57 protein-coding genes (2 of these 57 running past the window's edge) are annotated in these 54174 nt (G+C 68.6%); 32 read left to right on the top strand and 25 right to left on the bottom strand.

The features are described 5' to 3' along the window. Together KRR55_RS11585 and KRR55_RS11580 are read left to right on the top strand one after the other, a co-directional pair. Positions 1 to 822, top strand: partial view of an LLM class flavin-dependent oxidoreductase gene (locus KRR55_RS11585; RefSeq protein WP_217389232.1) — the 3' portion only. 282 nt of this gene lie to the left of the window's left edge; 822 of the gene's 1104 nt are visible here — the last part of the coding sequence; its start codon lies off the left edge, out of view; the stop codon is at positions 820 to 822. Next, positions 815 to 1267: a MarR family winged helix-turn-helix transcriptional regulator gene (locus tag KRR55_RS11580; protein WP_217389231.1), complete on the top strand. Its 453-nt coding sequence runs from the start codon at positions 815 to 817 to the stop codon at positions 1265 to 1267. Before KRR55_RS11585 ends, KRR55_RS11580 begins: the two co-directional genes overlap by 8 nt. Before the next feature lie 108 nt (positions 1268 to 1375). Here KRR55_RS11580 and KRR55_RS11575 read toward each other — a convergent pair whose 3' ends face one another. Together KRR55_RS11575 and KRR55_RS11570 are read right to left on the bottom strand one after the other, a co-directional pair. Beyond that, positions 1376 to 1888: a GNAT family N-acetyltransferase gene (locus tag KRR55_RS11575; RefSeq protein WP_217389230.1), complete on the bottom strand. Its 513-nt coding sequence runs from the start codon at positions 1886 to 1888 to the stop codon at positions 1376 to 1378. Positions 1889 to 1976: 88 nt separating this feature from the next. Then, positions 1977 to 2342, bottom strand: a complete 366-nt coding sequence (locus KRR55_RS11570; RefSeq protein WP_217389229.1) for an SPW repeat domain-containing protein — start codon at positions 2340 to 2342, stop codon at positions 1977 to 1979. 297 nt (positions 2343 to 2639) lie between these two features. Here KRR55_RS11570 and KRR55_RS11565 point away from each other — a divergent pair, with 297 nt between their 5' ends. The 5 genes from KRR55_RS11565 (at position 2640) to KRR55_RS11545 (ending at position 7463) form a co-directional block, all read left to right on the top strand. Then, positions 2640 to 2849, top strand: a complete 210-nt coding sequence (locus KRR55_RS11565; RefSeq protein WP_418888837.1) for a DUF4287 domain-containing protein — start codon at positions 2640 to 2642, stop codon at positions 2847 to 2849. Between the two features lie 87 nt (positions 2850 to 2936). Then, a complete protein-coding gene (locus KRR55_RS11560; protein WP_217389227.1) occupies positions 2937 to 3944 on the top strand; it encodes a D-alanyl-D-alanine carboxypeptidase family protein in 1008 nt (335 codons plus the stop codon). 58 nt (positions 3945 to 4002) lie between these two features. Next, positions 4003 to 5649: a ribosomal protection-like ABC-F family protein gene (gene abc-f, locus KRR55_RS11555; protein WP_217389226.1), complete on the top strand. Its 1647-nt coding sequence runs from the start codon at positions 4003 to 4005 to the stop codon at positions 5647 to 5649. A gap of 233 nt (positions 5650 to 5882) precedes the next feature. Continuing rightward, positions 5883 to 6368: a hypothetical protein gene (locus KRR55_RS11550; RefSeq protein WP_217389225.1), complete on the top strand. Its 486-nt coding sequence runs from the start codon at positions 5883 to 5885 to the stop codon at positions 6366 to 6368. Positions 6369 to 6380: 12 nt separating this feature from the next. Beyond that, the gene (locus tag KRR55_RS11545) at positions 6381 to 7463 is read left to right on the top strand and encodes a carboxylate-amine ligase (RefSeq protein WP_217389224.1); all 1083 of its coding nucleotides are present in this window, start codon (positions 6381 to 6383) and stop codon (positions 7461 to 7463) included. 93 nt (positions 7464 to 7556) lie between these two features. Here KRR55_RS11545 and KRR55_RS11540 read toward each other — a convergent pair whose 3' ends face one another. After that, entirely contained in the window at positions 7557 to 8909 is a 1353-nt protein-coding gene (locus KRR55_RS11540; RefSeq protein ID WP_217389277.1) for a 6-phospho-beta-glucosidase, read from the bottom strand. 267 nt (positions 8910 to 9176) lie between these two features. Between KRR55_RS11540 and KRR55_RS11535 the strand changes: the two genes are divergently transcribed. The 7 genes from KRR55_RS11535 (at position 9177) to KRR55_RS11505 (ending at position 15794) form a co-directional block, all read left to right on the top strand. Beyond that, positions 9177 to 10304, top strand: a complete 1128-nt coding sequence (locus KRR55_RS11535; protein ID WP_217389223.1) for a PfkB family carbohydrate kinase — start codon at positions 9177 to 9179, stop codon at positions 10302 to 10304. Positions 10305 to 10384: 80 nt separating this feature from the next. Beyond that, a complete protein-coding gene (locus KRR55_RS11530; RefSeq protein WP_217389222.1) occupies positions 10385 to 11749 on the top strand; it encodes an ABC transporter substrate-binding protein in 1365 nt (454 codons plus the stop codon). After that, positions 11724 to 12647 (top strand): carbohydrate ABC transporter permease, encoded by a 924-nt coding sequence (locus KRR55_RS11525; protein ID WP_217389221.1) that lies wholly within the window; start codon positions 11724 to 11726, stop codon positions 12645 to 12647. Before KRR55_RS11530 ends, KRR55_RS11525 begins: the two co-directional genes overlap by 26 nt. Further along, the gene (locus KRR55_RS11520; protein WP_217389220.1) at positions 12644 to 13459 is read left to right on the top strand and encodes a carbohydrate ABC transporter permease; all 816 of its coding nucleotides are present in this window, start codon (positions 12644 to 12646) and stop codon (positions 13457 to 13459) included. The genes KRR55_RS11525 and KRR55_RS11520 overlap by 4 nt, the downstream gene beginning before the upstream one ends. An 89-nt stretch (positions 13460 to 13548) precedes the next feature. Continuing rightward, positions 13549 to 14136: a GNAT family N-acetyltransferase gene (locus KRR55_RS11515; protein WP_217389219.1), complete on the top strand. Its 588-nt coding sequence runs from the start codon at positions 13549 to 13551 to the stop codon at positions 14134 to 14136. 112 nt (positions 14137 to 14248) lie between these two features. Next, positions 14249 to 14800, top strand: a complete 552-nt coding sequence (locus KRR55_RS11510) for a DUF488 domain-containing protein (protein ID WP_217389218.1) — start codon at positions 14249 to 14251, stop codon at positions 14798 to 14800. Between the two features lie 283 nt (positions 14801 to 15083). Further along, positions 15084 to 15794: a response regulator gene (locus KRR55_RS11505; protein WP_217389217.1), complete on the top strand. Its 711-nt coding sequence runs from the start codon at positions 15084 to 15086 to the stop codon at positions 15792 to 15794. Between the two features lie 13 nt (positions 15795 to 15807). Here the strand turns inward: KRR55_RS11505 and KRR55_RS11500 are convergent, their stop codons facing one another. Beyond that, complete coding sequence (locus tag KRR55_RS11500) at positions 15808 to 17328, bottom strand: sensor histidine kinase (RefSeq protein ID WP_217389216.1); 1521 nt, start codon at positions 17326 to 17328, stop codon at positions 15808 to 15810. 144 nt (positions 17329 to 17472) lie between these two features. Between KRR55_RS11500 and KRR55_RS11495 the strand changes: the two genes are divergently transcribed. Continuing rightward, positions 17473 to 17961, top strand: a complete 489-nt coding sequence (locus tag KRR55_RS11495) for a GNAT family N-acetyltransferase (protein ID WP_217389215.1) — start codon at positions 17473 to 17475, stop codon at positions 17959 to 17961. Positions 17962 to 17998: 37 nt separating this feature from the next. Here KRR55_RS11495 and KRR55_RS11490 read toward each other — a convergent pair whose 3' ends face one another. Then, positions 17999 to 18277 (bottom strand): hypothetical protein, encoded by a 279-nt coding sequence (locus KRR55_RS11490; RefSeq protein WP_217389214.1) that lies wholly within the window; start codon positions 18275 to 18277, stop codon positions 17999 to 18001. A 170-nt stretch (positions 18278 to 18447) separates the two neighbouring features. Between KRR55_RS11490 and KRR55_RS11485 the strand changes: the two genes are divergently transcribed. Beyond that, positions 18448 to 18789, top strand: coding sequence for a hypothetical protein (locus KRR55_RS11485; protein ID WP_217389213.1), 342 nt, complete (start codon positions 18448 to 18450; stop codon positions 18787 to 18789). Between the two features lie 266 nt (positions 18790 to 19055). Here the strand turns inward: KRR55_RS11485 and KRR55_RS11480 are convergent, their stop codons facing one another. From KRR55_RS11480 to KRR55_RS11455, 6 genes are read right to left on the bottom strand one after another with little or no spacing between them, the layout of a single operon-like run. Next, positions 19056 to 19532 carry an ATP-dependent endonuclease gene (locus KRR55_RS11480; RefSeq protein WP_217389212.1) on the bottom strand — a complete coding sequence of 159 codons (477 nt, stop codon included), beginning with the start codon at positions 19530 to 19532 and terminating at the stop codon, positions 19056 to 19058. Between the two features lie 51 nt (positions 19533 to 19583). Then, on the bottom strand, positions 19584 to 20729 hold the full coding sequence (locus tag KRR55_RS11475; RefSeq protein WP_217389211.1) for a cysteine desulfurase family protein: 1146 nt from the start codon (positions 20727 to 20729) through the stop codon (positions 19584 to 19586). 1 nt (position 20730) lies between these two features. Continuing rightward, complete coding sequence (gene nadC, locus KRR55_RS11470; RefSeq protein WP_217389276.1) at positions 20731 to 21588, bottom strand: carboxylating nicotinate-nucleotide diphosphorylase; 858 nt, start codon at positions 21586 to 21588, stop codon at positions 20731 to 20733. A gap of 37 nt (positions 21589 to 21625) precedes the next feature. After that, the gene (gene nadB / locus KRR55_RS11465; RefSeq protein ID WP_336245102.1) at positions 21626 to 23317 is read right to left on the bottom strand and encodes an L-aspartate oxidase; all 1692 of its coding nucleotides are present in this window, start codon (positions 23315 to 23317) and stop codon (positions 21626 to 21628) included. After that, complete coding sequence (gene nadA, locus KRR55_RS11460; RefSeq protein ID WP_217389210.1) at positions 23314 to 24582, bottom strand: quinolinate synthase NadA; 1269 nt, start codon at positions 24580 to 24582, stop codon at positions 23314 to 23316. The genes nadB and nadA overlap by 4 nt, the downstream gene beginning before the upstream one ends. Next, complete coding sequence (locus KRR55_RS11455) at positions 24579 to 25307, bottom strand: NUDIX hydrolase (RefSeq protein WP_217389209.1); 729 nt, start codon at positions 25305 to 25307, stop codon at positions 24579 to 24581. The genes nadA and KRR55_RS11455 overlap by 4 nt, the downstream gene beginning before the upstream one ends. A gap of 158 nt (positions 25308 to 25465) precedes the next feature. Here KRR55_RS11455 and KRR55_RS11450 point away from each other — a divergent pair, with 158 nt between their 5' ends. The 5 genes from KRR55_RS11450 (at position 25466) to KRR55_RS11430 (ending at position 28566) form a co-directional block, all read left to right on the top strand. After that, positions 25466 to 25765: an ArsR/SmtB family transcription factor gene (locus tag KRR55_RS11450; RefSeq protein ID WP_217389208.1), complete on the top strand. Its 300-nt coding sequence runs from the start codon at positions 25466 to 25468 to the stop codon at positions 25763 to 25765. Between the two features lie 19 nt (positions 25766 to 25784). Then, positions 25785 to 26753 (top strand): TIGR03086 family metal-binding protein, encoded by a 969-nt coding sequence (locus tag KRR55_RS11445; RefSeq protein ID WP_217389207.1) that lies wholly within the window; start codon positions 25785 to 25787, stop codon positions 26751 to 26753. Between the two features lie 26 nt (positions 26754 to 26779). After that, a complete protein-coding gene (locus KRR55_RS11440; protein ID WP_217389206.1) occupies positions 26780 to 27226 on the top strand; it encodes an SRPBCC family protein in 447 nt (148 codons plus the stop codon). Positions 27227 to 27349: 123 nt separating this feature from the next. After that, entirely contained in the window at positions 27350 to 27670 is a 321-nt protein-coding gene (locus tag KRR55_RS11435) for an antibiotic biosynthesis monooxygenase family protein (RefSeq protein WP_217389205.1), read from the top strand. An 83-nt stretch (positions 27671 to 27753) separates the two neighbouring features. Further along, positions 27754 to 28566 (top strand): alpha/beta fold hydrolase, encoded by an 813-nt coding sequence (locus tag KRR55_RS11430; RefSeq protein ID WP_217389204.1) that lies wholly within the window; start codon positions 27754 to 27756, stop codon positions 28564 to 28566. Positions 28567 to 28679: 113 nt separating this feature from the next. On the opposite strand, the gene KRR55_RS11425 is transcribed toward KRR55_RS11430, so the two are convergent. Then, positions 28680 to 29999: a TrkH family potassium uptake protein gene (locus KRR55_RS11425; protein WP_336245101.1), complete on the bottom strand. Its 1320-nt coding sequence runs from the start codon at positions 29997 to 29999 to the stop codon at positions 28680 to 28682. Between the two features lie 177 nt (positions 30000 to 30176). On the opposite strand from KRR55_RS11425, the gene KRR55_RS11420 reads away from it, so the two are divergent. Both KRR55_RS11420 and KRR55_RS11415 read left to right on the top strand, forming a co-directional pair. Further along, a complete protein-coding gene (locus tag KRR55_RS11420; protein WP_217389203.1) occupies positions 30177 to 31649 on the top strand; it encodes a sensor histidine kinase in 1473 nt (490 codons plus the stop codon). Beyond that, entirely contained in the window at positions 31646 to 32320 is a 675-nt protein-coding gene (locus tag KRR55_RS11415; protein WP_217389202.1) for a response regulator, read from the top strand. Before KRR55_RS11420 ends, KRR55_RS11415 begins: the two co-directional genes overlap by 4 nt. 137 nt (positions 32321 to 32457) lie before the next feature. Here the strand turns inward: KRR55_RS11415 and KRR55_RS20750 are convergent, their stop codons facing one another. The 6 genes from KRR55_RS20750 to KRR55_RS11385 form a co-directional block, all read right to left on the bottom strand. After that, the gene (locus tag KRR55_RS20750; protein WP_418888836.1) at positions 32458 to 32931 is read right to left on the bottom strand and encodes a DUF6480 family protein; all 474 of its coding nucleotides are present in this window, start codon (positions 32929 to 32931) and stop codon (positions 32458 to 32460) included. 39 nt (positions 32932 to 32970) lie between these two features. Continuing rightward, positions 32971 to 33894, bottom strand: a complete 924-nt coding sequence (locus KRR55_RS11405; protein WP_254456100.1) for an SDR family oxidoreductase — start codon at positions 33892 to 33894, stop codon at positions 32971 to 32973. A 227-nt stretch (positions 33895 to 34121) separates the two neighbouring features. Further along, entirely contained in the window at positions 34122 to 34379 is a 258-nt protein-coding gene (locus KRR55_RS11400) for a DUF4235 domain-containing protein (RefSeq protein WP_217389201.1), read from the bottom strand. Positions 34380 to 34425: 46 nt separating this feature from the next. Further along, the gene (locus KRR55_RS11395) at positions 34426 to 35526 is read right to left on the bottom strand and encodes a hypothetical protein (RefSeq protein ID WP_217389200.1); all 1101 of its coding nucleotides are present in this window, start codon (positions 35524 to 35526) and stop codon (positions 34426 to 34428) included. A gap of 4 nt (positions 35527 to 35530) precedes the next feature. Next, on the bottom strand, positions 35531 to 35788 hold the full coding sequence (locus KRR55_RS11390; protein WP_217389199.1) for a hypothetical protein: 258 nt from the start codon (positions 35786 to 35788) through the stop codon (positions 35531 to 35533). A 133-nt stretch (positions 35789 to 35921) separates the two neighbouring features. Beyond that, complete coding sequence (locus tag KRR55_RS11385; protein WP_217389198.1) at positions 35922 to 36704, bottom strand: hypothetical protein; 783 nt, start codon at positions 36702 to 36704, stop codon at positions 35922 to 35924. 363 nt (positions 36705 to 37067) lie between these two features. Between KRR55_RS11385 and KRR55_RS11380 the strand changes: the two genes are divergently transcribed. The 4 genes from KRR55_RS11380 to hpaD are packed head-to-tail and all read left to right on the top strand — an operon-like array spanning position 37068 to position 41962. After that, positions 37068 to 38573: a fumarylacetoacetate hydrolase family protein gene (locus tag KRR55_RS11380; protein WP_217389197.1), complete on the top strand. Its 1506-nt coding sequence runs from the start codon at positions 37068 to 37070 to the stop codon at positions 38571 to 38573. Positions 38574 to 38581: 8 nt separating this feature from the next. Further along, the gene (locus tag KRR55_RS11375; protein ID WP_217389196.1) at positions 38582 to 39241 is read left to right on the top strand and encodes a GntR family transcriptional regulator; all 660 of its coding nucleotides are present in this window, start codon (positions 38582 to 38584) and stop codon (positions 39239 to 39241) included. A 56-nt stretch (positions 39242 to 39297) separates the two neighbouring features. After that, positions 39298 to 40803 (top strand): 5-carboxymethyl-2-hydroxymuconate semialdehyde dehydrogenase, encoded by a 1506-nt coding sequence (gene hpaE, locus KRR55_RS11370; RefSeq protein ID WP_217389195.1) that lies wholly within the window; start codon positions 39298 to 39300, stop codon positions 40801 to 40803. A gap of 49 nt (positions 40804 to 40852) precedes the next feature. Further along, positions 40853 to 41962 carry a 3,4-dihydroxyphenylacetate 2,3-dioxygenase gene (gene hpaD / locus KRR55_RS11365; RefSeq protein WP_217389194.1) on the top strand — a complete coding sequence of 370 codons (1110 nt, stop codon included), beginning with the start codon at positions 40853 to 40855 and terminating at the stop codon, positions 41960 to 41962. 164 nt (positions 41963 to 42126) lie between these two features. On the opposite strand, the gene KRR55_RS11360 is transcribed toward hpaD, so the two are convergent. After that, positions 42127 to 42687 carry a dihydrofolate reductase family protein gene (locus KRR55_RS11360; RefSeq protein WP_217389193.1) on the bottom strand — a complete coding sequence of 187 codons (561 nt, stop codon included), beginning with the start codon at positions 42685 to 42687 and terminating at the stop codon, positions 42127 to 42129. Positions 42688 to 42852: 165 nt separating this feature from the next. Between KRR55_RS11360 and KRR55_RS11355 the strand changes: the two genes are divergently transcribed. The 3 genes from KRR55_RS11355 (at position 42853) to KRR55_RS11345 (ending at position 45881) form a co-directional block, all read left to right on the top strand. Further along, a complete protein-coding gene (locus KRR55_RS11355; RefSeq protein ID WP_217389192.1) occupies positions 42853 to 43548 on the top strand; it encodes a phosphoribosyltransferase in 696 nt (231 codons plus the stop codon). Positions 43549 to 43703: 155 nt separating this feature from the next. After that, positions 43704 to 43964: a GlsB/YeaQ/YmgE family stress response membrane protein gene (locus tag KRR55_RS11350; protein ID WP_217389191.1), complete on the top strand. Its 261-nt coding sequence runs from the start codon at positions 43704 to 43706 to the stop codon at positions 43962 to 43964. Positions 43965 to 44252: 288 nt separating this feature from the next. Further along, positions 44253 to 45881 carry an ABC-F family ATP-binding cassette domain-containing protein gene (locus KRR55_RS11345; protein WP_217389190.1) on the top strand — a complete coding sequence of 543 codons (1629 nt, stop codon included), beginning with the start codon at positions 44253 to 44255 and terminating at the stop codon, positions 45879 to 45881. Between the two features lie 53 nt (positions 45882 to 45934). Here the strand turns inward: KRR55_RS11345 and KRR55_RS11340 are convergent, their stop codons facing one another. Further along, a complete protein-coding gene (locus KRR55_RS11340) occupies positions 45935 to 46429 on the bottom strand; it encodes an META domain-containing protein (RefSeq protein WP_217389189.1) in 495 nt (164 codons plus the stop codon). Between the two features lie 100 nt (positions 46430 to 46529). On the opposite strand from KRR55_RS11340, the gene KRR55_RS11335 reads away from it, so the two are divergent. Beyond that, complete coding sequence (locus KRR55_RS11335; protein WP_217389188.1) at positions 46530 to 47198, top strand: phosphoribosyltransferase; 669 nt, start codon at positions 46530 to 46532, stop codon at positions 47196 to 47198. A gap of 124 nt (positions 47199 to 47322) precedes the next feature. Here KRR55_RS11335 and KRR55_RS11330 read toward each other — a convergent pair whose 3' ends face one another. From KRR55_RS11330 to KRR55_RS11320, 3 genes are all read right to left on the bottom strand, one after another. Further along, the gene (locus tag KRR55_RS11330) at positions 47323 to 48693 is read right to left on the bottom strand and encodes an MFS transporter (protein WP_217389187.1); all 1371 of its coding nucleotides are present in this window, start codon (positions 48691 to 48693) and stop codon (positions 47323 to 47325) included. Positions 48694 to 48887: 194 nt separating this feature from the next. Next, the gene (gene hpaB, locus KRR55_RS11325) at positions 48888 to 50339 is read right to left on the bottom strand and encodes a 4-hydroxyphenylacetate 3-monooxygenase, oxygenase component (protein ID WP_217389186.1); all 1452 of its coding nucleotides are present in this window, start codon (positions 50337 to 50339) and stop codon (positions 48888 to 48890) included. A 50-nt stretch (positions 50340 to 50389) separates the two neighbouring features. Next, positions 50390 to 50929, bottom strand: a complete 540-nt coding sequence (locus KRR55_RS11320) for a flavin reductase family protein (protein ID WP_217389185.1) — start codon at positions 50927 to 50929, stop codon at positions 50390 to 50392. 178 nt (positions 50930 to 51107) lie between these two features. Between KRR55_RS11320 and KRR55_RS11315 the strand changes: the two genes are divergently transcribed. After that, complete coding sequence (locus KRR55_RS11315; RefSeq protein WP_217389184.1) at positions 51108 to 51824, top strand: IclR family transcriptional regulator; 717 nt, start codon at positions 51108 to 51110, stop codon at positions 51822 to 51824. An 86-nt stretch (positions 51825 to 51910) separates the two neighbouring features. Here the strand turns inward: KRR55_RS11315 and KRR55_RS11310 are convergent, their stop codons facing one another. Together KRR55_RS11310 and KRR55_RS11305 are read right to left on the bottom strand one after the other, a co-directional pair. Further along, positions 51911 to 53182, bottom strand: coding sequence for an MFS transporter (locus tag KRR55_RS11310; RefSeq protein WP_217389183.1), 1272 nt, complete (start codon positions 53180 to 53182; stop codon positions 51911 to 51913). Between the two features lie 107 nt (positions 53183 to 53289). Beyond that, a protein-coding gene (locus KRR55_RS11305) for an AAA family ATPase (protein WP_217389182.1) crosses the window boundary here: on the bottom strand, positions 53290 to 54174 show its end. The gene runs 2253 nt beyond the window's last position; 885 of the gene's 3138 nt are visible here — the last part of the coding sequence; its start codon lies off the right edge, out of view — the gene reads right to left on this strand; the stop codon is at positions 53290 to 53292.

The following is a 54174-nucleotide window of genomic DNA, read 5'->3' as shown; positions in this document are numbered from 1 at the left end:
TTCGCGATGCTGCAGCACCTGGCCGACGGCCGCGTGGACCTGGTGCTCGGGCGCGGCAACACCGCCCCGGTCTACCCGTGGTTCGGCAAGAACATGCAGGACTCGGTGAACCTGACCATCGAGAACTACAACCTGCTGCGCCGCCTCTGGGACGAGGACACCGTGAACTGGGAAGGGAAGTTCCGCACCCCGCTGCAGAACTTCACCTCAACCCCGCGCCCGCTCGATGACGTGGCACCGTTTGTCTGGCACGGATCGATCCGCACCCCGCAGGTCGCCGAGATCGCCGCATACTACGGCGACGGATTCTTCGCCAACAACATCTTCTGGCCCAAGGAACACTACATCCAGCTGATCAACCTTTACCGCGAGCGCTACGAGCACTACGGCCACGGCCGCGCCGACCAGGCCATGGTGGGACTCGGCGGACAGTTCTTCATCCGCAAGAACTCACAGGATGCGAAGAACGAATTCCGCCCGTACTTCAACAACGCCCCGGTCTACGGCCACGGGCCGTCGATGGAGGACTTCACCGACCAGACCCCGCTCACCGTGGGATCGCCGCAGGAAATGATCGAAAAGACCCTCACCTTCCAGGAGGCATTCGGCAACTACCACCGCCAGCTCTTCCTGGTCGACCACGCGGGCCTGCCGGTCAAGACCGTCCTGGAGCAGCTCGACCTCTTCGGCGAAGAGGTGCTGCCGACGCTGCGCAAGGAGCTGGCCAGCCGCAAGCCGGCCGACCACCCCGAGGCACCGACCCACGCCAACCGCGTGGCCGCCCGTGACGCCAAGCTGGCAGCAGGGCGCGACAATGCCTAGTCCAGCCTCGCTGCGGGCCTCGACAGCCGCCTGGGAGGCCTTGTTCCGGGCACAGGTCACGGTGATGCGCGAGATCCAGAAGCTACCGGAGTTCAAGGAGCTCAGCACCCGCGAATACGACGTGTTGTTCAACCTGTCCAGGTGTCCGGCCGGCAGCAGCCGCCTCTCCGACTTGAATCAGCACCTGCTGATTTCCCAGCCGAGCCTCAGCCGCATGGCCGACCGGCTGGAAGCGAAGGGCCTGCTCTCGCGCCTGCCGGATCCCACCGACCAACGCGCCGTCCTCATCACCCTGACTGAGGAAGGGGCCAGGCTGCAAAAGGCCATGGGCCGCGAACACGTCAAGGGCATTCACGAACTCATCGGCACCGCGCTCTCCGCCGAGGAATTTGCGACGCTGCAGGAACTGGCCAACAAACTGCGCCTGCACGTCGAAGCACCGTAATCGCCGGGTCCTCCCCCGGACGCAGCAAGGCTCCGGTTGCCAGCGAAGTTATATTCCCGCTGGCAACCGGAGCCTTTTGCGTGCCATGGTGCGCCCGGCGGAGCCTCGCTAGACCCCGAACGGCTCCGCGTAGCGGAAATTGCCCTTGGGCAGCGGCATCGTGGAGAGGTTCAGCACCAGGAAGTAATCGCCCCAGGACGGATCCGACGGAATGATGCCGCTGGGAATGGCCGGGGCGTAGCCAAAGCGACGATAGTAGTCGGGCTCTCCGAGCAACACGATGGCGCGTTCTCCGTGCTCGACGGCGCGATCCCGGATCTCGGTCAGGAGCGCGGTTCCAACCCCCTGGCTCTGGTGGGCCGGCTCCACCGACAGCGGTCCAAGCCCGAGCAGTGGAATGTCCCCATCGAGCCACCCGCGCGTGGCGATCGCATGGCCCACCAGCCGGCCGTTGACCTCCGCCACCACGGAATATTCCGGAAGGTAGCCCTCGCAGGTATACAGCTCGGTCAGCAGTGTCGCTTCCCCGGGTTCCCGGGCGGCGTCCGGGTCTGCGAATGCGCGGACGGTAAGGTCGCGAATGCCCTGCCGGTCTGCTGGTTTCTCACTTCGAAGCCTCATGTTCCCAGCCTATGGCCACACGTGCCCAAAAACGCCCCGGACGCACTCAAGGACCCGGTCGACGACCGGGCCCTTGAGTCTTGTTCGACTAGTGCGAGCCAATGGGATGATGCTCGTGGTAGACGCGCATCGCCGGCTGGATCGCCATTGCCGAGGCAACCAAGGCAACGACACCCGGAATCCAGGTGTGCCATGCTACGGCAGGCATGCCCTCGGCAAAGCTGCCCATCCACGGCGAGGCAACAACCAGCGCTGCCACGACCAGCTGAACCCATTCGGCCGCCGGCATGCCCGGCGCTGCCAGGTTGATCACGCCGATGACAACCAGGGCGATACCACCGGTAAGCATGTAAGCGTCCGAGGATCCCACATCCGTTGTCCAGGTCATGGCCAAGACCGTGTAAAGGCCAGCGGCCACGGCGACCCAATTTTGCCATGCAGTCCATCGCTTCATGGTCCAGATCTCCTTTGTCTTACGTCAATCCCCCGATCCACGGAATCCCCGGAATCGCGAAGGTTGCCCATGCGGGCACCGACGGTTCAACGGGCCCCAAAACACAGGCCGCGTTGCCCCTTCGGCTGTAATTTCATACTGCCCGCGGATTCCGGCCTCGGGTAGGGTCCAAAGTCACGGTCCGGAGCCCGGCCCGCCTCGGATGAAGAACGACCCGCGCACGTTGCGCGGGCATTTCGGGAGTGGGAACGCAAATCCCTATTGCGGCCTGCGGCCAAACAGTGTTCGATGGACGCCATGAGCGAACCAGTCAAGGGACCCAAGTCGTATTTCCCGTCGATCGAGGCCACCTACGGCCAGCCCGTCGAGCACTGGATGGATCTCCTGGCCGAGGTTTCCGGCCAAAAGCACCTCGAACAGGTCAACTGGCTCAAGACCGAACACGGGATCGGCCACGGCCACGCCAACGCGCTGGTTCACGTGTTCCGCAACGAACACGCCCACTAGGCTCGCCCGCACCCTGCGAACTGCCCGGCCGACCCTCCAGCGCCCCGCCACCGCCGGTCGCTTCGGCTGGCCTCAGATTCAATCCCCGTGGAGCGCACCTGTGCGGCCCGGATCCGCAACGCACACCAGATGGAGTTCGACGAGATGACCCCTGCGTACAAACGACCCGCAGCCTTTGGCGCAGCGGCATTCGTGTTCGCGATGCTCCTGGCTCCGCTGTCCGCACCGCCGGCACTGGCAGTCCCATCCGGTGCCGCTTCCCACGTGTCCAGTGTCCTGCCGTCGTCCACATCGCCGGCCACTGTCCGGGGACCCGCGGCCAAGAAGCCGAGGCCGCCTCGCGACCCGGCAAAAGCCAATGTCCTGGTAAACAAGCAATATCCGCTGGTCCCCCGGAAGTTCGTCCCCCGGCTGGTTGCCGTTCCGGGCACCGGGATCCGCTTGCAGCCGCAGGCGGCCAAGGCCTACGGGAAGCTGGCCGCCGCCGCGCGCCGGGACGGCGTGAACATCAAGCTGACGTCGGGATACCGCTCCTACGCGGTGCAACAGGGGCTGGTCGACGAATATACCCGGGCCTACGGCTCCGCCTACGCCAAGCGCATCGTTGCCATGCCCGGAACCTCCGAACACCAGACCGGCCTCGCCATCGATGTCGGCAACCACAGCCGCGCATGCGCCCTGCGGGCGTGCTTCGCAAACACCAAGGTTGGTTCCTGGATGGCGAGGAATGCACCGAAACACGGATTCATCCTGCGCTACCCGAAGGGCATGGAGGAGGTCACCGGATACAACCACGAACCGTGGCACTTCCGCTACGTCGGCCCCGCGCAGGCCAAGAACCTCTCCCGCACCAAGGCCAGGACCCTCGAACACCACTATGGCGTGGCCTCGAGCCCCCGGGCCACAACCGCCAAGGGCACCAAGACAACCACCGCGAACCTCAACCTGCGCCGCAGCCCGTCGCTGGGCGGCGGCATCATCAAGACCGTCCCCCGGGGCGCCAAGGTCCGGCCGACGGGTAAGAAGTCGGGCACCTGGATCCAAACCCGACACGGGGGCAGCACCGGCTGGATGAGTTCACGTTACCTGCGCTGAAACGTGGCGGCCGGGGACCGATGACGGGCAAGGGGCCGCGGGAAACTAAACTGGTCCAATGACTGCAACACTCGTGGCCAAGGACCTTGCCGGCGGCCACGCCAACCGGACCCTATTCTCTTCCCTCAGCTTCACCGTCGCCCCCGGGGACGTCATCGGGGTGGTGGGTGCCAACGGGGCCGGCAAGTCCACACTGCTGCGACTGCTCGCCGGGGTGGACGCACCCCTGGCCGGCACCGTCTCCAGCGCCCCGGACGGCGCGTTCATCGGCTGGCTGCCGCAGGAACACGAGCGCACCGAGGGCGAAACCATCGAGGGCTACCTGGCTCGGCGCACCGGCTGTGCCGCGGCCACCGCCGCCATGGAATCCACCGCCGAGGCACTGGGTTCCGGGGCCCCGGGGGCCGACGACGCCTATGCCACCGCGTTCGAGCACTGGATGGCCTCCGGAGCGGCGGACCTCGAGGACCGGGCACCGGCAACGCTCGCGGAGCTGGGCTTCACCCTGCCCACCGACACGCCGATGACAGCGCTCTCCGGCGGGCAGGTGGCGCGCGTTGCCCTGGCCGCGCTGCTGCTGAGCCGCTTCGACCTGGTGCTGCTTGACGAACCGACCAACGACCTGGACCTGGCGGGGCTCGAACGCCTCGAGTCCTTCGTCTCCTCGCTGCGCACCGGCGTCGTACTGGTCTCCCACGACCGCGAGTTCCTCGCCCGCTGCGTGACCCGCATCGTCGAGCTGGACCTGGCGCAGAACCAGGTGGCGGTGTACGACGGGGGCTACGACTCCTACCTGGAGGAGCGGGCCATCGCCCGCCGCCACGCGCGCGAGGCCTACGACGAGTTCGCCGACAAGAAGGCGGACCTGGTTTCCCGGGCCCGCACCCAGCGCGAATGGTCCTCCCAGGGCGTGCGCAACGCGATGAAGAAGAACCCCGACAACGACAAGCTGCGCCGCAAGGCCTCCAACGAGTCCTCGGAGAAGCAGGCACAGAAGGTGCGCCAGATGGAATCGCGCATCAAGCGCCTGGACGAGGTCGCCGAGCCGCGCAAGGAGTGGGTGCTGCAATTCGAGATTGCCGCCGCCCCGCGCTCCTCCACCGTGGTCTCCACGCTCAACGAGGCTTCCGTCACCCGCGGGGACTTCACCTTCGGCCCGCTTTCCGCGCAGGTCAACGCCGGGGACCGCATCGGGATCACCGGGCCCAACGGCGCCGGGAAGTCGACGCTGCTGAAGCTGCTGCTGGGGCACCTGGCCCCGGATTCCGGGTCGGCCTCGCTGGGTTCCTCGGTGGCCATCGGCGAAATCGACCAGGCGCGCAGCTACCTGGACGAGGACACCACCCTGGGCGAGGGCTTCGAGCTCGCGGTCCCGGAGATGTCCCCCGCCGAGGCCCGGACCCTGCTGGCCAAGTTCGGGCTCAAGGCCCACCAGAGCGCATCCCTGGTGCGGGATTTGTCCCCGGGCGAGCGGACGCGGGCAGGCCTGGCCCTGCTGCAGGGCCGCGGGGTGAACCTGCTGGTGCTGGACGAGCCCACCAACCACCTGGACCTGCCGGCCATCGAGCAGCTCGAGGAGGCGCTGGAGTCCTACGAGGGCGCGTTGCTGCTGGTCACCCACGACCGCCGCCTGCTGGAGAACGTGCGCCTGGATGCGCGCTGGCACGTCGAGGCGGGGAAGGTCCACGTCGGCATCAACTCCTGACAGCTGCCTGGCCCGTGGCGGGAATGGCCGATGCCGCTCCCGCCGGTCGGGAAACACGGGGCGCCCCCCGCGGGACCCATATCGCGAATTTCCCAACAGCCCGCGCAGGGTTTACCGGGCGGGTGCGCACCTGCACCGACGAATCATTGTGTAACAGCGGAGCCCGGAACATGATGGACTAGGCGCACCACGTGTGCGCCTACTCCCCTGTCGGTACGTCCAAGGTGGCCTCCATGAAGAAGTCGGTTCCCAAGCGCGCGTCATATTCCCCGGTGGTTTCCGGACAGGCCGTACCATCCGCGGGGGCCTGGATCACGCAATCGGGCAAGGCACCGTCCTATGAGGCGCCGACCTGTGACCGCTGCGCATCCGATGACTTCCTGGTCTACGAAAACGTCACCCTGCTGCTCGACAGCCAGCGAGTCCAGCCGCCCTGTTGGGACGTCGAGTTCTGGTGTGGCCGGTGCGAATCGTATGGCGGGACACTGACCACCCACGTGCCCGATGACCGCCAGGCGGTCAGGCTCGCCTCCGAGAACCCGCGCTACGTCAACTACCGGGTGGCGCCGCAGGAGGCCGCAATCGGCACGAAGGTCGCACGGGGTGACCGCCGGCGCCTGGCCGGTGCCGGGCAGCTGCCCATCGACGGCGGATCCGCTCCGGCCAACGACGGGAACCCCGTCTGGCCCCCGCACCGGGCCACGGACTCTCCCGAGTAGGACCAGCACAAGGTGCGCACCTTCGGCATCGAGGAAGAGTTCTTCCTCATCCATCCCGAAACCGCTCTGCCGGCCATTCCCTGGCGCCACGTCTACAACGCGCTGATGGCGGTTGCCGGCGGCGGCAGCCGCATGCACCCGGAGTTCATGGCCTGCCAGGTGGAGAGCAACACCCCCATCTGCACGCGGCGCGAAGAGGCCATCGAGGCGGTGTCCACCACCCGCCGGGAACTCTCGAAAGTGGCACGCGAGGCGGGCCTCTACCTCATCGGGCTGGGCTCCCCGCCGCAGATACCCCTGGGCCCGGGGGCCATCCATGCCTCCGAACGCTACCAAGCGATCAACGAGTTTTGCGGGGGCATCACCGCCGAGCACTACCTCAGCGGCGTGCATGTCCATGTGGGCATCGAGGACCTGCCCTCCGGCGTCGAGGCCCTGAACTCACTGCGGCCGTGGCTTCCGCTGCTCACCGCACTGGGCGCCAACTCGCCGTTCTGGCGCGGTGCCGACAGCTCCTTCTCGTCCTGGCGCAGCATCCAGTACCGGCGCTGGTCGATCCAGGGCATCCCGCCGTTTTTCACCGATGCGCAGGACTACCTGCGGCGGATGGAGTTCATGCTCGGCTCCGACGTCGTCCTGGACGCGGGACACATTTGCTGGGGCGCGCGGCTCTCCACCCGCTACCCCACCCTGGAGATCAGGGTGGCCGATGCCCAGGTGGGCACCTCCAACACCGTCCTGCTGGCACTGGTCATGCGGGCCCTGGTTTCCGCCGGGATCCACAGCCCCCGGCCCGTCCCCAACCCGCCGCCCGAGGCCGTGGACATGGCCCAGTGGCAGGCGGCCAAGTTCGGGATCCGCGGAAACCACTACGACCTTCTCACCGGCTCCAAGTGCAGCATGGACCGGAGCCTGGATGCGTTGCTGCGGTACATCGGCACCGAGCTGGAAGCCACCGGGGACACCGAATACGTGGGAACCGGGCTGGCCAGGATCATGCGCGAGGGCAACGGGGCGGTGGCCCAGCGCCGCAGCTTCCGCGCCGGCGGCTTCGAGGCGGTGCTCGCAGAGGCCGACGCCCGGCTCCTGGACTGAAGGCTTTCCCGTGCGCCCCGGGGCAACCGGGCGCGGCCGGCTCCCACCGCACGGTGGCGCCGGCAGGACGCCCAGCCGCCCGTGGGCGAAGATTCAGGCGCGACCGGACAAGGCCTCGGCCACCCCCGGGATCTGCTCCCGGTAGGTGTCAAGCAGTGCCTTGGCCACGGCGATCGAGTCCACCAACGGGTGGGCGGCCAGGGCCCGCCAGGCCAGCGTCGGGCTGCCTTCCCTGGATGCGGCAATGGCCAGCCGCTCGACGGCCTTGACCTGCTGCAGCAGCCCGAGCATCTCGCCGGCGACAGGAGCGATGCGCTTGGGCACGATGCCGGAGCCGCTCACCGTGCACGGCACCTCGATCACCGCGTCATCGGGCAACTGCGGAACGATTCCGCGATTGGCAACATTGAGGATCATGGTTGCGGGCTTGCCCCCGAGCAACGCCGTCATCAGGTCCAGGGCGACCTGCTGGTATCCCCCGCCCTCGATGTCCGAGGCCTGGCGGCCGGTACGTTCGGTTTCGGGACGGCTTTCGGCCATGTAGCTGGCCTCGCGATCGTGCTTGGTCCGGTGCCACAGTTCCAGCGCACTGTCGGGGTGTTGGCATGCCTGTTGGTAGAAACCCGACTGCTGGCGGTGCAGGAATTCGCCGCGGGTCTCCGCGGAGCCGCGCAGCCGCGCCGTGGCCTCGCGTTGGAAATAGTAGTAGTACAGGTACTCGTTGGGGATCGCGCCCAGTGCCCTGATCCAGTCGAAGCCCATGAGCCGGGCCTCCTCGATCCTTTCCAGCCCCGCGTCGTCCGCCAGCAGCCCGGGCAGCTTGTCCACCCCGTCCACCTCAAGGCTGCGCAACCAGCCCAGGTGGTTCAGGCCCACGTAGTCGAAGTCGACCTGCTCCGGGGTGGAACCAATGGCGTCCACCGCCCGGCGCATGAGTCCGATCGGGGTGTCGCAGATTCCCACGACCCTGTCCCCCAGCGACTCGCGCATGGCCTCGGTGACGATGCCCGCCGGATTGGTGAAATTGATGACCGTTGCCTCGGGGGCGTGCCTGGCCACGCGCTCGGCAAGGTCGCGGGCGTGGGGCAGGGTGCGCAGGGCGTAGGCCAGCCCGCCGGGACCCGTGGTTTCCTGGCCGAGCACGCCCAGCTCCAGGGCGATACGCTCGTCCTTGATCCGGCCCTCGGTACCCCCGATGCGCATGGCGGAGAAGATGAATGCGGCCCCGGTGACCGCCTCGTCCAGCCCGGCGGCGGTGGTGACCCGCGGGGGCCTGGGCAGGGACGGGGCCAGCTGGGCAAGGACGGCTTCAATGGCTGCCACCCGCTCCGGGTGGGTGTCGAAGAGACACAACTCGGTGATCCGCGCCCGGTCGTCCCCGCCCGAGAGCGCCTCGAAGATTTGCGGCACCCGGAATCCGCCGCCGCCGATGATGGTGAGCTTCATGCCTCTATCACTTCGCTTCCTTGGTTCCGGATGCTCCGGGGTTTCGGCCTCGGCGCCCGATGACGGGTCCGCCAGTGCCGCGGTCGCGCCGAGGGCCATGGGCCCAGAGTAACAGTGGCCAAGGGGCTTCGACGTGCACTTTCATGCGCTTGTACCGTCCCCGGGCGCATGCTACCGTCCAAACCAAGGCGGCTCCCAGCGGCCTGCGCCGTCGGCCTGCCGGTGCGCGCCGACCCGACCCGCCCAGCCAGCGCCAAGGCGGGGCACATGAAGGGGAACACAGTGGTTGACGAAGCATCCGGCACCGACCTCGATCTCTTCCTCACCGGGTCGCTCTTTTTCGACATCATCTTCACCGGCCTGCCTACCGCCCCGCAACCCGGAACCGAGGTCTGGGCCGAGGGCATGGGCTCGGTCCCCGGCGGAATCGCCAACCTTGCCGTGGCCGCCGCCCGGCTGGGATTGGCCACCGGGCTCTCGGCCGGTTTCGGGGACGATGCCTACGGCGCCTGGTCCTGGTCGCTGCTCGAGCAGCAGGAGGGCATAGACCTGAGCCGTTCGCGGATCTTCCCCGAGTGGCACTCGGCGGTCACTGTGTCCCTGGCCCGTGACGGGGACCGGTCCATGGTCACCCATGGCCACCCGATGCCCATCAGCGCCAAGGAGCTCATCGGCACGCCGCCCACCTCCAAGGCCATGATTGCCGAGCTGGCCCTGCCCGGGGACGAAGCGCCGTGGTGGGTGTCCAGCTCCCCTGCCCAGGGCAAGGTCTTCGCCGCCGTTGGCTGGGACCCCACGGAGAAATGGGATCCGGCCATGCTCGGGGACCTGGGGCTCTGCCACGGATTTCTGCCCAACCACGTCGAGGCCATGGCGTACTCCCGCACCGACACCCCCGAGGCCGCGCTCGAGGCCCTGTCGACACGCACCCCGCTGGTGGTCATCACCCAGGGCGTGGACGGGGCCATCGCCATCGACTCCACCACCGGCGAACGGGCCCGGGTTCCCAGCCTGCCGGTGCCCGCCATCGACCCGACGGGTGCCGGCGACGTGTTTTCAGCCGGCATCGTGCTCGGCACCCTGGCCGGCTGGCCGCTGGAGCAGCGGTTGCTCTTCTCCACGCTCTGTTCCGCACTGGCCGTGAAGCACTTCGGCGGTTCCCTGGCCTCGCCGGGCTGGGGCGACATCGCCGACTGGTGGGAGTCCAAGAAGCTGCGGGCCCGGGAGAACGCCGAGTGCCGGGACATCGCCAGGCGCTACGGTTTCCTGGACGAGGTCCTGTCGGAGCACAAGCCCAATGCGGTCCGCCGGGCAGAGGCCACGTTTGGGCTGCTGACCGAGGCCGAGGCCCACTACCGGCCCCACCGAAACCACCCCCTGCCCCCGGCCCGCTGACCCCGATCTCCCGCCATACCGGCAGCCGTCGAAGCCTGCCGCAACATCCAGCACCCCCGCACCGTCTTGAAAGGACCCTCATGAAACCCCGAGGCACAACCCGCACCCTGGCCCTGGCCGCCGTCGCGGCACTGGCACTGGCGCTTTCGGCCTGCACGCCGGGCTCGGAGGCGCCAGCGCCTTCCGCCCCGGCCGCCGGGACCGCCGTCGAAAAGGACGTCACCAAGATGGGCGAGCAGACGCTCACCGTCTGGGACCAGGAGGTTCGCGGCGGACAGAACGAGCAGATGACCAAGCTCAATGCCGCCTTCGAGGCCAAGTACCCGAACGTGAAAATCAAGCGCAATTCCCAGTCCTTCGAGGACCTGGGCAAGACCCTGCGCCTGGCCCTTTCCGGCACCGACGCCCCCGACGTGGTCCAGGCCAACAATGGCCGCAACACCATGGGAGCGTTCGTGAAGGCCGGGCAGCTGCTGCCGCTCGATGACTGGGCGGCCGCCTACGGCTGGACCGAACGCTACCCGGCCTCCGTGTTGAAGTACTCGCAGTACTCCGCCGACGGGACCACCTTCGGCTCCGGCTCGGTCTACGGGCTCCCGCAGGTCGGCGAGGTGGTGGGCGTCTTCTACTCGAAGAAGAAACTCGAATCCCTGGGCCTGGAGGTCCCGGCCGACTGGGCCGGATTCGAGTCCGCCATCACCACCGCCAAGGACAAGGGCGAGACCCCGCTGCTGCTGGGCAACATCGAGAAGTGGCCCGCCGGGCACGTCTTCGGCCCCCTGCAGGGCGCCAAGGTCGAGGCCGGGCAAATCGAGAAGCTTGGCTTCGGCAACGCCGGCGCCTCCTGGACCACCCCCGAGAACGAGGCCGCGGCCGCCGCCTTGGCCGACTGGAATGCCAAGGGCTACTTCAACCAGGGGGTCAACGGCACCGAATACGATGCCGCCTGGCAGAAGCTGGCCAAGGGCGAGGGGGTCTTCCTGATGGGCGGCTCCTGGATGGCAGCGGACCTGGCCGACGCCATGGGCGAGGACGTCGGGTTCTTCGCACCGGCTGCCCCCGCCGAAGCGGGCGCGCACACCACCGGCGGCACCGGGCTGCCGTTCACCGTGACGGCCAAGACCAAGAACCCTGACTTGGCCGCGGCCTACATCGACTTCATCACCAACGACGAGGCGATGGCCGTGCTGGCCGAGACCGGGAACCTCCCGGTGGTCAACACACAGAAGTACGCACCCGCCTCCGGCGTGCTCAAGGACGTATACACCGCGTTCGAGGCCGTCACCACCGACGGGGTGCTGCTGCCGTACCTGGACTACGCGACCCCGACCATGGGAGAGACCCTCGGCGATTCGCTGCAGGGCCTGCTGGACGGCCGGATCGACGCGAAGGCCTTCACCGAGGCCATGGAAGCTGACTATGCGGGCTTTACCCAGGGCAAGTAACACCGCCGCCGGCGGGCCGGGAAGGCACTCGGCCCGCCAGGGGCACCGCCTCACGCCCTATCTCTTCATCGCGCCGGCGCTTGCGATCTACGCCGCGTTCATGCTCTACCCGCTGGCCCGCGCGGTGCACCTGTCCCTCTTCGACTGGGACGGGCTGAGTCTTGCAACGTTCGTGGGGGCGGGGAACTACGCCGACATCCTCACCGACGCGCGGCTGCGCGCCGCGTTCGGCCATGCCGGCGCCTTCATCTTCTTCTACGCGGTGCTTCCCTGCTGCGTCGGGCTGGTGCTGGCCGCGGTGCTGACCCGGGCGAAGGTCCGCGGCCTGCCGCTCTTCCGGACCCTGGTGTTCCTGCCCCAGGTCATTGCCATGGTGGTGGTCGCCGTGGCCTTCAAGCAGATCTACGCCCCCGACGGGCTGCTGAACTCCGCGCTGCGCTCCGTCGGACTGGACGCGCTCACCCGCCCCTGGCTCGGGGACTACGCCTTCTCCCTGCCCGCGGTCGGGCTCATCGGCTCCTGGGTGTCCACCGGGCTGGTCACCGTGCTGCTGCTCGCGGGCATGGCCCGCATCCCGGCCGAGCTCTTCGAGGCCGCCCGGCTGGACGGCGCCGGGGCGATCCGCGAGTTCCTCGCCATCATCGTCCCCTCGGTGCGCGCCGAGCTCACCGTGGCCCTCACGCTGACCATCGTCGCCTCGCTGAAGACCTTCGACCTGATCTACATGACCACCTCCGGCGGGCCCGGCTCCTCCACCACGGTGCCCAGCTACGAGGTCTACCGGCGGGCGTTCGAGACCGGGCAGGTCGGCAGTGCCGCGGCCATCGGCGTCACCCTGACCGTCATCATCTTCCTGGTCACCCTGGCCGTTAACCGGATCTCGGAGCGCGGCGCATGAGGGTCTCGGCCACCGAGCGGACGCTGAACTACGCGATCCTCATCGGATTCTCCCTCATCGTGCTCACCCCGGTGGCCTCCATCCTGGCCGCCGCGTTCGGCCCGGCCAACGCCTCCGCAGCCCGCGAGGGTGCCTTCCACCCGTCGAACTTCGCCACCGCCTGGGTGGAGGGGAGATTCGGGCAGTACATGGGCACCTCGGTGCTGGTGGCCCTGGTCGTGGTGTCCCTGGCCGTGGTGCTCTCCATCCTTTCGGGCTACGCGTTCGGGACCATGAGGTTCCGCGGCGAGCAGGCACTGTTCTACCTTTTCCTGCTGGGCATCATGGTGCCCGCCGAGGCCATCATCGTGCCGCTGTTCTTCGACCTGCGCACCCTCGGGCTCACCGACACCATCTGGGCCGTGGCGCTGCCACAGGTCGCCCAGTCCGTCGCCTTCGGCACCTACTGGATGCGCGCCTACTTCAAGAGCGTGAGCCCCTCGATCATGGATGCCGCGCGCGTGGACGGCGCCTCGAAGGGCCGGATGCTCTTCTCCATCCTGGTGCCCATGGGCCGCCCGGCGATCACCACCATGGTGGTGCTGATGTTCATGTGGACCTGGAACGAGTTCCTGATCCCGCTGGTGATGTCCCCCTCCGGGGAGTTCCGCACCGCGCCGCTGGGCCTGGCCTTCTTCCAGGGCCAGTACACCCAGGGCACCGCGCTGCTGGCCGCCGCCGCGGTGATGGTCGCGCTGCCGGTGGTCCTGCTCTACTTCCTGATGCAGCGCCACTTCATCAAGGGCATGCTCGAGGGGGCCGTCAAGGAGTAGGCGCGTCCGCCGGGGCCGGGGCGGGAATCCGCCCGGACCCGAACCGGCCGGCCCTGTGGCTAGGGGCCCGGCAAGCGCACAATGGACCCATGAAGATCCTGTTGCGGACCCCGCGGCTTGTCCTGCGCCAATTCACCGCGGACGATGCCGGGCTGCTGGTCGACCTGGACTCCGATCCGCGGGTCATGCGCTACATCACCGACGGGGTGCCGACCGCGCGGGAGGAAGTCGTCGCCGACTACATTCCCGCCTACCTGGCGTATCACCGCAGGGGGCCGGACTTCGGCTTCTGGGTGGCGCAGCTGCGCGGCACCGGTGACTTCGCCGGGTGGTTCCACCTGCGCCCCGAGCCCGGGCACCCGGCGGACGAACCGGAGCTGGGCTACCGGCTGAAGCACGCGTACTGGGGCCTGGGGCTTGCCACCGAGGGGTCCCGCGCGCTGATCGACCATGCCTTCACGGTGGACTCCGTTGCCGTCACCCGGGTCGTCGCCAGCACCATGGCGGTGAACATCGCCTCGCGGCTGGTCATGGAGAAATGCGGGATGGACCTGGTCCGGCATTTTGTCGCCGACTGGCCGGTGCGCATCGCCGGGGACGAGTTCGGCGACGTCGAGTACGCGATCACCCGTGAATCCTGGCTGGCTTCCCGGCCCGAACCGCCGAACCCCGGCTAGGAACCGCGCCGCCCCGGCAATCCATGGGCATGTGCGCGGTAGTCGCCTACGCTGAAAACAAGGGTTTCCATTCCCGGCAGCCACACCGGTCAAAGCACGAGGGGAGCACAACATGGGCACCACCCGCATCCACACCATCGGCCATTCCACCCACGAGGTGGCCGAATTCATCGAGATCCTGCGGGCCCACGGCATCACCCAGGTCGTTGACATCCGCACCATTCCCAAGTCCCGGCACAACCCGCAATTCAACGGCGAGGACCTGGCCGCGAGCCTGGAATCCGCGCACATCGGCTATCGCCGTGCCAGGGAGCTCGGCGGGCTGCGCCCCACGCACAAGGACAGCGTCAACGGCGCCTGGCACAACGACTCCTTCCGCGGCTATGCCGACTACATGCAGACCGACGAATTCGCCGCCGCCATCGAGGACCTGCTGGCCCGGGCCGCGACGGAGGAAACGGTCATCATGTGCGCCGAGGCTGTCCCGTGGCGCTGCCACCGCTCGCTGGTCGGCGACGCCCTGCTGGTGCGCGGTGCCGAGGTCCGTCACATCATGTCCCGCTCCGCGGCCATGGAGCACACCCTCACCTCCTTTGCCCAGGTCCAGGGCACTGCCATCACCTACCCGCCGACCGCGCAGGACCCGGGCGAGGGCACGCCGTAGCCGGGCCCCCGTGCCGGTTCGGCGTCGCGGTTGCTCGCCCCACGATGCCCCGCCCCGCCCCGGCTTTCCGCGCGGATCGGGATCCAGGCGCCGGGCCGCCAGAAGCATGGCAAACCCGGCCACCGATGCCGGGGGCGCCGGAGGGCATCGCGCGTTGCAACGTCCGGACTCGCACCGCCGACTGCACCGCGGGCCTTTGGCCCCTTGTCCGAGGCGGGTTCCGCGGCAAAGAATGGAATGGTGCAGGGCCACTGGCACACCTACGGCACGGGGAGGGACCGTCATGGACAATGCAGCGGCAACGGGGAGGTCCCCCGGCCGGGACACCGGCCCCGGGACCGATGCCCCGATCCGCGTGTTCATCCTCGATGACCACGAGCTGGTTCGCCTGGGGCTTGCGGAGCTGCTGGAGGGCGAGGGCTTCGAGGTGGTCGGCACCTCCGGGACCGCACACGATGCCCGCAAGCAGATCCCGGCCCTGCGCCCGGACGTCTCGGTGCTCGACGCCAGGCTGCCCGACGGCACCGGGATCGAGGTCTGCCGCGACGTGCGCTCGATCGACGGGTCGCTGAACTGCCTGATCCTCACCAGCTACGACGACGAGCAGGCGCTGCGCGGGGCGGTGCTTGCCGGGGCCATGGGATACGTGCTCAAGCAGATCGCCGGCAACGACCTGATCCGTGCGCTGCGCCGGGCCGCGCGCGGCGAATCCCTGTTCACCCCGGGACTGAAGCAGCGGATCATCTCGGGGCTGATCACCCACGAGAACTCCGACCCGCGGATGGCGGCGCTGACCAGCCAGGAACGCCGGGTGCTGGAGCTGGTCGGCGAGGGGCTGAGCAACCGGCAGATCGGCGAGCGCATGCGCCTGGCCGAGAAGACGGTGAAGAACTACGTGTCCTCGATGCTGGCGAAGCTCGGCTTCGAGTCGCGCACGCAGGCGGCGGTGTTCGTGACCCATCCGCTGCCGGGGCGCAACGACGGGGGAACCTAGGCCTCGGTCCGCCTCAGCGTTCCGCCGGCATCGGCACGACCCAGCGCAGCGTGGTCCCTTCCCCCGGGGCGGAGTCGACGGCCAGCGTGCCGCCAAGCTCGGCGGCACGCTGGCGCAGGTTTGCCAGCCCGCTTTCGGCCACCGGGGCTCCGAAGCCCACGCCGTCGTCGCGCAGGGTCAGGGCCAGGGTGCCGTCGGTGCACTCGATGGCCAGTTCAACGGCGTGGGCGCGGGCGTGGCGCACCACGTTGCTCAGCGCCTCGGTGATGACTGCCAGCAGGTGGGTGAGCGTGGTTTCGTCGGCCAGGGCGTCAAGTCCCTCGCCCAGGCGCAGCTCGGGGGTGAAGTCCAAGGGCGAGGAGGCCCGGCGGATGGCGCGCAGGATGTGGAAGCTGGGGCTCTCGGTCTCCCCCGCCTGGCCGCGCAGCGAATAGATGGTGGCGCGCAGCTCGGCGATGGTGGTGTCGAGTTCCGCAGCGATGCCCGCGGCGCGCTCGCGGGCGGCGGGCGTGGGCAGCTGCCTGCGCAGGGCGCTGATGCCCAGGCCGGCGGCGAAGATGCGCTGGATGACGATGTCGTGCAGGTCCCGGGCGATGCGTTCGCGTTCGCGGTAGAGCAGCACGTCCTCGCGCAGGTGGTGCATCTGGACCAGCCCCAGGCCCTGGGCGATGTTGTCGGCGAAGATCCCCGCCATCTGGGTTTCCACCGGTCCGTACTCTTCCGCGCCCTTGCCGCGGACCATCAGCAGCAGCCCGTAGTGGGTGCCCCGGGCGCCCAGTGCGGCCACCAGCGTGTGTGCGCCGTCGGCGATCTCCCCCAGGGGGAGGACTGGCTCCGGCGTGGGAAGCACCAGGGGGTTGTTGGCGTGCAGGCGCAGGCGGTGGAGCTCCCCCACGTTCAGCAGCACCCGTCCGGCCAGGTGCGGGTGGACGTTCTGGCTGATGCCGGCGATCCGGTAGCCGGGTCCGGCCCCCTGGCCCTGGGCGATGGGGGTCAGCAACAGGGCGTACCTGGCGCGGGACTCGCGGCGGGCCAGCTCGGCAACATCGTTCAGTCCCTGGGTGTGGTGGCGCGATTCTCCCCCCAGCAGGCCGCCGATGCGGGCGCAGGCGGTGAGCCAGCGTGCCCGGTCCGCCGCGTCCTGGTAGAGCTGCGCATTCTGCAGCGCCACCGAGGCGCTTCCGGCGAGCGCGGCCCCCAGTTCCGCATCGGCCTTGGAATACCTGTCCTTTCCGTTCTTCGGTCCCAGGGTGAGCAGGGCAAAGAGCTCCTGCCGGGTCCGCAGTTCCAGGCGCAGGCGCTTGGGCTCGTCCTTGCCGGCGGGCTCACGCAGCGCCAGGGCGTCCTTCCCCTTGGCCAGTTGTCCCTGCTGGTGGGAGGAGCTGGTCAGTTCCAGCAGGCCGGAAGAGGCGGCGTAGATGGACATGGCCTCATCCAGCACTCGGTGGGTCACGGCGGTGACGGACAGGTCGCTGGCGATCGAGGCCATGGAGGCCAGCAGATCGCGGATGCGTGCATCGCTGCGCTTGGACATGTGCAGTGCCTCCTGGTCCCTGCCGGGTGGACCCCGCGCCCGGTGGCGCCCTGGCCCTCATGCGCCACCCTACCCGCGCAGCGGCAGCCGACAACAGGGGGGCGTTGCCCGGTGGCGGCCCGTGCAGTGGACTAGATTGGGTGGATGGATATCCGCATTGCCACACGGGACGACTGGCCGGGCCTGTGGCCCATCATCGAGGAGGTCGTCCGCGACGGCCGGACCTATTGCTGGCCCGTGGATGCCGGCGAGGACGCCTGCCGCGACTGGTGGATGGGCAAGCCCGGCGGGAGCGTCTACGTGGCGGTCGATGCGGACGGGTCCATCGCCGGCACCGCGGAGCTGCACCCCAACCAGCCCGCCGCGGGCTCGCACGTGGCCAACGCCGGGTTCATGGTCGCCTCCCGGGCTTCCGGCCGCGGGCTCGGGCGCGCATTGGGCCGCCATGTCATCGAGGAGGCGAGCAAGCAGGGCTTCACCGCGATGCAGTTCAATGCGGTGGTCGCCACCAACACCCACGCGATCCGCCTGTGGCAGTCGCTGGGGTTCGAGATCCTGGCCACGGTTCCCGGGGCCTTCAGGCATCCGGACCTCGGCCCGGTGGGCTTGAACCTGATGTACCGGTCGCTGTAACCGCCGCAGCAGCAGGGCCGTCGTGCCCAGAAAACGATTAGAACACATATTCGAACATACCCTGGAGTGCGCGGTGTTCCAACAACGCTGCCACGGCTGGCCGGTGATCCCCCATCGTGTGCCGTTCGACGGCATCGGCGATGTGCGGGCAGAGCCCTCTCAAAATGTGCGCGCGCCGGGTGCAATGGGCTGCCGGCTGCGGGCTGCGGGCGGCACCGATCGGCCCGATCCCTTCGCTGTGGCGCCCGGAGCCGGCCGCCACGGCCGTGCGTTCGGAAACCTCGAGGATCAACAACGTTTCCGCTTGGCCGGCCATATCCCTTTTGCCGGGCCTGAAGGTCGGGCACGGCCACGGCATCCCCGCCCTGTTATGGCCCGGTGCAGAAACGGGACGTTATTGTGTCGCACTAAGCTGCCGCCGGGTATCGCCGGATAGACTCAGTCGAGGGCCGCGGCAGACACGCCGCGCAGGCGTGAGGACGATGAGTGGACAGCGAAGCACGGGTCGATGACCGCCCCTCGCGACACCTGCTGGTTATTGACCATGTCGCGTCCATCATCCTCCTGCTCGTACAGCCGGTGGTCGCCATCGTGCTGTACTTCCTTGCCACCCTTACCGTGTCATCGAGTTTTTACCAAACGCGCTCGGTGCCGCAGTGGGCGGTGGCAACCGTGATCGTCCTGGTTTTCGCCGTCCCGCTCGTAGCGGCAGGTTTCACGATTGCGCGAATCGTCAACGATCGCATTGCATTTTGGGTGCCGTCGCTGGCCATGGCACTGACAACCCTGATGGTCCATTTCCTGTCCGTGTTTGCGGCGTCGCACTAAATTCCGCCGGCCGGTTCCCCACCACGATTTCGGCAGCGCCCGGCCGTGGGCCCCACGTGGCGGGTGTTCCGCCACCGGCGATTCGCAGCACAGCTTGGGCCCATGGCTTCGGTGCTCGTGCCCGGCCCGGCCTTGAACGGCCCGACCTTGACCGGCCCGTCCCTCCGCCCGGGAACCGTGCGGTGCCAGCCGCGCCGGCATCCATCCATCGGGGAATACCTTCCAGGGCTGAACCTAGTGCTGGACCGCGCGGGCACCCGGAGGACTCAGAGGCTTGCCAGCAGCGAGGCCAGCGGAGCGGGAACGGACCCCAACGGCACCGCTTCCGCCAGCAGCCCGGCGTAGCGCACCTTGTTGCCGCTGCGGCCGCCGAAGAACCGCGCGAGCTGGTGTTCGATGGGTTGCGCACGCTGGAAGGGCTGGGCCTGCAGGCGGCGAAAGGACTCCAGCTCGCCCTGCCCGGCGATCACCGCTTCGACTCCTTCCACGCCCAGGGCACGGATGAACTCGGCTTCCAGGTCCGGGTCGCAGACAAACACCGTCTCGAGCACTCGCTCGAAGTCGCGTCTCTCGGCCGCGTCCACCAAACCGACAAGCCGCTGGCCGTTCAGTTCGCCGGCGGCGCGGCGGGCGCCCTTGGATCCGCCGACGGGCAGCACCCGGGGTTCGGGCAGGGCCAGCCTCCGGGCCAGGATCCTTATGGCGACGGCGTCGCTCTCGCCTTCAACCAGCACGATGCTCATGCAGACATGGATATCACACGGCCTGCCCCCGGCTCCATGGCCAAGGCGGGTTCAGTCCCCGGCGATGGCCTTGACCGCCGCCACCACGGCGCGTGCGGCGGTGGCGATTTCGGATTCCTTCACGTTGCGGGTGAAGCTCAGGCGCACCGCGGTGTGCGCCAGCTCCTCGTCGTATCCCATGGCCAGCAACACGCTCGAGGCCTCGGTGGACCCGGCGGCGCAGGCCGAGCCGGAGGAACACACAACCCCGCGGCGCTCCAGTTCCAGCAGCACCGTCTCGCCCCCGGTTTCCGGGAACACGAAGGAAACGATGCCGGGCACCCGCTTGTCCGGATCCCCGGTGAGCATGGCGCGGATCCGCCCGTCGGTGTTCAGCCCCTTGAGCACCGAGGAGATGAGGTAGGCCCCGTGGCCCTGGGCGGCGCCGTCCCGGTTTGCCCGCGCGGCCAGGGACAGCGCGGTGGCGGTGGCCACGGCTCCGGCGACGTTTTCGGTGCCGGAGCGGCGCTCGCGCTCCTGGCCGCCACCGTGCACCAGCGGTTCAAGTGCCAGCTTGCCGCGGACCATCAGCAGCCCGGCGCCCTTGAGCCCGCCGATCTTGTGCCCGGAGATGCTCAGCGCGTCGACGTGCGCGGCGATCTGGCCCATGTCCAGCCAGCCGGCTGCCTGCACCCCGTCGCAATGCACCAGGGCACCGACCGCGTGGGCGGCGGCCGCCGCCTCGGCAACCGGCTGGATGGTGCCGACCTCGTTGTTCACCGCCATGACCGAGACCAGCGTGGTGTCCGGGCGCAACAGCTTGGTGAACGCGTCCAGGTCCAGGAGCCCGAAGGCGTCGACGGGTGCCACGTCGAGCTCGAAGCCGTGGTGCCGCACCAGGTAGGCGCAGGCCTGGGCCACCGCGGGGTGCTCGATGGCCGAGTGGATGAGGTGGCGCCCGCGCGGGGCACCCAGCGCCAGGCCCTTGATCGCCAGGTTGTTGGACTCGGTGCCCCCGGAGGTGAAGACCACGTCCCCGGTGCGCACCCCGAGCACGCCGGCCGCGGTTTCCCGCGCGTAGTCAAGGGCCCGCCTGGCGGTTTGGCCCATCGAGTGGGTGCTGGAGGGGTTTCCGTAGTCGCTGGTCAGCAGCGGGATGATGGTATCCAGCACGTCCTGGCGCACGGGCGTGGTGGCAGCCGCATCGAGGTAGATCACGTCAGTTCGCTTCCATCCTGATGTCCAGGCCGAGGTCAAGGGCGCGCACCGAGTGGGTCAGGGCTCCGGAGGATATGACGTCGACGCCGGTGGCGGCGATGGCTGCCACGGTCTCCAGCCTAACGTTCCCCGAGGCCTCCACGAGCGCGGCGCCGGCGATGCGGCGCACGCCGGTGGCCAGGTCCGCGAGGCTGAAGTTGTCCAGCATGATGGTGTCGACCCCGGCGGCGAGCACCGCGTCGAGCTGGTCCAGGCTATCGATCTCCACCTCGAAGTGCACGGTGTGCCCCAGGGAGGCCCGGGCCTTGCGCAGCGCGTTGGTGAGTTCCGATCCGGTGCCCAGCAGGGCGAGGTGGTTGTCCTTCGCCATGACGGCCTCGGAAAGGTTGTCGCGGTGGTTGTGCCCGCCGCCGCAGCGCACCGCGTAGCGTTCGAGCACGCGCAGCCCGGGGGTGGTCTTGCGGGTGTCGACGATCCGGGCTCCGGTTCCCTGCGCGGCCGCAACGTAGGCGGCGGTGGCGGTGGCGATGCCGCTCAGGCGCTGGAGCAGGTTCAGCCCCACGCGCTCCCCTGCCAGCAGCCCGCGGGCGGGGCCGGTGACGGTGACCAGCGTGTCCCCGGCGGCAAACGTATCCCCGTCGGCGAGCGCGGGCACCAGTTCCAGGGCCGGGTCCGAGAGCCTCATGGCGGCGATGAACGTGTCCAGCCCGGCGCAGATGCCCGGTTCGCGGGCGACGACCGCGGCGGTGGCGGTGGTGTGTGCGGGGATCAGCGCGTTCCCGGTCAGGTCCCCGCGGGGATTGTCCTCCTCCAGGGCCGCCAGGACGATCCTCTCGATGACGCGTGCGGGGACCGGCATGGCGGTGAGGGTGCGGGCCGGTGCAGGGGCGGTGGTGTTAGACAAGGGTCTTGGTCCTTAGGTTCTGGGTGGCGGCTGTCGCGGCCAGGTTACGGCCGAAGCGGGGCAAGTGGCCGTTGAGCGGCTGCGGGGCAGCGGTGGCGTCACTGCGGTAGTGCGCGCCGATGGAGTTTTCCCGTTCCAGGGCCGCGGTGGCCACGACGGTGGCCAGGGTGAGCAGGTTGGCCCGCTCGCGGGAAGCCCGGTCGCTTCCGGTGACGCGCCAGCGTGCCAGCTGCGCCAATGCGCTGCGCAGGCCTTCCGCGGTGCGTTCGACGCCCAGGTGCAGCTGGGCCAGGTCCTGCAGCTCGGCCAGGCCCATGTCCGCGGTGGCGCTTTCCGCCGGGTCGCTGCCGGAACCATCGAAGTTCCCGGCCTCCGCAGGCTGGGTGGCGATCACCTTCGTGACGGCACTGCTGCCAACGGCAACGCTCTGGGCCGTAGCGGCCGCGAGACTGGAGGGCAGGTTCACCACGGTGCGCCAGGCGAAGACCAAGCCCTCAAGCAGCGAGTTGGAGGCCAGCCGGTTGGCGCCGTGCACCCCGGTGCATGCCGTCTCGCCGGCGGCAAAGAGCCCGGGCAGCGTGCTGGCGCCGGTGTCGTTGGTCAGGATCCCGCCCATCCAGTAGTGGGCAGCGGGCGTCACCGGCACCGGTTCAGCGGCCAGGTCGTAGCCCAGCTTCGTCAGTTCGCGGGTGATGGAGGGGAAGCGGCGGGCCAGGAACCCCGCACCGTGCCGCGCCTCGACGGCGCGGGCATCCAAGTGCACGGTGCCGCCCCGGGCGCGCACCGCGTGGATGGCGCGGGCCACCACGTCCCGGGGCGCGAGCTCTGCATCCGGGTGGACGGACTGCATGAAGCGCTCGCCGCGCTCGTTAAGCAACACCGCACCTTCGCCGCGCACGGCCTCGGAGACCATGAAGCCGCCGGGGCTGACCAGCGTGGGGTGGAATTGGATGAATTCGGCATCGGCCAGCACGGCACCGGCCCGGTAGGCCAGCGCGGCCCCGTCCCCGGTGGCACCGTGGGGGTTGGTGGTGGCGGCAAAGAGCTGTCCTGCACCGCCGGTGGCCAGCAGCACGGCCTCGGAGTGCAGTTCATCGCTCGCTCCGTCGCGTCCAAGCACCCGCACCCCCGTGACCATCGTGGCCGGCCGGTCGGATCCGGCCTCCGCGTACGGGTTTCCCTCCGTCAGCAATTCGGTGACGAAGGCGTGTTCGCGGATTTCCAGCCGTCCGGCTGCCTCCTGCGCGCGGCAGGCGGCGATCAGCGCACTGGCCAGGTGCTTGCCGGTGGCGTCCCCGCCGGCGTGCAGGATCCGCGGGTGGGCGTGTGCCGCCTCCAGGCCCAGGGCGAAGGTGCCGGACGGGTCGGTGTCGAACTCGGCGCCCGCACCGATGAGCCGCTGCACGTGTCCCCACGCGGAGGTGCACATGATGGCCACCGCGTCCGCATCGTTAAGCTGCGCCCCGGCGGTGAGCGTGTCGGCGATGTGGCTGGCGATCGAGTCCCCGGCGGCCACCCCGGCCGGGCCCACGGCGCTCAGCCCGCCCTGGGCGTACCAGGAGTTGGAGTCCTCCAGCGCGTCCTTGGTCAGCAGGGTCACCTCCAGCCCGCGGACGGCGGCCGTCAGCGAGGCATAGAGCCCGGCGACGCCGGAGCCCACGACGATCAGCTCGGCGTCGTTCACGGCCGTGCCGCCAGCATCCGTTCCAGGGCCACCTTCGCGTCGGCGGCGATCCCGGCGGGTACGGTGATCTGGTTCAGCACGACGCCGTCGACCAGGGACTCGAGCACCCAGGCGAGGTAGCCGGGGTGGATGCGGTACATCGTGGAGCACGGGCAGATGACCGGGTCCAGGCAGAAGATGGTGTGTTCGGGGTGCTGGGCCGCCAGCCGGTTGACCATGTTGATTTCGGTGGCGATGCCAAAGACGGACCCGGCAGGCGCGTTGGCCACCGCCTTCTGGATGTAGTCGGTGGAGCCTGCCTCGTCGGCCGCATCCACCACAGGCATCGGGCACTCGGGGTGCGCCAGGATCCGCACACCCGGGTGCTCTGCCCGGGCGCGCTCGATCTGCGCGACGGTGAAGCGCTTGTGCACCGAGCAGAAGCCGTGCCAGAGGATGACCTTCGAATCGAGCAGGACCTGCGCGTCGTTGCCGCCCAGCGGCTTGCGCGGGTTCCACATCGGCATCTGCTCCAGCGGCACGCCCATGGCCTTGGCGGTGTTGCGGCCCAGGTGCTGGTCGGGGAAGAAGAGCACGCGCCGGCCGCGTTCGAACGCCCATTCCAGCACCGTGGCCGCGTTCGAGGAGGTGCACACGATCCCGCCGTGCTTGCCCACGAACGCCTTCAGTGCCGCCGAGCAGTTCATGTAGGTCACGGGGATGACCGAGGCCTTGCCGTCAGTGTCGGACTCGTCCGCGTAGAGGTCCATGAGCTGTTCCCAGCATTCCTCGACGGAGGATTCGTCGGCCATGTCCGCCATCGAGCAGCCGGCGGCCAGGTTGGGCAGGATGACCTTCTGCTCATCGGTGGAGAGCACGTCGGCGGTCTCGGCCATGAAGTGCACGCCGCAGAAGACGATGTACTCGGCCTTCTCGCGGGTCAGTGCGGCGTTGGCCAGCTGGAAGGAATCGCCGATGTAGTCGGCAAAGCGCACGACCTCGTCGCGCTGGTAGTGGTGGCCCAGGACCACGAGGCGCTCGCCGAGGGCTTCCTTGGCGGCCAGGATGCGAATGGCAAGCTCCTCGTCGGAGGCCTCGCGGTATTCCGCCGGGATGTCACCCTGTCGCGGGGTGTCGGCCGGGGCCACGTCTTCCTGCGAGGAGCCCGGGCCGTACGCGGCCTCCCCGGTGTCAAAGAGCCAGGGGCCCTTGGTCAGGTCGGTGTTGCAGCTGGATTCGGGGGAAACCAGCGTCAGGGTCTGCAGGGTGGCGTTGATGCTGCTCATGAGATGTTCTCGCTCTCAAGGGGATGGGTGGTTGAGCCGGTGTAGCGATATAGGCGTGGGGGGCGGTGCTTGCCGCCGGAGAGGAATTCGTCGGTTTCCTCGATGTCGGGGGTGCTGCGCAGCGTACGGCGGAAATTCGCCGGGTCCAGCTCCTTGTCAAGCACCGCCTCGTAGACCTCGCGGACTTGGGCGAGGGTGAAGCGCTCGCCGAGCAGCCGGTGGGCGATGGAGCCGTACTCGACCTTGTTGCGCAGCCGCCACAGCGCGTATTCGATGATTTCGCGGTGGTCGAAGGCCAGGTTCCCCAGCACCTCGGGGTCCTCCGCACGGAACCATGCGACGTTGGGGTCGTCCAACAGCACGGAGGTGGCGGTGTCGTGGGGGTCGTCCTCGCGGACCAGCGCCCAGTAGACGATGGAGACCACCCTGCGGGTGGGCGAGCGGTCAAGGTCCCCGAACGCGTAGAGCTGTTCGAGGTAGCGCGGGATGAGCCCGGTGGTGTCGCGCAGGTTGTTTGCCGCGGCATCGAGAAGCGAGTCGCGGGGCCCCAGCGGTCCGCCGGGCAGCGCCCACTGGCCGCGGAAGGGTTCGCGCGTGCGGCGCACCAGGGGCAGCCACAGGCTTTTGCGCCCGGTTCGCTCGTCATCGCGCAGCGAGAAGATCACCGTGGACACGGCCAGGGTCGGCGGCTGTTCGCGGCGTTCAGCCACATTCGAAAACGGCATCCGGTCCACCTTCCCAGTTAGTGTCAACTTGACCAGAACTAAGAATACGGTGCCGCGCGGTGCTCCACAAGCCCTGTGACGCACGGATTCCGGCACATGTCGGCAGCTTCTTCCCCCGGGTCTTGCGCAATGCGTTAGTGAATACTAACGTATCTCCTGTGCCTGACGTACTGGAAACCGCTGCCGAGCCCACCAGACGCGCCCTGCTCCTCATCCTTGCCGACGGGGAACGCACCGTCACCGAACTGGCCGAGCGCTTCCCCGTGACCCGCTCGGCCATCTCCCAACACCTGCTGCTATTGGCCGAGGTTGGCCTGGTCACCGCCAGGAAAGAAGGCCGCAACCGCTACTACCGGGTCAACCCGACCGGGATGGCCGCGCTGCGCCGGGCGCTGGAGTCCTTTTGGACCTCGGAGCTGGACCTGTTGGTGGCCGAGGCCGCGAACCCCCATTCATGACCCCCCCAGGAGAATCCCCATGTCGATCGAAAAATCCGTTGTCCTCCCCCTTGGTCCCGAGGCCGCCTTCGAGCTGGTGACCCGGCCCGAGCGGCTGCGCCGCTGGCAGACCGTCGCCGCCCGCATGGACCTGCGCGCCGGCGGCGAATACCGCTGGACCATCACCCCCGGCCATTCCGCGTCCGGGCGGATCCAGGAGATCGAACCGGGCAAGCGCCTGGTCTTCGACTGGGGATGGGAAGGCAGCGAGTCCGCGGCCTCCACCGTCACCGTCACCCTGGAGCCGGTCGAGGGCGGCACCCGGCTCACCCTGCTGCACGAGGGCCTGGCCCCCGAGGAAGTGGCCGGGCACACCGAGGGCTGGAACCACTTCATGGACCGCCTGGTCCGCTTCGCCACCGACGGCGACGCCGGCGCGGACGACTGGGCCGCCCTGCCGGATCCGATCAACGAGCTCAGCAGCGCCGAGGCAACGCTCGCCGTCGCCCAGCGGGTCCTGCACCAGCTCAAGCCGAGCGATGCCTCCCTGCCCACCCCGTGCGAGAACTTCACCGTCGTGCAGCTGGTGGACCACCTGGTCGGCTCGGTCACCGGCATCGGCAAGGCCCTGGGCGTCGAACCGGCGGATGACCCGGCCGCCCCGGCCGAGTCCCGCGTGGCCGACGCCGCCCAGTCAACCCTGGAGGCCTTCGCGAAGCGCGGGCTGGAGGGCACCGTCGACATGGGCTTCGCGGAACTGCCGGCCACCATCGTGGCAAACATCCTGAACCTCGAGTTCCTGGTCCACGCCTGGGACCTGGCCACCGCCACCGGGGCCAAGATTGAGGTCGCTCCGGGACTCTCGGACTACGTGCTGTCGCTGGCCCGCAACACGATCAGCCCGCAGATGCGCGGCGCCAGCTTCGCCGAGGAGACCCTGGTCGACGAGTCCGCCGCCAGCCTCGAACGGCTCGTCGCGTTCACCGGCCGGGAAGTCTCCGCCCGCTGAGCGGGCCGGAAGACCGGGGTTCGAATATGGTCGACGTCAAGTGCCAGCTCGTGATCCAGCGGCCGCGGCCCCTCGTGGCGGGGTTCGCCGCGGATCCCGGCAACGCACCGCAGTGGTATGCGAACATCGGATCCGCCGTCCACCGGGGCGGACCCACCTTAGGGGTCGGCACGATGGTGGACTTCGCTGCGCGCTTCATGGGCCGGGAGCTCAAGTACACCTACGAAGTCGTCCAGTGGGTGCCCGAGAGCAAACTGGTCATGCGCACCGCACAGGGCCCCTTCCCCATGCAGACCACCTACACGTGGACCGATGAGGGCACGGCAACACGCATGGTGCTGGCCAACACCGGCGAGCCCGCCGGGTTTTCAAGGGTTGCCGGATTCCTGATGGCACCCATGATGCGCCGGGCCATGGCCAAGGACCTGCGGAAGCTCAAGGAACTGCTCGAATCCGGGGTGGCGGAGCGCTGAGCCGCAGGCCGCTGCGACCACCCGGGCCACCTGCCGGGGTGGGCGCAGCAACGGCGTGGCGCGGACGGGCCGTCCGCGCCACAATTTCGCCTCGGTGTCCCGGCGTGGTGCAGACTGGGATGCATGATCACCGAACACGCATTGCTGCCAGTCATCTCGGGAATGGAAGACGAATTCATGTCCGCCTTCGAGCAGGCGCGCCCTCTCATTTCCGCCACCGCCGGATTCCTTGGCCTGCAGCTCTCCCGCAGCATCGAGACGCCCGGCCATTTCCTCTTGCTGGTCTCCTGGGAGTCCGTCGAGGCACATACCATCGGCTTCCGCGGATCCGAGAACTACCTCGAATGGAAGCGCCTGCTTCACCATTTCTACGACCCGTTCCCGGTGGTCGAGCACTTTGCGGCCATTGAGCCGTCAGCATCCCCGACGCCTGCCGGATCCTAGGGAACACCGGCCCCCGGCGAACACCGGCGCCCGGTGTCCCCGCAGGCTCGCAAACGCGGCCCCGATCTGAAAGGATCTGCCTCATGGAATCCACACACGAGCACCTGGTCGAAGGCACCGCCAACGCCCTGGGACTGACCGTCTTTGAACCCCCCTCCCCCTCGGCGCTGCGCCCGGTGGTCCTGCTGCACGGCTTCGCCTCCTCCAGCGCGCTGAACTGGGTGAAATCGGGGTGGATCCGCAGCCTCACCGAGGCGGGGCGCAAGGTGCTGGCCGTGGACCTGCCGGGCCACGGGACCTCCCCCGCACCCGAGGACCTCGACGCCTACACGCCAAGCCGCATGCGCGCCGACCTGTTGCAGCTCTTGATGGACCACGGCGTGACGACGTTGTCGGCCGGCGATCCGCTCAGCGGCGTGGACCTGGTCGGGTATTCCCTGGGAGCGCGCCTGGCCTGGGAATTCGGCGGCACCCAGCCGCAGGTGGTCAACCGGCTGGTGCTCGGCGGACCGGCAAGCATCGACCCGCTGGCCGCCTTTGACCTCAATGCCGCGCAGCGCCACCTGGCCGACGGCACCTCGATTGCCGACGAGTCGACGGCCGACTTGCTGCGCATGGCCCAAACCGTGGAATCCAACGACATGTTCTCGCTCATGAGCATGATCCAGGCGATCAAGACCGAGCCCTTCGCCCCCGAGCAGATGATCCCCGCCATGCCCACGTTGCTGGTGGCGGGCGACGGCGACGCACTGGCCACGACGATGCCGCGGCTCACCGAGTTGCTCGCCAGCCGCGACACGGAGAAGTCGGTGCTCTGGCTGGCCAATCGCGACCACGCCAACGCGGTAACCAGCCGGGAGTTCAAGAACGCGGCGGTTTCGTTCCTGGCCGCCTGATCCCGACGCGGCACCGGACGATCCGGTTGCCCGGACACGAGGCGGCGAGCGGCCGCCCGCGTGCTTCGTTTCCTGCACTGCCGGGTGATGCCAGGGCGGCGGCTTGACGCGGCTCAGCCGATGATGGGCCGCTCCTCGGGCAGCCGGAAGAGCCTGGACCGCAGGGAGAGCGCCAGCGCGGTGCTCACGGTGATGGTGCCGATACGACCGAGGAACATCAGGACGATGAGAACCACTTGGGCATTGGCGGGAAGGCCCGCGGTGATGCCGGTGCTCAGGCCGACGGTTCCGAAGGCAGAGATCGCTTCGAACAGCGTCTTGTCCAGGCTGTGATCCGTAAATGTCAGCAGCAGGAGTGTTCCAATGATGACCACGGCGACGCCGAGCAGGGCGACGGTGAGTGCTTGGCGCTGCACCGGGGACGAGATGCTGCGGTGGGCGATGTTGACCTGCTCGTTGCCCCGGACCTCGTTCCAGATGGCGTAGCCCAGGATGAGGAAGGTGGCGATCTTGATGCCGCCTGCCGTGCCTGCGCTGCCGCCGCCGATGAACATGAGGATGTCGGTGACGAACAGCGTCTCGGGTGCGGCTGCACCGTAGTCGATGCTGTTGAATCCGGCGGTTCGGGGGAACACCCCTCCGGCCAGCGCCGCGAGCAGCTTGCCTCCCGGGGACAGGCCCCCGAGGGTTTCCTGCCGACTCCATTCGACGGCGGCAAACAGGACTGTCCCGAGGACCAGCAGGGCGATGCTGCCGTAAATGGTGAGCCGGGTATGGACGGTCCAGGACCTCAGCCTGAATCCTTGCCGCCAGAGCTCGATGAGGACGGGGAACCCCAGCCCGCCGGTGACCAGGGCCAGGCAGATGGGGATGATGATCCACGGATCCTGCGCGAAGCCGATGAGGTTGTCGCTGTAGAGGGCGAAGCCCGCGTTGTTGAAGGCCGAGATCGCGTGGAAGACGCCGTGCCACAGTGCGGTCAGTGGATCATCGTGGTAGCCAAGCCAGAACCTGCCCGTGAGCAGGACTGCTGTGACGCCTTCGAAGAGCAGCATGATCCGGGCAACCCGGAAGAGCACATCCCGCACGTCGCCCAGGTTGAGGGTATGGGTCTCGGACTGTGCAACGAGTTGTCCGTGGAGCCCGATCTTCTTCTTCAGCATCAGGGCCAGGAGCGTTCCCAGCGACATGATGCCGAATCCGCCGGCCTGAATGAGTCCGAGGATGACGGTGTGTCCGAAGGGCGTCCAGAACGTCGGGGTGTCCACGGTGATCAACCCCGTCACACACACCGCCGAGACGGCGGTGAACAAGGCCGGCATGAACCCTTCGCCGACTTCCGCCGTGCGGGCTGCCGGGAGCATGAGCAGGAGTGTGCCGATCAAGATCATGCACAGGTAGGCCAGCGGAACCAGGCGTACGGGGTGAAGCACCACCCGTTTCAGGAACCCGACCCAGCGGGCCGGCACCCGAGGGTTGTCCCGCTTCGGGACCAAGTTTTTTGAGACGGGCTGGAGCACAATTCGACGTTACCCCCGGCCGGTTGGCGCCCGGCGGGGTTTGGCGTAAGGGTCCCGTAAAGATTCGGCCAGGTCGGGCATAATGGGTGAATGATCCGCGGCAGAAGCATCGGGAGAGCAGGTTCTGCCGCCTCCGGGCTGGGCACGATGCGCACCGTTGCCGGATTTGTTCTTGCGCTTGTGCTGCCGGCGGGAATGACCATCCTGTTATCTCCCTTCGAGGAACTGAACCTGGCGACCCATGCCTTGGCACGGCTGTGCCCGGTGATTGTGGTCGCCTTCATCGGCGGCCTGTGGCCGGCGGTGCTCGCGGCGGTCCTGGACGCGCTGCTGCTGAACTATTTCGTCACCCATCCCGTGGGCACATTGACGGTCAATGACCCGCAGGACTTTTTCGTCCTGCTGGTCTATCTGGGAGTCGGGATTACGGTTGCCCTGGTCGTGGGGATATCCGCCCGCCGCTCCCGGGCCGCCGCCCTCTCCAGCGCCGAGGCCGCCACGCTGAGCGAGTTGGCGCGCACGTCCCTGGCCGGTGACCAAAGTTCGGAGGAGTTCCTCGAGCAGCTGCGTGGGCAGTTCCAGCTCAACGGGGTCAGCGTCTTTGAAGGCGCTGGCGACGGATTGTGGCGGCTGCGTGCCTCCGCCGGTCCGGACGCGCCGCAGCTGCCGGAGGACGCCGGCACCATCGACAGGCCGCGGCCCGGGCTGGCAATCGGGTTGAGGCAGCCGGCGCCTGCAGGTGCGGATCGGCGCCTGTTGAACGCCTACGAGGCACATCTTGCTGCATTGCTGGAGCGTGAGAGGCTCGTCCTGCGCCTGCGCGATTCGGTCAAGCTCATCGAGGGCAACCGCGTCAAGACTTCAATCCTGCGCGCCGTTTCGCATGACCTCCGGACGCCGCTGGCCGGTATCGAGCTGGCCCTGACCGCCCTGCGCCGCCAGCGTTCCAAGACCAGCGTGGCGCAGCAGGAAGAGATGTTGGACGCGGTGCAGAGCTTCACCGACCGGCTCAAGGGACTGGTGGGGAACCTGTTGGACATGTCCCGGCTCTCCAGCGACAGCGTCCAGGTGCTTCACGAACCCGTCACCTGGCTGGAAGTTGTTCCCGAAGGGCTCGCCGGGGTTCCGGTCGGGGCCGTCCACGTGGAGCTTGCCCCCAACCTGCCGCCGGTGGACGCGGATCGCGGGTTGCTTGAGCGGGCGCTGGCCAACATCGTGGAGAACGCCGTGAAGTACGCCCCGGACACGGACATCGTGGTGCGGGCCACGGCCGGGGGCAGCCTGCATGCAGGGCCCGACGGCCGTCCCTTTGGCGAGCTGCGCGTCGTGGATCATGGCGACGGGGTGCCCGCGGGCCGGGTCGTGGCGATGTTCCAGCCTTTTCAGCGGCTCGATGACGCGTCCGGCGATGCCGGCATCGGCCTGGGGCTGGCGGTGGCCAAGGGATTCATCGACGCCATGGACGGCCAGCTGCTGGCCGAGGAAACCCCCGGCGGCGGACTCACCATGGTCATCCGGCTGCCCCTCTATACCGGGTCGGCAACGTTCAGGGACGTGGAATGAGAAGCGTCCTGCTCGTCGACGATGAACCCCAGCTCGTACGCGCCCTGCAAATCAATCTTGAGGCCGAAGGCTACGCCGTCACGACCGCAGCCGACGGCGCCAACGCCCTGCGGGCTGCCGCTTCCCAGCCACCCGACGTGCTCGTGCTCGACCTCGGGCTTCCGGACATGGACGGCACCGAGGTCATCCGCCGGCTGCGCACCTGGACGGAACTGCCCATTATCGTGCTCTCGGCCCGCCATGGCTCCTCGGACAAGGTCGAGGCCCTCGACGCCGGGGCCGATGACTATGTCACGAAGCCTTTCGGCCTGGATGAGCTTCTGGCCAGACTCCGCGCCGTCGAGCGGCGTTCCTGGCCCGTCCGCGAGGCCGGGGTGGTGGAGGCGGGCGATCTGCAGATCGACCTGATGGCGGCAACCATCTCCCGGGCCGGACGCCGGATCCGGCTCACCCCGCGCGAATGGGGCGTGCTGCAATTGCTCGTGGAAAACCGGGGAAGGCTGGTGTCCCAACAGCAAATCCTCAGCGAGGTTTGGGGTCCGGTTTATGAAAAGGAAACCCACTACCTGCGCATCTACGTGGGCCAGCTCAGGCGCAAGCTCGAGCAGGACCCCGCAAATCCCCGGCACCTGATAACCGAACCCGGCATGGGCTACCGCTTCGAAATCTAGTCCGTCAGGCAGCTTGTGCCCACGCCGTGCAGCAGCCGCCGGCCCGTGGCGGTGCAGGTCAGGTTCCTGCTGGAGTCGTCTTGGGCGTTGGGACGGTTCCAGATATTGGCGGACATGCGGCCGCCCGTGGGGTCGGGCTATTCTTCGTGCCCCTGGTCCTGGCTCATGGACCCCTCGCCCGGGGGCGTTTCGCCCGGCGGGACTCCACCACCGGGTTCCAGGCCTGTGATCCGTTGTTCCACGGGATCGGGATTGGACGTGGCACCCGGATCAGGCGAATCGATCTCGGCTGTTTCGTCGGATTCCGGCGCCTGCTCATTCGCCGGCTCGAAGGCTGAATTCTCGGTCATCGCGATATTGTCCTGTCTGTCGAATTCGGTCCCGGGGTCTTCGGGACTGGATGTTGCCATCCCGGCGTGGCTCCGGGAGTTATCGGGGATGTCGGACCATTCCGGATCGTCCGGCCGAGGGTTCAAAGGATCCGCTTCACTCTCGCTCACGCGCGTATTCGATTCCGTATCCCCCGGTGGCGGATCCGCGGCCGGCTTTTCGCCGCTTGCCGGCACCGGCGTTGCTTGTTCCTCCCCGCCGGGAAGGTCCTGGTTATCCATCGTGGATTCTCCTTTGATTTTTCCGGCCCGGCACCCGGTTCAGGGAGTTGACTTGCCGCCGTTGACGTTCAGGGTCTCCCCGATGACGTAGCTGGATTCGGCCGACGCGAGGAATACGTAGGCGGGCGCCAGTTCCACGGGCTGGCCGGCGCGGCCGAGGGGAACGTTGTGCCCGAACTTCGGCAATCTGTCCTTGGGCTGGCCGTCCGAGACCTGCAACGGGGTCCAGATGGGACCGGGCGCAACCGCGTTGACTCGAATTCCGCGGGGCGCCAGCTGCACGCCCAGTCCCTTGGTGAACGCGTTGATCGCCGCCTTCGTCGAGGCGTAGTCCAACAGTGTCGGCGACGGGTCGTAGGCCTGGACCGAGGTGGTGTTGATGATGCTGGAGCCGGCCGGGAGGTGCTTGAGCGCCGCGCGGGTGATGGTGAACATGGCCAGGATGTTGACCTGGAAGGTCTGCAGGACCTGCTCGTCGTCAAGGTCCTCGAGATTCTCGATGGCCACCTGCTTCCCGGCGTTGTTGACCAGGATGTCCAGGCCCCCGAGTTTCTCCGCCGCCTCGTCGGCCAGCGAGTTGCGGTAGTCGGCGTCGAGGAGGTCGCCGGCCAGCCCGATGCCGACGCGTCCCTCGGCCTCGATCACGCCGATGACCTTGCGGGCGTCTTCCGCCTCCGCCGGCAGGTAGGCAATGGCGACATCCGCCCCCTCCCTGGCGAAGGCGATGGCCACGGCCGCGCCGATGCCCGAATCGCCTCCGGTGATCAGCGCCTTGCGCCCCTTGAGCCGCCCCGTCCCGACGTAGGATTTTTCGCCGTGGTCGGCCCGGGGATCGAGCTTGGCGTCAAGGCCGGGTTCCGGTTGGTCCTGTTTGGGCGGCGAGATCCTGGGGTGGCGGGTGACGGGGTTGTCCGGGGAAAGCTGGGCGCCGGAGTCGGGCTTGAGGGGCTCGCGCTCATCCATGGGAAATCCTCCAGTCTTCGTAGGCGGTGTGCTCGTACGATTCACGCTAGGGCAAAGCCCCGGGGTGATCAATGAATCCGCAGTCGCGGCGGCAACCGTCGCTGCAAGCCGAGCCGCAAGGTCCTGGCGGCGCCGGAAGCCTCCTCGTCCTGCGGCGCGTCCACCCGGTGGGACGCGTCGTCCTCACGCCGTTCCAGCCCGGGTTCCGTCCCTTCGGGGGGGGTTTCCTACGGGGTGCGTTTTTTCTCGACCATGTTCTGCGTCCAGCGCTTGGTGACGGCCTGGATTACCGATGCGGTGGCGCCGGAGATGACGGCGAAGGCCAGCACCTTGCCGATCTTCTCGCGTTGCTGCGCATCCGGGTTGGTCACGTTGGGAGGCTGTTCGCCGGTGGCCCCCTTCCAGATGGCACCGGAGATCCGCGCCGCGGCCAGTCCGGCCAGGAGCGAGATGGCGATGATGAGGGGCTTGGTGATGAGTTTCATTGTTCTCCTTCGATGGTGTGCCTAAATCAGGGTCTTGCTGCCGAGGCTACTGGTCGTCGTCGTCCTTGGTCAGCCGGATTTGCCGGCGTTCGTACTCCCGACTGCTGAAGGTGGCCTTGCGCACGGATTCCTCGTTGTCCAGGCTCGAACCCAGGGCACCGGCCAGGGTTCCCAACGACGCCGAAAGCCAGGACAGGTTCAGGTATTCGCCGAATCCAACGTCGTGCCCCAGTTCCTGGGCCAAGAACTTGGCGTCGATGATGATCAGGGCACCGGTGAGGATGACGGCGAACAGCACAAGATACATCAACAGGATCGCGGAGACAATGGTCAGCACCGTCGCCAGGTTGTAGACCACCCGCTTCTCCCGGTGGCGGACGCCGACGGGCCGTTCCCAGAGGCCGTTGTGCAACACCAGCCACGAACCCATGCCGATGACCGACAGCAGGCTGATGAGGGCGAGCCGCTGCGGCGGAAGGTAGTCGGCCATGCTCCAGATGCTCGTGTAAAAGACGCCGAAGGCGCCGGTGGCCAGGGCGGCGGCCATGGCCGTGGACAAGCTGGGCACCAGTCGCCACGGCCGGTTGCTGCGCACCATCCCCAGCAGCAAGAGCAGGCGGCCCCGCAGGCCCTTGACGGTTTCGAAGGCGTCGTCCTCCGCCTGGGCCGCCTCGACCCGGCGCTCGACGGAAAACGGGTCGACGGCTGCCGAAACCCGTCCGTCGTCCCGAAGGTAGGGGTCGCCGACACCGTGCAGGGCGGCAAGGACCTGTACCACCGCCCGCTGCAGCCGCTTCCGGCGCACAATGCCCAGGGCGGGCAGGACCACGACGGCGGATTGGGAACCGGCGTTCAGGCTGGTTGCCACCGGCTCGCCGTTCTCGTACTTGGGCAGGTCGGTCAGGTAGATCAGGTAGTCCCACTTCCCCGCTTCGCGCAGTTGGCTGGCATGCTCGTTGAGTTCGACTTCTCCCTTGGTGTCAAGCGGAAGCGAAAACTCCGCGACCTCCAGCTCCCAGTCGGTGGCCGAATCCAACGTCGCCCCCAGCTGGGCGGGGAGGGTTTTCTCCAGTTCCAGGGCACGGACCAGCGGCATGCCGGCGTCGGCCATCAAGCCGACCATTTTCCGCTCCGGCCGTGAGGTCATCTCCCTACCCCGCGTCGAAGCGCTCTTCGTCCTCGGACGGCGCATCGGTTCCGGCTTCATCGCTGCCGGTGCCCGGCAGCGCCTCGGCGTCGTCGGGCAGATGCGTGGCCAGATACTCGGAGTCCTGGAACGGATCGACGGTTCCCGGATCTTCCGGGCCTTCGAGGGGGTCAACGTCGGACATTGTTCCGCCGCCGAGCTCCGCGGCGTCATCGGGGTATTCGTCCCGGTGTTCGGGACCGTTGGGGGAATTCGTCGACATGTTTCGTCTCCTTGAGTGGTGTTGCCCGTTGGGGAGTCGTACCTGACCGGATCCAGGCATGGAATCCGCCGGTGTCGTGGCTCCCACGCTACCGTTGCGGCATGTCGATGCCAAGCGATTTGCGCGGCGGGCCCTAGCGAAAGGGATCCACCTCCGCGAGCAGCTTGCCGAGCCTGGTGTGGATGCGCTTGAGGTCGGTCAATGTCACGGGCAGCGATGTGGCGCGGTCACGCTGGTGCTCCGGCGCGGACTCGGTCAGGGTGTTCCAGCAGTCAAGGCCCACCTGGAGAAGGTCCTGGCAGCCCGCGGCACCGGGGGTCAGGAGGGCCCGGGCGGCGAGGAGGTCTGCGGTCGGGTCGGCGGATTCCTGCGCCCCGTACAGCCGGTTGTCCGTCCCGCGGGCAGCGGTCAGCGCCAGCGTCATGCGCAAGCCGCACCCTTCTTCGCCGTGCTCCCGGCACCATGGCTGGCAGTTGTCCAGGTTGTGCTCCGCCGGGTCCTGTGCCTTCCAGCCCGCCTGCCGGGGCCCGGAACCGGGCCGAGCCTCGGCGCGGTGCGCGTCCCCGCTGCGGACCAGGGCCAGGAACCTTCCCAGTTGCGCATGGATGGTTCTCATGCCCGGGACATTGGTCTGCAGGGAGGCCTCGGGATCGTGCCGGCGATCCGACACCACGTGCCTGAAATTGAGGCAGGTCCAGATCGGCGGCGCGTCCTCCCCCGGTTCCCAGGCATCGGTGCCCACCACGAATTCCAGCTCGTTGGCGTCCGCACCCGTCCACTCGATTCCCGGCAGATGCTCCCTGCCGCTGAGCATCGGTGGCCGGGTGTACAGCCGGGTTCGCGCGAGGCAGTCCCCGTCGCAGTCCCGGGCGGGGCTTTTCGCGCACCACGGGAGGCACTGGCTGGTGGGTTGCATGGCGTTTGCTCCTGGGCCGAAAGAGGGACCTGACCCGTCGAATCCTTCCGGTCCGTTCCGACATTTTGGGGCCGGAGCGGCCGCCAGCGGGGTTTGGCTGCCCGTCGGCAAATCGGTGGACGGTGTTCACCCTGCCGTTTTAGGCTTCCAGGAGCGGGCCCCCGCAGGCTGCGAAGGCGAAGGGGCAACGTACCCGGAGGTGCAATTTTTCGCCCGACCGGTAGGCAATTTTCCGCGCGATTCCGGGGTCGGAGGCCCCGTTCCCCGGTACCGGGCGGACGTGTTCGCCGACACGTCTTGACAAGCGCGGAGATGCGCATCACACTAGATCGTATACGATTTCATACACAACAGGAGGAAACCGTGAGCAGCGACGCCACAGCCACCGAATTGGTGCAGGTCGACCAGTCCATCTTCGACAAGGCCGGCAAGGTCCTTGCGGTGCATCTCTCCTATTCCTCGCGGGCCGCCCAGCGCGGGCGCACCCCGGCCTTCCCGTCGTACTTCATGAAGGCTTCCTCCTCGCTGGCCGCCTCGGGGGCCACCGTCGAGCGCCCCGCCGGCACCGAGCTGCTCGCCTTCGAGGGCGAGATCGCCCTGGTCATCGGCACCGACGCCCGCCGCGTCTCCGTCGAGCAGGCCTGGAGCCACGTCGGCCACGTGACGGCCTCCAACGACCTGGGCGTCTACGACATGAAGTACGCCGACAAGGGCTCGAACATCCGCTCCAAGTCCGGCGACGGCTACACCCCGATGGGCCCCGCGCTGCTGCCGGCAGCCGCGGTCGACCCGGCCGCCCTGCGCATCCGCACCTGGGTCAACGGCGAGATCGCCCAGGACGCCTCGACTGCCGAGCTCATTTTCTCCTTCGCGCAGATTGTCGCGGACCTCTCCCAGCAGATGACGCTGAAGGCGGGGGACGTGATCCTCACCGGCACCCCGGCCGGATCCTCCGTGATCGTCCCGGGCGACCTGGTCGAGGTGCAGGTCGACGACGAGGCCGCCGGCCTGTCCACCGGGCGCCTGGCCACCACCGTGGTGGAGGGAACCGACGCCTTTGCGGCCTTCGGCAACCAGCCCAAGATCACCGACGCTGACCGCATCGACGCCTTTGGCACCGCCGCCGGCGCGGGCATCGAAACCCCGGTCACCGGCAAGCAGGCGCTGACCGATGATGTCAAGGCCAAGCTCATGTCGGTGGCCACCGCCACCATCTCCGGCGCGCTGCGCAAGCGCGGGCTGAACAACGTCTCGGTCGACGGCCTGCAGGCCACCAAGGGCATGACGAAGGTCATCGGCACGGCACGCACGCTGCGCTACGTGCCCAACCGCGAGGACCTCTTCAAGAGCCACGGCGGCGGCTACAACGCCCAGAAGCGCGTCATCGACGACATCGGCCCGGGCGAGATCCTGGTCATGGAGGCCCGCGGGGAAAAGGGCTCCGGCACCCTGGGCGACATCCTGGCGATGCGCACCCAGGTCCGCGGCGCCGAGGCCATCATCACCGACGGCGGGGTCCGCGACCTCGACGCCGTGGCGGCCCTGGACATCCCCACCTTCCACAACGGCGCGCACCCGGCGGTGCTCGGGCGCAAGCACGTGCCGTGGGACACCGACGTGGCCGTGGGCTGCGGCGGCACCACCATCGTTCCCGGCGACATCGTCATCGCCGACGCCGACGGCATCCTGGTCATCCCGCCGCACCTTGCAGCGGAAATCGCCGAGGAGGTCGTCGAGTCCGAACGCCAGGACACCTTCGTGTTCAAGCACGTATCCAACGGCGCCGAAATCAAGGGCCTGTTCCCGATGAACGCGGACTGGAAGACCAAGTACAACCAGTGGGTCGCCGACGGCGAACCGGAATTCTAGGACTCGACATGGCCCCCAGCAAATCAGAGTCGGCCTACCGGCTGCTGCACGAGAAGATCACCGAGGGAACCTTCTCCCCCGGCTACCGGCTGGTGCTCGGCACCATCGCCGCGGAGCTCGGCTGCTCGGTGGTCCCGGTGCGCGAGGCCATCCGCCGGCTCGAGGCCGAGGGCCTGGTGACCTTCGAACGCAACGTCGGGGCCATGGTGGCGGCAGCCGACACCACCCTCTACCTGCACACCATGCAGACCCTGGCGATCATCGAGGGAGCGGCCACCGCGCTGAGCGCCCCGTTCATCGACGATGACCAGCTGGCCGCGGCCCGGGCCATCAACCAGGCCATGGCCGAGTTGCTGGTCGACTTCGACGCCCCGCGCTTCACCGAACTGAACAACGAGTTCCACCAGGTGCTCTACCGCAACTGCCCCAATCCGCACATTCTGGAATTGGTGCACCGCGGCTGGAACCGCCTGGCCGTGATGCGCTCCTCCTCCTTCACCCACATCCCGGGCCGGGCCCGGGAATCGGTGAGGGAACACGCCCACCTCCTGGACTTGATCGAGGCCAAGGCCCCCGCGGCCGAGATCGAGCAGGCGGCCCGGGCCCACCGCACCACCACCCTGAACGCCTACCTCGCGGCGGCCAACCTCCCGGCCTCCCCGCTCTAGGCAACCACACACATCTTCAGCACGACGCCCCACCCCATCCAGCAAGGAGCCAGTTCATGAGCAAGCACTTCGTTCCCGAGAACCTTCCGACCCACCTGCAGCACTACATCGGCGGCCAGTTCGTCGACTCCATCGGCGGGGAAACCTTCGAGGTCCTGGACCCGGTGACCAACCAGACCTACGCCACCGCAGCCGCCGGCCAGAAGGCCGACATCGATGCAGCAGTCAATGCGGCCACCGAGGCATTCAAGAACGGCCCGTGGCCGACGATGAGCGCCAGGGCCCGCGCCAAGGTGCTGTACAAGATCGCCGACGCCGTCGTCGCCCAGGAAGACCGCCTGGCCGAGATGGAAACCTTCGACACCGGCCTGCCCATCACCCAGGCCCGCGGCCAGGCGCAGCGCGCCGCGGAGAACTTCCGCTTCTTCGCCGACCTGATCGTCGCCCAGCACGACACCGCGCTGAAGGTCCCCGGATCCCAGCTGAACTACGTGAACCGCAAGCCGATCGGCGTCGCCGGCCTGATCACCCCGTGGAACACCCCGTTCATGCTCGAGTCCTGGAAGCTCGCCCCGTCGATCGCCTCGGGCTGCACCGTGGTGCTCAAGCCGGCCGAGTTCACCCCGCTCTCGGCCTCGCTGTGGGCCACCATCTTCAAGGAGGCCGGCCTGCCCGACGGCGTCTTCAACCTGGTCAACGGCATCGGCGAGGAGGCCGGCGACGCGCTGGTCAAGCACCCGAAGGTCCCGCTGATCTCGTTCACCGGCGAATCCTCCACCGGCCAGCTGATCTTCCGCAACTGCGCGGAGAACCTCAAGGGCATGAGCATGGAACTGGGCGGCAAGTCCCCGGCCATCGTGTTCGCCGACGCCGACTTCGACGCCGCCATCGACTCGACCCTCTTCGGCGTCTTCTCGCTGAACGGCGAGCGCTGCACCGCCGGCTCCCGCATCCTGGTGGAGCGCCCGATCTACGAGAAGTTCGTCGAGGCCTACGCGGCGCGCGCGAAGAACATCAAGGTCGGCGACCCGCACGACCCGGCCACCCAGGTCGGCGCGCTGGTCCACCCGGAGCACTACGACAAGGTCATGAGCTACGTGGAGATCGGCAAGTCCGAGGCCCGCGTCGTGGCCGGCGGCGGACGCCCGGAAAACCTGCCCGAGGGCCAGGAAAACGGTTCCTACGTCGCCCCGACCGTGTTCGTGGACGTTGCCCCGGACGCCCGGATCTTCCAGGAGGAGATCTTCGGTCCCGTCGTGGCGATCACCCCGTTCGACACCGACGAGGAGGCGCTGGAACTGGCGAACAACACCCGCTACGGCCTGGCCGCCTACGTGTGGACCAACGACCTGAAGCGCGCGCACAACTTCGCGCAGGACGTCGAGGCCGGCATGGTCTGGCTCAACAGCCACAACGTGCGCGACCTGCGCTCCCCCTTCGGCGGCGTGAAGGCCTCGGGCCTGGGCCACGAGGGCGGCTACCGCTCGATCGACTTCTACACCGACCAGCAGGCCGTGCACATCACCCTCGGTGAGGTCCACACGCCCAAGTTCGGCGCCTAGTCCTTACCCCCCTCCCCACTTCAAGAGTTTTCCCGCAAAGGAGCGAACCATGAGCACCAACGATTCCAACACCATCCCCAAGCCCTCCGTCCCGGCCCCGGACATCCTGCGCTGTGCCTACGCCGAACTGGTCGTCACCGATCTCGCGGCCTCGCGCAAGTTCTACGTCGACGTGCTGGGACTGCACGTCTCCCACGAGGACGAGACCCAGATCTACCTGCGCTCCTTCGAGGAGTTCATCCACCACAACCTGGTGCTCACCCAGGGCCCGGTCGCCGCGTTGAAGGCCATGGCCTTCCGCGTGCGCACCCCCGAGGACGTCGACGCCGCCGAGGCGTACTACAAGGAACTGGGCTGCCGCACCGAGCGCCGCAGCGAGGGCTTCGTCAAGGGCATCGGCGACGCGGTCCGCGTGGAGGATCCGCTGGGCTTCCCGTACGAGTTCTTCTTCGAGACCACCCACGTCGAGCGCCTGCACATGCGCTACGACATCTACTCGGCCGGCGAGCTGGTCCGCCTGGACCACTTCAACCAGGTCACCCCGGATGTCCCGCGCGGGCGCAAGTACCTCGAGGACCTGGGCTTCCGCGTCACCGAGGACATCCAGGACGACCAGGGCGTGACCTATGCGGCCTGGATGCACCGCAAGGGCACCGTGCACGACACCGCGCTGACCGGCGGCGACGGCCCGCGCCTGCACCACGTGGCCTTCTCCACCCACGAGAAGCACAACATCATCCAGATCTGCGACAAGATGGGCGCGCTGCGCATGTCCGACCGCATCGAGCGCGGACCGGGCCGCCACGGAGTCTCCAACGCGTTCTACCTCTACATCCTGGACCCGGATGACCACCGCATCGAGATCTACACCCAGGACTACTACACCGGCGACCCGGACAACCCGGTCATCACCTGGGACGTGCACGACAACCAGCGCCGCGACTGGTGGGGCAACCCGGTGGTCCCGTCCTGGTACACCGAGGCCTCCAAGGTCCTGGACCTGGACGGCAACCCGCGCGAGGTCATCAAGCGCACCGACTCCTCGGAGATGGAGGTGACCGTCGGGGCCGACGGCTTCTCCTACACCCGCGCGCCGGGCGACGCGCTGACCGGCGACCCGGGCGAGGAAGTCGGCTTCAAGATGGGCCACCAGCTCTAGGCCTTCCCGACCCGCCGGCGCCGCGGCGCCCGAAGGGGGCCGGTGTCCGCGCGCATCATCATCCGATGGTGCGCACGGACACCGGCCCTTCCGTTTTTCCTGCCCTTCGGCCTTTTCCTTTGCCCGCCGATGGCCGGGGGCCGGGGGCCGGGGTGAGGCCCGGGTCAGTGCCCCACGGAGTACCGCAGGAAGACCATGCCGTTTTCGAAGCGCCGCTCCTCGAGCAGCTCCAGGGAATGGCGGATGCCCTCGGGGAACATCCGCTTGCCGCCGCCGACGAGCATCGGTGCGACATACACCTGGCACTCGTCGATCAGGTTCGCCCGCCAGGCCTCCGCCGCCACCCGGGCACCGGAGATGTTCAGGTCCAGGCCCGCCGACGACTTGAGGGAGCGGACCGGTTCGGGGTCGAAGCTGCGCTCGATCCGGGTGCGCCTGGTGGACACGGCCTCCAGCGTGCTGGAGAAGACGACCTTGTCGGCCGCCTGCCAGATCCGGGCGAACTCGGCGTTCCCGGGCGAATCCGCGGTCAGGGCCGGGTCGTTCTCCCAGCCGGTCATCATCTCGTACATGGTGCGCCCGTACAGGTAGGTGCCGACCCCGCGCTCGGTGGCGTTGATGAAGTCGAGCACCTCCTCACCCGGATAGGCCCAGTCGAATGCCCCGTCCTCGTCGGCGATGTAGCCGTCCAAGGATGCGAGAAACGCGTAGATCAGCCTGGACATGGTGTTCCCCTCGTGCGCGTGGTTGGTGCCCCGGGCGGGGGCGGGACCGCGTGAAGCGTGGATCCCACGGTACTCCCGGACCGGGGCGAAGTCACCGGGCAGGCATCCGCGGCCCCGGGCGGCATTGGTCTTCACTCCCGCCCCGAACCCGAGCACACTGGATACATGGACAGGCAAGCAGGACCGCAGTTCCGGGACAGGGGCCAGGCCGGGGCGCTGTTGGGAGAGCACCTGGTGGAGCGCGGGATGGGTTCCGGGAGCATCGTGCTGGGCCTGCTGCGCGGCGGTATCCCCGTCGCGGCGGCGCTGGCCGCAAGGCTGGGCGCCCCGCTCGGCGCGTTGGCCGTGCGCAAGCTGGGCGTGCCGCAACAGGAGGAGGTCGCCTTCGGGGCCGTCGCCTCCTACCGCTCGTGCCGGGGCCGCTACCTGGTGCGCACCGTCCACCAGCATGTGCTCGGTTCCCGCGCGAAGGCAGTGCTGGAGGAGGTGGAATCCCGCGCCACCGCGGAACTGGATCGGCTCGCCCGGCGCTTCGCCGACTACGCGCCCGACATCACCGGGGCGAAGGTGGTGTTGTGCGACGACGGGTTGGCCACCGGTGCCACCATGCATGCCGCCGTGGACGTGGCGGCGCAGTGCGGGGCGCAGGAGGTCATCGTCGCGGTGCCCGTCGCGCCGCGCGTCCTGGCCCGTTCCATGGCCGGTGCCTCTTCGGTCGTTTGCCTGCTGGCGCCGCGGGAGTTTTCCGCGGTGGGATCCCACTACGAGGATTTTTGGCAGGTCGACGAGGACGCCGTGGAACGGCTGCTGCTCGAGGCCCGCGAGGCGCGCGGGCAGCACGACGCCCGGGAGTCCAACTAGCCGGTCCCGGCATCCCGCCGACGCCCCGCGGCCCGCGCTGCAAGTTCATTGCCTCCGGTGCGAACACGTCGTAGGTTGTTGCCCACCGGGGCACACTCGCCGGCCGGAGCCACCGGCCGCGGGCCCGGGTATCCGCTGCATCGAAGGGGAACTCGATGGGGTTGCTTGGCTGGATCGTCCTGGGGCTCATCGTCGGCGCCCTGTTCAAGAACATTATGCCGGGCCGCGCCCACCACGGCTGGACGGCCGCCCTGCTCCTGGGGGTCCTCGGTGCCGTGGCCGGCGGCTGGCTGGCCGCCATGGCCTTCGGCACCGGAATCGGCGAATTCCTGAACCTGCGCACCTGGGTGCCGTCCATCCTGGGCGCCGTGGTGGTGGCCGGGACCTGCGGTGTCATCCGCCAGCGCCGGGCCTAGCCCCGTTGATGCGGCCGTCGTCGGGCCTAGCCCCGGCAATCCCCGCATGCTCCTCGACAACACCCCGTCCTCGTTGTTATCTTTGGCCCATGTTGTCTTTCTACCTGTAATCCGGTGATGCCCGATCGTTCGCACCCCCGCAGGTGCGTTCGGTCCGCCGCAGTCCCGCGTGTGTCCGCCCCCCGGGGGTCCGTGGACAGCGCGATCCACCGTTCACGATTACAGCGAGCGCGGCCCCGCCTGCCCGCCGGCAGCCGGGCATCGCGCGGAAAACACGAGACATGGCCCATGCGAACCCAACTATCCCTTCACGGCCTCACCTTTTCCCATGCCGGGCACCCGGTGTTCCGCGACCTCGACTTCTCGGTGCGTCCCGGCGAGCGGCTGGGGATCATTGGCGAAAACGGCGCCGGCAAGAGCACCCTGCTGCGGCTGCTCGCGGCCGACCTGGCCCCGGACGCCGGAACCGCCACCCGCCACGCTGCAGGAGGATTCGGCTACCTGGCGCAACAGCCCTCATCCGAACCGGGGTGGACCGTCGCTGACTTCCTGGACCATGCCCTGGCCTGGCTCAGGGACCTTGAATCGCGGATCGAGGCCGCGGCCGCGCGGCTGGCCCTCGCCTCCGAGTCCCAGCTGCCCCGGGCACTGGCGGAATACGGGCGCCTGACGGATCTCCAGGAGTCCCGGGACGGCGCCGGGGCACGGCAGCGCCTGGCCGCCTCGGCGCACCGGCTCGGCATCGGCGGCATCGCGGGCGGGCGGCGCTTCGACACGCTGTCCGGCGGGGAGCGGTCCAGGCTGGCGCTGGCGGCCACGCTGGCGGCGAACCCGGAGGTGCTGCTGCTCGACGAACCCACCAACAACCTTGACACCGCCGGCCTGGAATGGCTGGAGCACCGGCTGGCTACCCACCGCGGAACCGTAGTGTTCTGCACGCACGACCGCTTGTTCCTCGAGCGGGTCTCGGATGCGATCCTCGAGCTGGACCGCGGCGTTCCCACCCGCCACGCGGATGGCTACGACGGCTACCTGCGGGCCAAGGCAGCACAGCGCCGGGCCGTCATCCTGGCCCGGGAACAATGGCAGGACAAACTGGAACAGGCAGCCCGCATGGCCGGACGTTCCGAAGGCGCGGTGGCCAAGATCCCCCGGAAGACGGAGAAACCCGGATTCGGCCACGGTGCGTTTCGCGCGCGCGACCGCTCGCACGGGTCCTCCGCCGCGTTGCGCCGGGCCAACACGCGCCTGGCGGAGTTGCGGGCAAATGAGGCGCAGCCGCCGCTCGAGCCGCTGCGCTTCACCCCGGGTCCCGCGGCAGATTCCGGGGCCGAAGACTCGGCGGCTGCGGTCGAGCTCGTCGGCGTGCACGTTCCGGGGCGCCTTGCCATCGGCCACCTGCTGCTGAAACCTGGTGAACGGGTCCTGCTCACCGGGCCCAACGGCGCCGGCAAGTCGACGTTGCTGGACGTCATCGCGGGGGTCCTGACTCCCCCGTCCGGCACCTGCCGCGTCGGCCGGCCGGTGGGATACCTGCGCCAGGAACCCGCCGACTGGCCCGGGCACTGGATGGCGGCCCAGGGTTTCTGCTTCGGCTCGGGCCGGGAGCTCGCCGAGGACCTGGGGCAGCTGCTGTCCCTGGGGCTTTTCCGGCCGGAGGAACTGACCCTGCGCATGTCGGAGATGTCGCTGGGGCAGCGGCGCAGGCTCGATGTGGCGCGGCTGTTCGCCAGGCCGGCGTCACTGCTTTTGCTGGACGAACCCACCAACCACCTGTCCCCGGCCCTGGGCGATGACCTGGAACGGGCGCTGGACTCCTTCGGGGGCACCGTCGTGGTGGTGAGCCACGACAGGGCGCTGCGAGCCGGGTTCCCCGGGCGGCGGATCCACCTGGAGCAGGGGATGCTCGTGGAATAGCGCGAAGGTTCGGTTGCAGGGCCCGGGTCCGGGCCCATTTCCCGTTGCCCGAATCAGCCGGCCACGTTCAGGCGCGGCAACGTTCCGATGTTCTTGCCGTCCTGGTCCGCGACCCTCAGCGTCTGGCCGTCCACCGTGACGAAGGCTCCGCGCGAGAGCCAGGTGTCCATACCCGGGCAGCCGATCAACGTCATGGCCACGTCGCGCAGCGCGAATCCCTGCCCGGACTGCGCCCAGCTGCCGCTGAGCGAGTTGCACCCGTCGTGCCCGTTGAAGCGTCCACCGTCCGCGAACCACAGCACCGGGGATCCCTCGGTGGCCCCGCCCCATTGGCCGATGAGCCTCGCCCCGGCATCGGTTGCGCTGGGTACCGGGCCGGAGGTGGCCTCCGGCGGGACAGCGGAGGCAGAGCCCGGCGGGGCACCGCTTCCGGTGGTGGGGCCGTGCATTTCCGGGCGGGCGGATTCGCTGCCCGGCGCACCCGGGCCCGGGGCGCATGCGGCCAGCGCCATCGCCGAAACCAGGACCAGGGCTGCAGCTCGCTTCATGCCCACATGGTAGCCGCAATTGTGCGCTTTTGGCCCGCAAAGTGGCGCGGGATCGTGGCTGGGGCCCCAAGCCGCCGCGCGCTGGTGCAGACTTGGGAACATGACACCCGAACACATCGCCCCCACCCGCTTCTCGGACCGCACGGCCGCGGGCGAATTCCTGGCGACCGACCTGCAGAAGTACGCCCACGATCCCAACGCGTTGGTGCTCGGCCTGTTGCGCGGCGGGATCCCGGTGGCGGCGGAGATCGCGGCGCGGCTGGGCCTTGAGCTGGACGCGCTGGCCGTGCGCCGGCTGGTGATGCCCGAACGCACCGACATCGCCTTCGCGGCGCTGGCGGCCTACGGGGAGCACACCTCCCTGAAGTACATCGAGGGGGTCTGGGATTCGGCGCAGTTGCGCTTCGAGCGGGAAACCCTCGACGCGGTGGAGACCGCCGCGCGGCGGGAGCTGGACGAGCTGCGGGCTCTGCTCGTGGGCGAGAGGGTCCTGCCGGTCGCCGGCCGCACCGTCATCCTGGTCGACGAAGGGGTCGCCAGCGGGGCGACCATGCTGGCCGCCGTGGAATTGATGCGCGGGGCCGGCGCCGGGCGCATCGTGGTGGCCGTTCCGGTGGCCCCTGCGGTGGCCCTCAAGCAGATCGAGCCGCTGGTCGACGAGGTTCTCTGCGCCATCACCCCCAGGGTGTTCCACACCGTCAGCGCCTTCTACTCGCGCTTCGACTCACTCGCCGACTACGAGATCCTCGCCCTGGTCCCCCGCCGCTAGGTGCAACCTGCGGGCCTTCACCCGCCGCCAGGACCAAAAAAGTGGGCCCGCCGGTCCCGCTCCCCCGCTGCGGGGAAACGGAACCGGCAGGCCCTTCTTTCATGCGGTGCGCCGGGATTTTTTGCTAGGCGTGCCGGCCGCCGTGCTTCGCGTCGTGGGCTGCCTGCAGGTCCGGGTCCACGTCCTCGACGTGCAGGTTGTTGCCCTTGGTCTCGCCGACCCAGATGACTGCCGCCATCGAGATGAGGGTCAGCACCATGATGTAGATGGCGATGGAACCGGACCAGCCGGTGCGCTGGAGCAGGATCTCGGCGACGGTGGAGGCGAAGGCGCCGCCCAGGATCGCGCCCAGGGCGTAGCCGATCGAGATGCCCGAGTAGCGGATGTGCGCCGGGAACATCTCGGCGTACATGGCCGACTGCGGCCCGTAGGACAGGCCCAGGCCGATGGTCAGGATGAAGATCGAGACGCCGTAGAGGAAGACGCTGCCGGTGTCGATGATCAGGAACATCGGGATCATCCAGACAAAGACGATGCCGTAGCCGATCAGGAAGGTGTTGCGCCGCCCCAGGTGGTCCGAGAGCCAGCCGCCGACCAGGGTGAAGATCAGCCAGCCGACCGAGCCGATGGTGGTGGCCAGGAGCACCGGTGCCGCCGGCATGCCGACCACCTTGGTGGTGTAGGCGATGAAGAACGCGATGACCAGGTAGCCGGCGGCGTTGTTGGAGATGAAGATCAGCGCGGCCTGGATGACCTCCTTGGTGTTGGTCTGGAAGAGCTGCTTCAGCGGGGTGTGCTCGGAGGCCTTGCGCAGCGCGAGCTGCTTGAAGATCGGGGATTCCTCCACGGCCTTGCGGATCAGGTAGCCGACCACGATCAGCACCACCGAGAGCAGGAACGGGATGCGCCAGCCCCAGGTGCCGAACTGCTCCGGGGTCATCGAGGTGCGCAGCAGGTAGAGCATGCCGGTGGCGATGATCATGCCGATCGGGACGCCGATCTGCGGGTAGGCGCCGAAGTAGCCGCGCTTGTTTTCCGGGGCGTGCTCCACGGCCATCAGGGCCGCGCCGCCCCATTCCCCGCCGGCGGAGAAGCCCTGGATGATGCGCAGCAGCACCAGCAGGATCGGTGCCCACAATCCGATGGAGGCGTAGGTGGGCAGCAGGCCGATCAGTGCGGTGGCCGCGCCCATCAGGATCAGGGTGGCAACCAGCACGCGCTTGCGTCCGTACTTGTCACCCAGGTGGCCGGCGACGATGGCGCCCAGCGGGCGGAAGAGGAAGGAGATGCCGATCATGGCGAAGGCCAGGATCTGGGCCAATCCGGGGTTGGACTGCCCCAACGGCGCCAGGAAGAGCGGGGTCAGCAGCGTTGCCGTGAGCTGGGCAAAGATGAAGAAGTCATACCACTCGATGGTGGTGCCAACCAGGGTGCCGGCAAGCACGCGGCGTTCCTCGGAACGTTTGCTGCTTGCGGCCAGGGGTAAGGAAGCCATGGGAGAACTCCAGCGTTCGGCGCTTCGCGCGGTGGACGAGTGTCGGCACGTCATACCGACCGTTCGGACGGTAAAGTGCTTTGACAATGATAACCCATGCCCGTGAGTTGGCTCACGTCTGCGGGCGACCGGCATTTCCCCGCATGTGGCCGGGAACGCCCGCCACCGGCGCCGCGCGCTTGGGGCGGCGCCCCTCAATCCTCCCGCGCCAGGAATTCGCGCACCCGGGCACGCACCGGCTCGCGGTCGTAGCCGTTGACCATCGCCCCGGCCATGCGCACGGGATCGCCGAAGAAAAAGTACTCGTAGAGGGCCTGGCGGCCGGAGAACCCGGTGATCGAGGCGTCGTAGGCCAGCTTGAACAACCGGATGCGCTCGGGCCCGGTCAGGGACTTGCCCTGCAGGTACGTGGCGATGTCATCGCCCGCCACCTCCAGGTCCGCCTGGCCGGGCAGCGCCATCAGGCCCGAGGCGCAGAACTTCCGGATGATCTCCGGGAAGCGCTGGGAGATCTTCGGGTACCAGTTGCGCGCCGCGTTCAGCGTTGCCCAGTGCGGCAGCAGCACCCCGTCGGCGCTGGGGGCCGCCTGCACCTCGGCGGCGACGACCAACGCCTTGCCGATCTCCACATTGCGGATCAGCTCCGCCAGGTCCTCCTGGATGTGCGCGAATCCGTCGATGCCGATGGCGCCGGCGATCTCCGAGGCCAGCCCCAGGTAGAACTCGGACTTGGCGACGGTGCGCGTGACGACCTGGTGGGTCATCAGCGCCCCGGCACCCGTCTCGGTGTACCAGGCATTGCAGAGTTCGGGGCGCCCGAGCATGAAGATGCGTTCGTTGGGGATGAACACGTCGTCGAACACCACCACCGCGTCGATCTCGTCGAAGCGGGCGGCAAGCGGCTCGTCGTGCGTGTTCCCACCGTTGTGCAGCCCCGTGCGGCAGAGGTAACGCAGCCCCGGCGCGTCGTTGGGCACGGCCACGGCGAAGGAATAGGGGGCGTCGTCGGGGGTTCCGCGCAGCACCGTGGAGGGGAAGACCAGCAACTCGTCGGCAATCGGGGCGACGGTGGCCAGCATGCGGGCGCCACGGAGCACAATGCCGTCGGCGCGCTCCTCGACGATGCGGGCGGTGAGCTGTCCGCCCATCTGCTCGGAACCGGAGACCGAGCGGTTCACCTGCGGCGGGATCAGGGTGTGCGTGGCCAGCAGGTCGTTCTCCCGCGCGAACTCGTAGTAGGCCTCGATGCGCTCCCCGAACACCGGGTCCGCCTGGCCGAAAAACGTCTTGGCGGTGGCCAGAGCTGTAAGTGCGGAGTTCATGTAGTCGGCCGTCCGCCCCAGGAAGCCGTTGGAATACTCGGCCCACGTGGTCGTCGCGGCACGCCGCCGGGCCAGATCCTGCACGGTGCGCGGCACCAGGAAGGAGGCATTGACCAGTTCCCCCGACGTCGGGGAGACATAGGTCAGCGCCTCGCGGTGCACAGGGTCGTGCTGCATGTCGTAGAGCTTGGCGTAGGTGAGCGCGAGCTGCCTGAACGCGGGGTGCCGGGTGAGATTCCCGGAGACCACCTCCCCGTCGATGACCAGGTGCGGGCGCATCGCGTCCAGCTTGGCTAGGAACTGTGCCCCGGTTCGGATGCCCATCGTGAATACCCCTCTTGAGTGGTGGCGCTTGTTCGGTTGCGGTCTCGGACCTAGAGCAACTCCTCGACGCCCAGGTGGCGTTCGGGGATGGTGGTGAATGACGAGTTGGCGAAGGCGAGCGCGTCTCCGCGGCGGTAGTTGAAGTCCCGGACCTCTCCCAGGTAGAGCGTGTGGTCCCCGCCGCCGTAGGCGGCCCACGGGGTGCAGGAGAAGTAGGCGAGCACTCCCGCCAGGCGCGGGGCGGTGGGACCCTCGATCCAGGCGGGATCGTGCGAGGGCCGCCCGGCGAAGTGCAAGGCGAGGTCCTTTTGCTCGGCGCCGAGGATGTTCACGGTGAAGGCGCGGTTGGCCAGTTCGTCGTGGGCCCTGGTGGAGCGGGCGATGGCGACCAGCACCAGGGGCGGGTCCATGGAGACCGAGGTGAACGAGTTCACCGTGATGCCGTGCCGCCTGCTTTGTCCGTCAAATGTCACAATCGCCACCCCGGTGGCAAATCGGCCCAGGCTGCCGCGAAAATGTGGCAACGTGGAGGCATCGATCCGGCGCGGAACGCCGCCCTCTGCGACTTCGTGCTGGCCCGGGACAATCATGGCGTGCCCCTGCTTCCCTTCCGCCCGTCCCTCGCATTCACGCGAAAAATGTTCTAATATCGAACGAGCAGTTCCAATAGAGAATTGTATTTGCACCATAGCCCAGCGCGGGGTGACCCACAACCCCCGCGGGCCGTGCCCCAATGCGCGAATCCATCGAAGGACGGCACCAACCCCCATGACTGCCACCAGCACCACCGCCCCGGCCTCGCAGACCCTCTCGCGCGGCATCCGCATGCTGGAGATCCTGGCCGAGGCCAACGGGCCGATGACCATTGCCGAACTTGCCGAGGACCTGGGGGTGCACCGCTCGATCGCCTACCGGATCCTGCGCACCTTGGAATCCCACCGGCTGGTCACCCGCGACGAATCGGGGCGGGTGCATGGCGCCCCGGGGTTGGCCGTGCTGGCCAGCAGCGTGCAGCGGGACCTGCAGAGCGCGGCCCTTCCGGAACTGACGTTGCTGGCCAACGAGTTGAAGATGTGTGCCTTCATAGCCGTATGGGACCAACCCGACTGCACCACGCTGGTCACCGTGGAACCGCGCCACGTGCACGCCGCGGTGGTGCAGCGCCCGGGCTCGCGTCACCCCTTTGGCCACGGCGCGCCCGGCATTGCCATGCAGTCAACACTCACCCAGGCCCAGTGGGAAGCGCTGAACCACGAGACGCCGTACCGGCAGATCGCCTCCGAGGCCCGCACCCTGGGCTACGCCACCAGCATCGACGAGGTCATCCCGGGCCTTTCCTCGGTCGCGGCACCCATCACCGTGCCGGGGCAGCTCCCGGCGGCCGTTGCAGTGGTCTACAGCACCGGATCCCGGACGAACGAGGTTGCCGCCATCGGTGCGCGCCTGCAGGCCGCCGCCCGCGCCATCGAGGCCGAGCTCGGCTAAGTCCCCGGTGCCACAAGCAGGCGGGCGGCGGTTCGGGGAATCATCCCTTTCGAACCACCGCCCGTTTTGGGTGCCGGGTAGCCCCGCTAGGGGCGCGGGCCGGAACCGCCCATCATCGTGCGGCGCTGGAGAGTGCGCAGGATCGCCATCGCAATCCCCGAGACCAGGAGCAGGCCCGCGGCACCGGCAGCGACCGCGTAGGCGCCGGCATAGCCGTGCGCGTCGGCGAGCAGTCCGGCCAGGGAGTTGCCGATCGCGGTGCCCACCACGATCCCTGAGGACAGCAGGGTCATGACCGTGGACAGGCGGGCGGGCGGGGCGATTTCCCCGCCGAGGGTGAACACGGTGACCAGGATGGGGCCGACCGGGATGCCCACCAGCAGCAGCGCGGCAATCATCGGGCCCAGCTCCCCGGGAAGCTGCAGGGCCAGTGCGGCGGGGACCATGAAGATCGCCGCGGCCAGCCAGCGGCTCGCCTGCGGCCACCCGCTGGGCCAGAACGCGACGGACAGTGCGGCAATGGCCGAGGTGAGCCCGACGGCGGCGTAGAGCAGCCCGCCGATGTTCGCGTTGCCCAGCGCGCCGGCGAAGGCCAGGGTGCCGGCGGCGCTGGAGCCGAAGAAGGTGCCCATGCCGATCATGCCGATGACCGCGAGGCCGATCCCGCCCAGCTGGTGCGCGGTGAGCTTGACCTTCACGGCGTTGCGCACCGCCGGCACCACCGCCCGTTCGGTGCGGTGCAGCGCAAAGAGCGGCACCAGGACCAGGGTGAGGACCGCGGCGATGGCCAGCGGCAGCCAGGGGGCGACCAGCGCGGCGAACAGGCCCACGGCGGCCGGGCCGAGCACGAAGCCCAGCTCGTCGACCATCGACTCGTAGCTCAGCGCCGCGGAGAGCTCGCGCCCGCCGGTTTCGCGCTTCCGGGTCAGCGCCATCCAGCGCACGCGGGCCAGCGGGCCGACCTGCGGGCCGGTGGCGCCGGCGAGGACCGCCAGCAGCACGATGACACCCAGCGGGGCCAGGGGCCCGGCGCCGCCGAACCACAGCAGCGCGGTGATGAGCAGGGACTGCAGGACGGCCACGGGCAGCAGCACGCGGCGCTGGCCGAGCCGGTCCGAGAGGTAGCCGATGGTGGGTCCGCCCACGGCGGAGCCCAGGCCGACCATGGCGGCGGCCATGCCGCCGGCGGCGTAGGATCCGGTCGAGTCGATCAGCAATGTCATCGAGCCGATGGTCAGCATGGCCAGCGGCAGTCGGGCAAAGAAGCCCAGCGGGAAGAAGGCCCAGCCCACCAGCGGCGGAAGCGCCGCATAGGGCGAGGAGGCGGTGGCGGACTTGTTCGGGAAAGTGTTGGTCATGGCGATGCCGGGTACTCCACATACATGCGTGTAGCGTCCCTGCCTCCCGCTACACAGAACCCTTTGCAGACATCGTCCAGTCTATCCGAGGCCCGCAAGGGCCCTGCTCACACCCCGATCTGCAGCGACACGGTCGAGCCGTTGCGGCCCTTGTGCACGTTCAACCGGGTGGCGATGCGCTGCTTCATCTCGGCCACGTGCGAGACCACCCCGATGACCCGCCCGCCGCTGCGCAGCGTTTCCAGGGCGTCCATGACCTGCTCCAGCGTCTCCCCGTCCAGTGAGCCGAAGCCCTCGTCCACGAAGAGCGTCTCGATGTCGATGCCGCCGCTCTGCTGCTGGATCACATCCGCCAGGCCCAGCGCCAGGGCGAGCGATGCCATGAACGACTCCCCGCCCGAGAGGGTCTGGGTGTCGCGCCTGACCCCGGTCCAGGCATCCAGGATCTGCAGGCCCAGCCCCGACTTGTTGTTCCCGCGCGGGGTGTCGTCGTGCACCAGCGAATAGCGCTGCCCGGTCATCAGCAGCAGCCGCGCGGTGGCGGCGAGCGCGACGGACTCCAGCCGGGCCGCGAGCACGTAGGTGCTCAGCGTCATCTTCAGCCGGTTCTCCCCCGCGCCTCGGGCCAGCTCCGCGATGGCCTTGAGCGTGGCGTAGCGCTCGAGCACCGGCCCGGCCGCGCGCGCGAGGTCTGCCAGCTTTTCGAGTGCCGCGTCCAGGCGTCCGGCGTAGCTGGTGAGCACCGCGTCGCGGGCCAGCAGTGCGTCGCGGGCCGCGGCGGCATCGTCCGCCTGCTGGCGTGCGGCGGCGTGCTCGTCCTCGCCGGGTGCCTGGATGCCGTCGGCGACCTCGGTGCGGGCCAGCTCGATGCCCGGCGCCTCGGCGAGGGTCTTGATGCGCACGGCCTCGTCGTTGTGCTTGCGCACGCGCCGCTGCTCGTCGCTGCGCCGGGCATCGTCTAGCAACAGCCCGTTCCATGCGGCGGTGTCGGC

Source organism: Paeniglutamicibacter quisquiliarum (assembly GCF_019084045.1).
Taxonomy (GTDB): Bacteria; Actinomycetota; Actinomycetes; order Actinomycetales; family Micrococcaceae; genus Paeniglutamicibacter; species Paeniglutamicibacter quisquiliarum.
Note: the sequence above shows the minus strand (reverse complement) of the source record. Positions and strands in the feature narration are given on the sequence as shown.

Excerpts from the sequence above, each read along its gene's own strand:
- KRR55_RS11580 (WP_217389231.1), top strand. The coding sequence starts at position 815 with ATGCCTAGTCCAGCCTCGCTGCGGGCCTCGACAGCCGCCTGGGAGGCC.
- KRR55_RS11575 (WP_217389230.1), bottom strand. The coding sequence starts at position 1,888 with ATGAGGCTTCGAAGTGAGAAACCAGCAGACCGGCAGGGCATTCGCGAC.
- KRR55_RS11570 (WP_217389229.1), bottom strand. The coding sequence starts at position 2,342 with ATGAAGCGATGGACTGCATGGCAAAATTGGGTCGCCGTGGCCGCTGGC.
- KRR55_RS11565 (WP_418888837.1), top strand. The coding sequence starts at position 2,640 with ATGAGCGAACCAGTCAAGGGACCCAAGTCGTATTTCCCGTCGATCGAG.
- abc-f (WP_217389226.1), top strand. The coding sequence starts at position 4,003 with ATGACTGCAACACTCGTGGCCAAGGACCTTGCCGGCGGCCACGCCAAC.
- KRR55_RS11550 (WP_217389225.1), top strand. The coding sequence starts at position 5,883 with ATGAAGAAGTCGGTTCCCAAGCGCGCGTCATATTCCCCGGTGGTTTCC.
- KRR55_RS11540 (WP_217389277.1), bottom strand. The coding sequence starts at position 8,909 with ATGAAGCTCACCATCATCGGCGGCGGCGGATTCCGGGTGCCGCAAATC.
- KRR55_RS11535 (WP_217389223.1), top strand. The coding sequence starts at position 9,177 with ATGAAGGGGAACACAGTGGTTGACGAAGCATCCGGCACCGACCTCGAT.
- KRR55_RS11530 (WP_217389222.1), top strand. The coding sequence starts at position 10,385 with ATGAAACCCCGAGGCACAACCCGCACCCTGGCCCTGGCCGCCGTCGCG.
- KRR55_RS11525 (WP_217389221.1), top strand. The coding sequence starts at position 11,724 with ATGCGGGCTTTACCCAGGGCAAGTAACACCGCCGCCGGCGGGCCGGGA.
- KRR55_RS11520 (WP_217389220.1), top strand. The coding sequence starts at position 12,644 with ATGAGGGTCTCGGCCACCGAGCGGACGCTGAACTACGCGATCCTCATC.
- KRR55_RS11515 (WP_217389219.1), top strand. The coding sequence starts at position 13,549 with ATGAAGATCCTGTTGCGGACCCCGCGGCTTGTCCTGCGCCAATTCACC.
- KRR55_RS11510 (WP_217389218.1), top strand. The coding sequence starts at position 14,249 with ATGGGCACCACCCGCATCCACACCATCGGCCATTCCACCCACGAGGTG.
- KRR55_RS11505 (WP_217389217.1), top strand. The coding sequence starts at position 15,084 with ATGGACAATGCAGCGGCAACGGGGAGGTCCCCCGGCCGGGACACCGGC.
- KRR55_RS11500 (WP_217389216.1), bottom strand. The coding sequence starts at position 17,328 with ATGTCCAAGCGCAGCGATGCACGCATCCGCGATCTGCTGGCCTCCATG.
- KRR55_RS11495 (WP_217389215.1), top strand. The coding sequence starts at position 17,473 with ATGGATATCCGCATTGCCACACGGGACGACTGGCCGGGCCTGTGGCCC.
- KRR55_RS11490 (WP_217389214.1), bottom strand. The coding sequence starts at position 18,277 with ATGGCCGGCCAAGCGGAAACGTTGTTGATCCTCGAGGTTTCCGAACGC.
- KRR55_RS11480 (WP_217389212.1), bottom strand. The coding sequence starts at position 19,532 with ATGAGCATCGTGCTGGTTGAAGGCGAGAGCGACGCCGTCGCCATAAGG.
- nadC (WP_217389276.1), bottom strand. The coding sequence starts at position 21,588 with ATGCCGGTCCCCGCACGCGTCATCGAGAGGATCGTCCTGGCGGCCCTG.
- nadA (WP_217389210.1), bottom strand. The coding sequence starts at position 24,582 with ATGAGCAGCATCAACGCCACCCTGCAGACCCTGACGCTGGTTTCCCCC.
- KRR55_RS11455 (WP_217389209.1), bottom strand. The coding sequence starts at position 25,307 with ATGCCGTTTTCGAATGTGGCTGAACGCCGCGAACAGCCGCCGACCCTG.
- KRR55_RS11445 (WP_217389207.1), top strand. The coding sequence starts at position 25,785 with ATGTCGATCGAAAAATCCGTTGTCCTCCCCCTTGGTCCCGAGGCCGCC.
- KRR55_RS11440 (WP_217389206.1), top strand. The coding sequence starts at position 26,780 with ATGGTCGACGTCAAGTGCCAGCTCGTGATCCAGCGGCCGCGGCCCCTC.
- KRR55_RS11435 (WP_217389205.1), top strand. The coding sequence starts at position 27,350 with ATGATCACCGAACACGCATTGCTGCCAGTCATCTCGGGAATGGAAGAC.
- KRR55_RS11430 (WP_217389204.1), top strand. The coding sequence starts at position 27,754 with ATGGAATCCACACACGAGCACCTGGTCGAAGGCACCGCCAACGCCCTG.
- KRR55_RS11420 (WP_217389203.1), top strand. The coding sequence starts at position 30,177 with ATGATCCGCGGCAGAAGCATCGGGAGAGCAGGTTCTGCCGCCTCCGGG.
- KRR55_RS11415 (WP_217389202.1), top strand. The coding sequence starts at position 31,646 with ATGAGAAGCGTCCTGCTCGTCGACGATGAACCCCAGCTCGTACGCGCC.
- KRR55_RS20750 (WP_418888836.1), bottom strand. The coding sequence starts at position 32,931 with ATGGATAACCAGGACCTTCCCGGCGGGGAGGAACAAGCAACGCCGGTG.
- KRR55_RS11405 (WP_254456100.1), bottom strand. The coding sequence starts at position 33,894 with ATGGATGAGCGCGAGCCCCTCAAGCCCGACTCCGGCGCCCAGCTTTCC.
- KRR55_RS11400 (WP_217389201.1), bottom strand. The coding sequence starts at position 34,379 with ATGAAACTCATCACCAAGCCCCTCATCATCGCCATCTCGCTCCTGGCC.
- KRR55_RS11395 (WP_217389200.1), bottom strand. The coding sequence starts at position 35,526 with ATGACCTCACGGCCGGAGCGGAAAATGGTCGGCTTGATGGCCGACGCC.
- KRR55_RS11390 (WP_217389199.1), bottom strand. The coding sequence starts at position 35,788 with ATGTCGACGAATTCCCCCAACGGTCCCGAACACCGGGACGAATACCCC.
- KRR55_RS11385 (WP_217389198.1), bottom strand. The coding sequence starts at position 36,704 with ATGCAACCCACCAGCCAGTGCCTCCCGTGGTGCGCGAAAAGCCCCGCC.
- KRR55_RS11375 (WP_217389196.1), top strand. The coding sequence starts at position 38,582 with ATGGCCCCCAGCAAATCAGAGTCGGCCTACCGGCTGCTGCACGAGAAG.
- hpaE (WP_217389195.1), top strand. The coding sequence starts at position 39,298 with ATGAGCAAGCACTTCGTTCCCGAGAACCTTCCGACCCACCTGCAGCAC.
- hpaD (WP_217389194.1), top strand. The coding sequence starts at position 40,853 with ATGAGCACCAACGATTCCAACACCATCCCCAAGCCCTCCGTCCCGGCC.
- KRR55_RS11360 (WP_217389193.1), bottom strand. The coding sequence starts at position 42,687 with ATGTCCAGGCTGATCTACGCGTTTCTCGCATCCTTGGACGGCTACATC.
- KRR55_RS11355 (WP_217389192.1), top strand. The coding sequence starts at position 42,853 with ATGGACAGGCAAGCAGGACCGCAGTTCCGGGACAGGGGCCAGGCCGGG.
- KRR55_RS11350 (WP_217389191.1), top strand. The coding sequence starts at position 43,704 with ATGGGGTTGCTTGGCTGGATCGTCCTGGGGCTCATCGTCGGCGCCCTG.
- KRR55_RS11345 (WP_217389190.1), top strand. The coding sequence starts at position 44,253 with ATGCGAACCCAACTATCCCTTCACGGCCTCACCTTTTCCCATGCCGGG.
- KRR55_RS11340 (WP_217389189.1), bottom strand. The coding sequence starts at position 46,429 with ATGAAGCGAGCTGCAGCCCTGGTCCTGGTTTCGGCGATGGCGCTGGCC.
- KRR55_RS11335 (WP_217389188.1), top strand. The coding sequence starts at position 46,530 with ATGACACCCGAACACATCGCCCCCACCCGCTTCTCGGACCGCACGGCC.
- KRR55_RS11330 (WP_217389187.1), bottom strand. The coding sequence starts at position 48,693 with ATGGCTTCCTTACCCCTGGCCGCAAGCAGCAAACGTTCCGAGGAACGC.
- hpaB (WP_217389186.1), bottom strand. The coding sequence starts at position 50,339 with ATGGGCATCCGAACCGGGGCACAGTTCCTAGCCAAGCTGGACGCGATG.
- KRR55_RS11320 (WP_217389185.1), bottom strand. The coding sequence starts at position 50,929 with ATGATTGTCCCGGGCCAGCACGAAGTCGCAGAGGGCGGCGTTCCGCGC.
- KRR55_RS11315 (WP_217389184.1), top strand. The coding sequence starts at position 51,108 with ATGACTGCCACCAGCACCACCGCCCCGGCCTCGCAGACCCTCTCGCGC.
- KRR55_RS11310 (WP_217389183.1), bottom strand. The coding sequence starts at position 53,182 with ATGACCAACACTTTCCCGAACAAGTCCGCCACCGCCTCCTCGCCCTAT.